We start from the raw sequence: 57671 nt of genomic DNA, 5'->3' as shown, positions 1-57671 counted from the left end.
TAATAAGATGAACCCGCAAAGAGGGGTTAGATGGTTCAAAACCATAATCATCACAACGTCAGGATAAACAGAGCAATCAGTTCAATCCTGGTAAAAGTTCTTTGACATATTGGGAAAGCGATCTCATCAAGAGTATCGAAATCAAAATAAGATAGTAGCAATATTATCTTGCAATTCAAATTTTTTAAAGCAATTAAGAGCACATGGTGGATGCCTAGGGTCTGAGAGGCGATGAAGGACGTGGTAAGCTGCGATAAGCTTCGGGGAGCTGCACACAAGCGTTAAATCCGAAGATTTCCGAATGGGACAACCTGCTATGCTGAAGGCATAGCACTCGAAAGAGAGCCAACCCCGAGAACTGAAACATCTAAGTACCGGGAGGAAAAGAAAATAATAATGATTCCCTGAGTAGTGGCGAGCGAAAAGGGAAGAGCCCAAACTTGAGCGGCGTGCCGCTTGAGGGTTGTAGGACCACATTTAGAAGTCAACATCAAACTGAATCTTCTGGAAAGTTGAGCCAGAGCAGGTGATAGCCCTGTAAGTATAAATTGTTGATAACGAGTGGTATCCTGAGTAGCGCGGGACCGGAGGAATCTTGCGTGAAACTGCCAGCACCATCTGGTAAGGCTAAATACTCCTCAGACACCGATAGTGAACCAGTACCGTAAGGGAAAGGTGAAAAGCACCCTAAACAAGGGAGTGAAATAGTACCTGAAACCGTGTGCTTACAAGCGGTCGGAGCACAGCAATGTGTGACGGCGTGCCTTTTGCATAATGAGCCTACGAGTTGCTCCTAACTGGCGAGGTTAAGTTCATATTTAACGGAGCCGAAGCGAAAGCGAGTCCAAACAGGGCGTTTAGTCAGTTGGGGCAGACGCGAAACTTTGTGATCTATCCATGGGCAGGTTGAAGGCGGGGTAACACCCACTGGAGGACCGAACCCGTTGACGTTGAAAAGTCTTGGGATGACCTGTGGATAGGGGTGAAAGGCCAATCAAACTGAGAGATAGCTCGTTCTCCCCGAAATGTTTTTAGGAACAGCCTCGGATATTGAAGTATGATAGAGGTAGAGCTACTGATTGGGCTAGGGGGCTTCACCGCCTACCAAACCCTGACAAACTCCGAATGCTATCATATATCTCCGGGAGTGAGGCTGCGGGTGCTAAGATCCGTGGCCGAGAGGGAAATAACCCAGATTAGCAACTAAGGTCCCTAATACGTAGTTAAGTTGATCAAACGAGGTGGGACTTCTATAACAGCCAGGATGTTGGCTTGGAAGCAGCCATTCATTTAAAGAGTGCGTAACAGCTCACTGGTCGAGAGGTCCTGCACGGAAAATAATCGGGCATCAAACTACGAACCGAAGTTCTAAGATCTGCTTGCAGATCGGTAGGGGAGCATTGAAAACTGCATTGAAGGTGATGGGCGACCATTGCTGGAGCGTTTTCAAAAGAAAATGTAGGCATAAGTAACGATAAAAGGAGTGAAAAACTCCTTCGCCGAAAGTCTAAGGGTTCCTGATCAACGTTAATCGGATCAGGGTTAGTCTGGTCCTTAGGAAAACCCGAAAGGGGCATCTGATGGAAAGCAGGTTAATATTCCTGCACCTGCTATGCATTAAAAGTGACGGAGAATGCTAGCCACCTAAGCTGACGGAATAGCTGAGCCGAGCCTTCGGGCAAAGCGTAGTGGTAAAAGTTCTTCCAAGAAAAGCGAGCATAGCGGCCAGTACCGCAAACCGACACAGGTAGACGGGATGAGTATTCTAAGGCGCTCGGGTGAGCCGTGGAAAAGGAACTAGGCAAATTAACGCTGTAACTTCGGGATAAAGCGTACCGCAGCGATGCGGTCTCAGTAAAATGGTTCAACCAACTGTTTAACAAAAACACAGGGCCCTGCAAAATCGAAAGATGACGTATAGAGCCTGATACCTGCCCGGTGCTGGAAGGTTAAGGAAGGATGTTCGGAGCAATCCAAAGCTTCTGACTGAAGCCCCAGTAAACGGCGGCCGTAACTATAACGGTCCTAAGGTAGCGAAATTCCTTGTCGGGTAAGTTCCGACCTGCACGAATGGTCTAATGAGTTGAACACTGTCTCTTCCACGAGCCCGGTGAAATTGTAGTATCGGTGAAGATGCCGGTTACCCGCCACGGGACGGAAAGACCCCGTGAACCTTCACTACAACTTTGCATTGATTTTGAGCAACAAATGTGTAGGATAGTTGGGAGACTATGAAGCTGCCTCGCCAGGGGTGGTGGAGTCAACGTTGAAATACCAACCTTTTGTTGCTTAGAACCTAACCCCTTACGGGGGACATTGCATGGTGGGTAGTTTGACTGGGGTGGTCGCCTCCTAAAAAGTAACGGAGGCTCGCAAAGGTACCCTCAGTACGGTTGGTAATCGTACATAGAGCGTATTAGTATAAGGGTGCTTGACTGTGAGGCAAACACGCCGAGCAGGAGCGAAAGCTGGCTAAAGTGATCCGGTGGTTCTGCATGGAAGGGCCATCGCTCAAAGGATAAAAGGTACTCCGGGGATAACAGGCTGATCTTACCCAAGAGCTCATATCGACGGTAAGGTTTGGCACCTCGATGTCGGTTCGTCACATCCTGGGGCTGGAGAAGGTCCCAAGGGTTCGGCTGTTCGCCGATTAAAGTGGCACGTGAACTGGGTTCAGAACGTCGCAAGACAGTTCGGTCCCTATCTGTGGTGGGCGCAAGTAAATTGAGTGGACATGCTCTTAGTACGAGAGGACCGGAGCGTACGTACCGCTGGTGTATCTGTTGTGCCGCCAGGTGCAATGCAGAGTAGCTATGTACGGCCAGGATAAACGCTGAAAGCATCTAAGCGTGAAACCTTCCACAAGATGAGTTTACTTTTAAGGGTCGTCAAAGACTATGACGTTGATAGGCTACAGGTGTAAATGTGGTAACACGTTAGCCGAGTAGTACTAATTGCCCGTATGCTTTAATTTTATTTTTGATACCAGGTAAGAAAGCAATCCCAATATGTAAATTATTGATGTACAGTACCAGGATATATGATGTACGAAGTATAGTAGTACAAAAAGTCATTAATCCTATACTGTAAATCTGAAGATTTTATGGTGGTTTTTCCGAGGGTGTTCACCTCTTCCCTTTCCGAACAGAGAAGTTAAGCCCCTTATGGCCGATGGTACTGCAATACTATGTGGGAGAGTAGGTAGCCGCCATTCTTATTTTAGCCTTTCAGTTAATAACTCTATTACTGAAAGGCTTTTTTGTTTTTATACCCTGGCAAGAATTAGTTGTTCAAAAGATCATTGCAAACTTGCAACACCTTTTTAGGGTCTGTGCCTGCAAATGAGGAGCTGCCCAAATTCACATTATATGTATGATGTAAATAAAAAGCTGCCTCATTGGAGGCAGCTTTAATGTATTTATTGACGAATATTATTGTTATTGTACAAGAGTGCGACGCAACGGAAGCTAAATAGTTATTCTACAGTTTGGCTACAAAATTTACATAATATCCATCGCCATAGCAAAATGTGTGCAAACACCAGGCAACGCTAACCAGAAGAAAGGCCTTGCGTCATCTGATATAAGCATTACAATCATTAACACCAGCCACAAGAAGAAATATATCCAATATTTACCGGTAGATTTTCTAGCTTCCATATTTTCGTATTTGTGCAAAAATAATGCTCTGTTTGATAAGCGGATTTTTTCTTACTGACTTTTTTGGTGCTTTTTATGGTTTACCAAATTTCTCTTTATAGGCCTGAATTGCATCTTCAATAATTCTCATTGCCTGCGCTTTATCTCCAAATTCTTCAACACTTACTGTTTTATTCTCCAGTGTCTTATATTCTTCAAAAAAGTGTCTCAATTCGTTGAAAAAGTGTTTTGGTAACTCTTCAATATTATTCCAGTGATTAACACCGGGATCATTTGCAGCTACAGCAATTATTTTATCGTCTGCATCACCACCATCGATCATTTGCATAACACCTATAACTTTTGCATCAACAACACAGAGTGGCCTGATGCCCTGGCTTGAAATGATAAGGATGTCTAGGGGATCCTTGTCATCACCATATGTTTGCGGTATGAAACCATAATTTGTTGGATAGTGAAAAGACGAATAAATTACCCTGTCTAGTTTCAAAAGACCAGTAGGTTTATCAATTTCATATTTTGATCTTGAACCTTGAGAGATTTCAATTACTGCTGTAACTACTCTGGGCGATTGCTCACCGTAGTGAACACCATGCCATGGATGTAAAACCGTCATCATGATTAGGAAAAGCGTTTTTTGGTTTTTTAATATTTGTTGTTTTTCACACGGAGAGATCGTTATGGTAAGTGGTTGTTTACGTACCGCAAATAAAACGCAAATGTACGCTACAAAATTTTATTGTATCAATAAAGCTCGTGCTGAGATGGCTTAATATGAAATTATATTTGGCGAACAATGTAAATTCCACTAAGTACGGCGGCAATTCCTAAAACAATACTTGCAAGTGTGTAAACCGCAAAAACAGTATAGTTCCCGGATTTAAGCAGTAATATATTCTCGTAAGCGAAAGTTGAGAAGGTGGTAAAGCCACCGCAGAATCCGGTAGTGAGCGCTAACCTTAATTCGAAAGAAAGCAAATTATTTTTCTGGCTAAGTGCATAAAAAAAACCAATCAGGAAGCATCCCAGTATATTAACGACAAAAGTACCAACAGGAAATGCATTTGGGTAAGTTTTGGATAACCAGTTTTGCATACCGTAGCGCATTAAGCCACCTACTCCGCTGCCAACAAAAACCACCATGAGTGCTTTTACCGGGATATTCATATTGTTGCATTACAAATTTCCATCAAAAGTATACTTGAAATCTACCAGCCATTCTTCATTCCTAAATATCACTTTCACCTTCCTTCCGATCTTGTCATACGAATTCTGAAAGTTAATAATGTGGATGCTGTCTGCCACAACAGCGTCTTCAAAGATGTTGATAGATGCTGTGCTATACGCTTCTTTTTCTTTTGCATCCTTAGTTTTATAGCTAGACTCCTGTTTATTGAGTAAATCTGTGTTACGAACATCCCTGATCATATAAAATGCTGCACGGTCAAAATCGCCTTTAAGGCAGCCGTCAATAAATTCCCGGCCAGCATCAAAAGCATTTTCTGCTGGCTTAAGATGCTTTCCATCATCACAGGCATTCAAAACAACAGCAGCTATAAATATTGCAAAGTATTTCATGTTTAGTAGCTTTTCAGGCATTCAAATTTATAATATAAAAATAAAAGGGTAGCAAAATGCTACCCTTTCGTATTTCTTTTGATTGTCTAATGACGATGATAAGATGGCTCTCCTTCCTTCTCTTTCTCCCTGTCATAAGCTTTAATAATCGCTTTTACCAGTTTATGACGAACTACATCTTCTTCATCAAGGGCAATATGAGCAATGCCATCGATATTTTGCAAAATTCTTGTAGCTTTTTCAAGGCCACTCCGCTGGTTTTTTGGTAAATCAATTTGCGTAGGGTCACCCGTTATGATAGCCTTGGCATTGGCGCCAATACGCGTTAAAAACATCTTCAGCTGCAGATCGTTCGCGTTTTGTGCTTCATCCAGAATAATAAAGGCGTTATCCAATGTACGTCCGCGCATATAAGCAAGCGGTGCTATTTCAATGGTACGCGTACTCATGTAATAACCCAGCTTGTCCGCAGGTATCATGTCATCCAATGCATCATAAAGCGGACGCAAATACGGATCAATTTTTTCTTTCAGGTCGCCGGGTAAAAAGCCAAGGCTTTCACCAGCTTCTACAGCCGGTCTGGTAAGAATAATTTTCTTGACGATCTTATTCTTCAATGCCCTTACTGCCAGTGCTACCGCAGTATATGTTTTACCTGTACCTGCAGGGCCAATGGCAAACACAATATCATTTTTGTCACTTGCAGAAACCATCCGTTTCTGGTTGGCCGTTCTTGCACGAACCGTTTTGCCATTTGGGCCAAAAACAAGAATATCATTCGGGTTTCTTTCTTTAAAGTTGTCGATTGTTTCTGCATCATCGCCGCCAAGAATTTGTTCAAAATAATTTTCACTCAGGTCGCCGTTGCGCTCCATGTATTGAATGATAAGATCAATCTTTTCACGGGCCGTTTCTATTTGTTCAGGCGCACCACTCAATTTTATCTGTGTACCGCGGGAAAGAATTTTTAACAGCGGAAACTTTCGTTTAAGCAGGTCAAGCTTTCTGTTATTTACACCAAAGAACTCAATCGGGTTTACAGATTCGAGGTTAATGATTGTTTCTGTCAATGGTTTTTCAGTTTAATTTTTAAATTTTTTTTCAGTGGTACTTAACTAACTGTCTCTCTCAAATTTAATTTATTATCAGCCATTTACCAGTTATATGATATACACACTGTGTGGAAATAAAGTTCGATTATTCTGCTCAAAATAAAGTGTGAAGATTATAAGAAGTATTCAGGTGAGCCCGGCTATAGTACATATGGCACCGTCTGTTGCGTCGCACTCTTCAACGTTCAGAACATAGGTGAGCAATGTACAAACAGCTTTCGTTTGTATGTGCTTTGCGCTAACTTTAAAGGGTTAAGTTCAGCAGCACATGAAAGTTAAACTCGAAGCTATAAAACCAAATGAAGAAAGTTCATTTACCATTTTGCTTACGCCCAAACTAAACGAAATATTTTATTGGCATTTTCACCCGGAATATGAAATCGTGTATGTAGAGGCTGAAACCGGTGTAAGACATGTAGGCGACCATATTTCAAAATATCAGGGCAGCGATCTTGTATTTATCGGACCCAATATTCCGCACCTCAACTTTGATTATGGTGTAAAAACCATTGTTGAAACAGTAGTTATTCAAATGAAAGAACATTTCCTGGGCCAACCTTTTTTTGACCTGCCTGAAATTGCAGCAATAAACGAGCTTTTTGCAAAAGCCAGAAGCGGTATTGCTTTTCATGGAAACGTAAAAAAAGAGATTGGGGAAAGATTGAAGAAACTGCCGTTGCTGCCGCATTTTACGCAGCTGGTGGAATTGCTGCAAATTTTTCAGATCCTTGCTACCACGCAGGAATATGAACTTTTACATACCAGAGCTGTGGCCAATGCCTCCCTTTTAAAGGAGCAACAGCGCATGCATAAGATATACCATTACATAGAAGTAAACTACCAGCAATATATCGACGTAAATGAGGTGGCATCACTGAGTAATTTAACTACCGCTGCGTTTTGCCGGTATTTTAAAAAAGCAACACATCTTACGTTTACTGATTTTCTCAATCAATACAGAATAAACCAGGCAAAGAAGCTATTGTTGCACGATAAAAACGTTACCCAAGCCTGCTATGAAAGTGGTTTTGAAAACCTTTCTCACTTCAACAAAACGTTTAAAAAGATCACTGGTGAAAACCCTTCGCAGTTTAAGAGGCGGCATAGACAATAGGTGACACAATTATAACTTTTTGTATAAACTTCAGTGTACTCTGTTGATTAAGCGTTTGTATTGCCGCCATATGTTATAGAGTACAAGTGAGTGACACAACAGGCGATGAGCAGCGTTACAAAAGCTGGTAACAAAAAAGCCACTCCTTTCGAAAGTGGCTTTGTTTTTTATAGGTTACATTTTATGATACAAAACAGTTTATTCTTTCAGTAGCTTAAGCACTTTGGTATGCTCATTGTCTTTTATTTTAATGAAATACGTACCTGCCGGAAAGCTGCTTAACCCAATAGAAATAATATTATTGTTACCACGATCACTGCGCCATAAAATGGTTCCTTGCACATTTGTTATAATAGCCGACACATTGCCTTTTGTGCCACTTAGCTGAACGGTTGCATGGGTACTTGCCGGGTTTGGATAAACAATAGCCGAAAACCCTTGACCGGATTTTTTTTGCAAGACATTGGCAGTAATAGCTGTTGATGTGTTATCTGCATAAACCGGCTGCAAACCTGGCGGTGGCAGGGCTATATTGCAAGATGTAACATAAGCCAGGAAGTTGGCCCCTTCTTTAGTATAAAAACCTGGAAGAAAGGTTAATTCAGTGCCTGTAAAACTGGTGGGCACGGTACCGTCGATTGCTGTTGAATTACTAGCGCAACCAACAGGTGGGCTAACAACTTTTCCAGTCACAGCATAATTTATTATGTTTCCAACCGGCCATATGCCACACACACCACCATCGCCGAGGGTTACAGGTTTAGTGCCCACACCTACTGCATACCATGCATTGGCAACCTGGTAAGCTTCATATGAGCAATTGCCGTAGTAGGTTTTGGCAGACGTAAGTGTGGCATTACGCATATCCATATAATTGGTTGTTGAGGTCATAAAATAGTATGACTGATAGGTAATAAAAGCGGCTTCGTTCTGACTAATGGTTGCTACTGTAAAAGCATTGCCTATATCATTAGTTCCTGACCCGCCATTGGAAATAAGGTAAAACCAATAATTCATTACACCACTGTTTGTATGTACACCCCCGTTATCCAAAGCTCCTGTATACCAAAAGTTGCCCTGGTATGTATCTGGCTGCGAATATTGGTTGGGGTTTGATAAAGACCTGATAGCACCAGATGTTCTGTCTTCTCCCATCAGGTAATCGTTGTTAGTACTAAGGGTAATACTTTCGATTACAGTACCAAAAATATCGCTCAGTGACTCATTGATTGCACCTGACTCACCCGCGTAGACGAGCCCTGTGGAAGTTCCGGTCACACCATGTGTAAATTCATGACCGATAATATCCAATGTACCGTAGCTATTAGCAAGTGTGCCGGTGCTACCCAGACCAACAAACATTTCTCCTGTACTGGGATTGAATGAAGCATTGTCTGAACAGATAAACACATTTCCGAAAATATCCGAGCAAAGAAAGTAAGCATTTACATAACCGTTCACCTGCCCGTTGTTGTTATTCCAACCGTTCCTTCCAAATGAATTTTTGAAGTAGTTGCCTGAAGATCTTAGTGCCCAAAGAACAGAGGCTCCAAAAACCTGGTTATTATTCGATGCCCAAGTATTGTTATTGGAGCTAAGTATTTCTAAAGGCGAATATGTTTCATCTATGAAGTTAAAATTGAAGTCACGCACCCAGTAATTTGTTGCATCGCAATCATCTAAAAGCCGGTAATTAAGAAAGTTATACAATTGCGTGCTGATTGAACGATTGCCATTCCAAATAGTGTTTACGGTTGTGGGATTGCAGTTCAGTTCCAGTGGTATATCATTGATCACTTCGCCGGTACTTGCATCAATCTCCAGGTGCCTTGATATTCGTGGTGCTGATGCAAATATGTCAAACTGGTAAGCCAGTCTGAAATTGGAAGACTGCGAGTTATCGTTTGACAAGTCTTTTGTCCAGATAAGTTCTCCTTTCGGATAATATGATGTATCGGGATTCTTTGTGCGTTCTTTGATCTCCTTTTCCCAGTATTTATCCTGCCACCTATATCGTGTGGCTTTTATCCTTCCCAATGCTTTGTCTAAAGCCTGTGTTTTATTGAGTTTGTATGAAATATTTTTATTCATTGAGCGTACATACCTACCATTGGCTACATATGCCAATCCTTTCTTGTTGATGTGAACAATGTATTCTGCATTGGCAACACGTATGTTTTTGTGGTATTGGTTAAAACGTAAATGCAGATTACCCAAAGCGTCTTTATCAATTTTAAATTGCCGCATTTCATCCGCTGCTGTTAAACGTAAGGCAGAGCCATATTTCCTGAAAAATCCAGGGCCATTGATTGCTGCATCTTCTCTAAGGTCGATCCACCTTTCATTACTTGTTGGAAGAGCTATGCTTCGTAAAGTATCGTTCCAGAAATCCTGTTCACTTATATCGGTCTGTGCATTTACTGTCATATCAATGACAAGTAATAGTGAGACCATGGCTATTAGTCTGAAACAATACATGTCTATTGTATTATTTTTCATTGTAGTTTTCTTTTAAAAGTTTCAGACTATTTCTTTGCTGAGACCTGCTGCTGTAATTTTTCTATCAATTTCTGTAATACTTCCACCTCCTTTTGCGAAGCCTCAATTTGTTTCTGCTGCTGAATAATATAAAGTGTAAGTTCTTCTACTTTTTCAACTACTTTTCCCTCCATTTCGCCCACATTCATTCCGCCTGATTCCACTTCTTTTGCGCTTGGCATTCCGGGCAGGCGCTTGTAAGCAATAATGTGGTTTTCTACTTCTTTCAAACTTCTCAATCTGTAATTCTTTTCAAACACATAATCCGGGAATGGTTGTAATTGCACTTTTAATTCTGTACAAATAATTTTACCAGCAACAGTTAATTTATAACCAGTAGCGGGGGCAGCTACACCAATTGTTACATTTCCGTTTCCTTTTACGCGCATGAGCTCATTTGAAACAGTTGAAGACGATGCTGCGTAGAAAACATGATCAGTAGTTGTGGCATCTACCTGGTACCTTAACGTTGAGGTATTTGCACCAAAACCAAAAAACTGGTTGTCATTATTAGCAGTTTCATACAATACAATCTTTCTGTTTATCAAACTATTGGATAGTTGAAATTGACCATTGGCATTGGCTGTGCCTATGGCTACATTGCCTCCTCCCTGATTTATGATTAAAGGAGCCCAAGCGGATAAGGCATTGTTATGCGCACCAATCGTTGCTTTGCCAAGGAGGTTGCCCATTACAACACGATCGCCTGTTGTGGCACCATAGTTACCTGCGATCCAGTCTGCTGTACCCGATCCAGGATTGGTAGTTGATACCCTGATGCCACCTGTTCCACTCACATCAAGTTTGTTGACAGGTGTTGCTGTACCTATACCAAGACGGCCGTTGGTATTGTTCCAAAATAAATTTGCATTGGTACCAAGGCTTGTTGTACCTGTCCAAAATGCCAGATTACCTGCTGTACCAGTACCGGAAATGCCACCACCCCCAGTTGGTATTTGCCAGCTTGCTACACCATTGGCGTCTGAAGTAAGTACTTTGCCAACGCCTTGTGTTCCGTCGGTAATTTTTACCGTGCCCACAACATCAAGTTTTGCTGCTGCTGTTTGCACGCCAAGACCAAGATTGCCAAGAAAGTAACCATTACCATTATCTGCACCCACAAAAAATGTTGCAGCAGCAGTATTACTACGAAGTTCATAACGAACATTTGTCTGGTTAAAAAACATACCATAATTGGGATTACCAGCAAATTGGAAAGCATATTTATTACCCCCAACTTTATAGGCAGCGGTTCCGGCAAAAGAAAGATTACCATTGGCATCTATTGTAAGATTGTTTGTGGCGCCACCAATTTTGCCGGTGCCAACAACTTCCAGTGCAGATGCAGGGGCTAATGTGCCAATGCCTACATTACCCGTTGTGGGAAAAGTGTTTGTTTGTGAATTAGCAGCGATATGAGTTACTGCAAAAAGTAAGAGCGAAAGTGAAATCTTTTTCATACAGTAGTTTTTGGTTTTATTGATTTGTCTGAAAAACAAATTTGAACCAAAAAAGAGGTGGGTATTTGTACTAAACTTAGGATTCAGGACTACTAAAATTAGTATTCCGCTGTACTAATCTTAGTAGTTATCAATAACACTAAAATGATTTGCTTATATTTTCACGGTGTGGAGATACATGATAAATTTTGTAGCTTATCAGTCGCAAAAAGTTATACAGTACAAGAGTGCGACGCAACGAAGTTGCCATGAAATGCATAAGCCGGGAACATCATAAAACAAGGTACATTACTCATAAATTATAAATCTTAATTGTACCGTTTAAACAATATGCGTACAGCAGTTATTTTATTGTTTGTAATAGTACTCTGCATTTTAAATACAGTGGATTTGTTTGCGCAAATTGAGGGCAAGCAGGTATATCCTGTGTTTGAAAAGCTAAGCGCAGAGTATGGTTTATCGCAGGGTACTTTGCAGGATATTTTACAGGACAAAGAAGGCTTTATGTGGTTTGCAACGCAGGATGGCCTGAACAGGTATGATGGAAACAATATGAAAATTTACCGCTATAACCCGGAGGATAAATTTTCACTGCCTGATAATGACATAATGCAGATTGAACAGGATGAACGAGGCAATATTTGGGTTGGTACACTAACAAAAGGTTTATTTCTGTTTGATACAAAACAGGAAAGGTTTTACCCCGTAAATCCCGGAACAATAACTAAACAAACAGCAGATGAAATAAGGATGATCGAATGTAAAGGAAATAAGATGTGGGTTTTGTTTGATAAAGATTACTGTGTATATGATATTAGTAGTGTAACCCTTGAGAATATTATTACATCAGGTAATGCCAATATTAGCCTGCTGTTTAGCTTCAACAGCCTTGCAAACACTACCGGTAAAAAACTGACCGATGAATTCGGCGTATTCTGGATAAAATGGATGCCGGACAACAGCATTTTTATGGCATGGAAAGATTCAGTAATGATGATAATGCCACAAACCGTCAGTAATCAGCAATGGAAGATTGCTTATGAAAAATCTTCTGCATTCGGGATGGATAAGAACCAAACAATTTTTCATTTCTACCCGGTTGGCAATGGCGACAGCATTGTGTTTATTGGTATTTCAAAATTGTCTGTTTACAGCAAAAGTCTCCATAAAGTTATTTACCAAAAAGACTTTGGTAAGTATAATCAGTTGGCAGATAACTTTTACTGGTATTACCCGGTTTTTGTGAACAATGAAGACATTATGTTTTTCGATAAACTCAACTGCCTCTCTTTTAATCCACGCACGCAACAGTTTAAAAGATACAATGTAGACAAGACCAATCCCGACGGCCACTTTACCAGCTTTGCAAATTACAAAGACAGGGATGGGATATTATGGATTGGCGATATAGGCCACGGGTTGTATAAATACAATAGCCGCAGAGAATTATTCAGTACAGATAAGCCACTTGCTGATGAGTCAATCTTTATTGAAGATATGCTAGGAAATGTATATGGTTTCGATGGTAGTGAATCCTATTTGATAAATCGGCAGAACAAAAAGCCTCAGCCGGCTATTCCCCAAAAATTGCTGAATGGAAAGTGGCTTTACCCTAAGATTTTGTGCATAGATAGAAAGGGAAATATTTGGTTCAGGGCTACATCAAAGCAAAAGTTTGAATCGCTGACACGCTACTATAACACAACGACTCCACAACCATCAAAAAGAATTTTCTATCAGGCACTTGCTCTTTTAAAATATGATATGCATAACGGAAAAGTGGAGGATCATTCTGCACTACTTCCAAAAGAAGTTTTCGGAAACGTCAGGTACCATCTATCTGTTTTTACCGATAATGACAATAATCTGTGGCAATTGATTTACGGTTTTGATAAAAACTGCAGGTTTGAAGTTGCTGATGCCAGTACCGGTAAGCTAAAAGCAACATATATACTACCATTACCGGTACAGCAGGCAGATCGTGATATATTTTATTTCACCCATTTTCAGGATGCCGCCGGTATTTTTTGGTTCGGTACCAACCAGGGACTGTTTAGTTTTAATGAGCCCAGTAACCAATGGAAACTGTATAAAAACAACACAGCCGATACAAGCTCTCTTAGTGGCGACTATATTTTTTCCATTTGCGCAGATCCTGTGCAACCGGACAGATATTTGTGGGTAGGCACTAATGGCCGGGGCTTTAACAGGTTTGATAAACAAACCGGAAAGTGCATACAATACAGTGACAAAGACGGTCTGCCAAATAATACTGTATTCGGCATTTTGAACGATGATTTCGGTAACCTTTGGCTAAGCACTAATAAAGGAATAAGTTGTTTCGATATTCAGCAAAAAAAAGTTAGAAATTTTACTTTTGAAGATGGTTTACCTGGTAACGAATTTATACGAGGCCAATTCTTAAAATCAAGATCCGGCGAAATGTTTTTCGGTAGTGTTAATGGTATTGTATGGTTCAATCCCAAAGACTTATTAGAGTCTGTACTTCCCGGCAATAATATTTTTATTACAAGTCTTTCTATATTGAATAAGCCTGTAGATTATAAAACGGATAGCTCAGTTATTAGCAGCCCCATTCAATATACAAAAACCATCACGTTGCCATATGAAAAAAATGTGATTGGTTTAGGTTTCGCTTTATTACAATACACTAATCCTGAAAAGAAACACTACAAATATAAACTGCAAGGGTTTAACGATGACTGGGTTGACAACGGTACCAATACTACTGTAACATTTACCAATCTAGATCCTGGTACATACCAGTTTTATGTAACAGGCAGTAATAGTGACGGCATCTGGAACGAACAAGGTGCTTCACTAACTATTATCATCACGCCGCCGTGGTATAGAACCTGGTGGTTTTTAAGCCTCGTGGTATTGCTTATCGCCAGTTCTTTATATGCAACCTATCGTTACAGGCTATACCAGTCGCTTAAGTTATTGAACATGCGTAATAAAATTGCCAGTGACCTGCATGACGAAATAGGCTCAACACTTAGTAGCATTACTGTTTACAGCGATATCATTGAGGAACGGGAGAAAGATAAAGAGCTGGAAATGATTGCTGGGAGAATCAGCGAAAGTTCCCGCAATATGCTCGTTGTAATGAGTGATATTGTATGGAGCATTAATCCAAAAAATGACCGCTTTGACAATATTATTTTACGCATGAAGTCATTTGCGTATGAAATACTTGAAACGCAAAACAGGCAATTCCATTTCGAAGCAGATGAGTCGCTAAACAGTATAAAAATATCTATGAACGACAGAAAGAACTTTTACCTCATTTTTAAAGAGACCCTGAACAATGCTGTTAAATATGCCGAACCCAAAAATGTTTGGATTATTGTACACCTGGTTAACAGGCAAATCCACTTTACTTTAAAAGATGACGGCATCGGGTTTAATACCAGGCAATATAAAGAAGGTAATGGCCTAATTAATATGCACCGGCGTGCAAAAGATTTAAAAGGAACTCTTACTATCAATTCGCAGCCGGGGAAAGGTACAGAAGTGACACTGCAGTTTCCGGTGTAATGTATATCCAATTAAATGGCGACAGGACTAATATTAGTACAGCAACATGATTTTATTAAGTGATAATTTTACTACATGGCTATAAAGGTGATAGTGTACGATGACAACAAAGACCGGCGTGAAAGCCTTAAGATATTGATCAATATTCAGCCGGAAATGGCTTGCACCGGTATCTTTAAAGATTGTCTCAATGTTTGGAATGATATTGTAAACACTCAGCCAGATGTAATTCTGATGGATATAGACATGCCGGAAATGAGTGGTATAGAAGGCGTAAAAATGATACGAAAACAATATCCGGATGTTAAGATAATCATGCAAACAGTATTTGATGATACCGATAAAATATTTGCAGCCATAGAAGCCGGTGCAGATGGCTATTTTCTTAAAACCACTTCTACTGCAAAGATCATTGAAGGAATAAAAGAAGTGATGGAAGGTGGTGCGCCAATGACTGCTACTGTTGCCAAAAAAGTACTTACAAAATTTAAAGACCAACCTAAAAATATAACCGAAGTTTTTGAATTAAATGAACAGGAAAGAACCATTTTAAATCATCTTGTTAATGGGTTAAGTTATAAGATGATTGCTGATGTAACCAATGTTTCTTACTCAGCCGTAAATATGTACATTAAACGTATCTATAAAAAGCTACAGGTACATTCCGCCACAGAAGCTATTTCAAAAGCTACTAAAAACAGGCTGGTATAATTTCTGAAGATAGCACCCACATTTTATTTAGTTTTTAAATGGGCTACACATGTTTGAGTAGCTATCGTTGCATACATATTTCTTCGCTTCGTTCATTGCTGAATAATAAACAGAAAGTACAAGAGTGCGACGCAACATCAGCTTAATAGCATTACTGTTGCCGGCTACATACAAATAAAAAAGCCCGCTAACCAGCGGGCTTTGCTATAAAATGATTTCAGTTAAAGCTCCAGTAATGTTTTCACGGGATCTTTGCCAATCAATAACAGTTCAGGATTTTCCAGTAATTCCTTTACCCGTACAAGAAAGCTTACACTCTCTCTTCCATCGATAATTCTGTGGTCGTAGCTAAGCGCCAGGTACATCATGGGGCGAATAACCACTTGCCCATTGATAGCCATCGGCCTTTCCTGTATCTTATGCATACCAAGAATGGCGCTTTGTGGTAAATTGATAATGGGCGTGCTCATTAAGCTGCCAAAAACACCACCGTTTGTAATGGTGAATGTGCCACCCTGCAATTCTTCCATGGTTAGTTTATTGTCCCTGGCCTTACCCGCCATCTCAATAACTTTTTTCTCAATATCGGCCATGCTCAGGCTTTCCACGTTGCGTATAACAGGAACGGTTAAGCCGCGTGGTGTGCTTACTGCTATACTTATGTCTGCATAATCGTGGTACTGCAAAACATCACCGTCTATATAGGCATTTACCGCGGGCCATTCGCTTAAAGCAATAGCGCAGGCTTTTGCAAAGAAACTCATAAAGCCAAGGTTTACACCATGTGCTTTATTGAACGCATCTTTGTGCTGTTTGCGGGTTTCCATAATGCGTGTCATATCCACTTCGTTAAAAGTGGTAAGCATTGCGGTGGTGTTTTTTGATTCCACAAGCCTGCGGCTGATGGTTTTGCGCAGGTTGCTCATTTTTTCTTTACGCACATTGCGGGTAAAGAGTTCCTGGCCGGCAAAAGCTTTCTTGCCTGGGTTATTCAATGCCTCCAGCACATCATTTTTCATGATCTTACCACCAAACCCGGAAGGCTGTATTGAGGAGGGGTCAACTTTTTTGTCGGCAATAATTGCAGATGCTACCGGTGTTGCCTTTACATCATTCGGTACCGCCGTAACCGGCGCTGCCTCTGGTGCAGGCTTTGCTTCCGCTTTCGGTGTTTCTTTCACCGGCTCAGCAGGTGGTGCTGCAGGGGCGGCAGCAGGTGCCTGTGGTGCTGCGGCTGCAGGCTTTTCGGCACTTTCATCTATATGGGCCAAAACAGAGCCAATGTTTAGTGTATCACCTTCCTTCGCAATCGTTTTTAATGTACCTGCCTGTTCAGCATTTACTTCAAAAGTTGCTTTTTCGCTTTCCAGTTCGGCAATAACTTCATCCCTGTCTACATATTCGCCATCTTTCTTTGTCCATTTTAGTAAGGTAATCTCACTTATGGACTCGCCAACCGTTGGAACTTTTATTTCGATCATAACCTTCTTTTTCGGATTGCAAACCTACTTTAAAAAGGCCAAATCTACATTCAAATTTTTGTTACATAACTAAGCGGTAATCCGCATATGGTTTACTATTACCCAAAGCAGTTGGCGAATTGTTTCCGTTGCCGGTGCTGGCAGCGCGTAAAGCTTTTTTTTACATGGAAGCCGGCATAAGGTTTTCATGGCATCGCCGGTTGTGTCACTCTCTTGTACGTTCGGTTGTTATGGCATCTCCGGCGTTCTGTTTTGCGCAGGCGCCGTAGTAATGCACCCGTATTATTTAGCATAATATACTTTACGCTGGCCTTTATTATATACTTCACACAGGTATTTCATCAGTTCATGCAACAACCGCTTCCTGCCGCATTTGCACGGTTATAATTTGGCACCCGATTATTAACCTTGATAAACAACCAACATGTTTAAGAAGATTGCAAAATGGACCGGTATTATCCTGCTGGTTCTTATAACAGGCATCAGCGTTACCGCTGCATTCAGGCAAAATGTTGTCTATGATGCTCCATACCCGCAAATTAAAGCAAGTACAGACAGTGTCGTTATTGCACGCGGCAGACACCTGGCTTACAGTTCCGCCCATTGTGTAGATTGCCATAGCACAGCCAATGCAGACTCACTGATCAAACTCGGGCTCGATGTTCCTTTATCTGGCGGCTTTGATTTCGATATAGGTATCGGCCATATCTATTCAAAAAACATAACGCCGGATTCTGCAACCGGTATAGGCAGGTACACAGATGCAGAACTGGCCCGAGCCTTAAGATATGGCGTGCATCCAAATGGTACGGTCGTATTCGATTTTATGCAGTTTCACAATATGAGCGATGACGATCTTGTAGCGGTGCTTTCATTCATCAGGTCTCAGAAGCCGGTCTACAACAAAGTGCCTGATAACTCTCTTGATGTTATGGGAAAATTGGTAAAGGCATTCCTGGTAAAACCCGCAGGGCCAACAGAACAGGTACCGGTATCAGTAGTGATCGATACCTCTGCAAACTATGGTCGTTACCTTGCCAACAGTGTGGCAGAATGTAATGGCTGTCATACAAAGCGGGACATGAGCGGCGCCTTCACCGGCGAACCTTTTGGTGGAGGCAATGAGTTTGCAGAACATGGCAATCCTTTATTGATAACACCAAACTTAACCCCCGATTCATCCAGCAGGATATTCGGCTGGAGCCAGGCTGACTTTATTAAACGTTTTAGAATGGGCAAAATCATTCCATACAGTCCTATGCCGTGGCAATCTTTTGGCCGCATGACAGATGATGAACTAAAAGCCATTTATAAATACCTGCAAACATTGCAGCCCGCAAAAACACAACCCGCTAACAGTACAGCAAAAAAATAAAACACACTTAAAACAAATTTTATGCAACGTTACAATCCATTCAGCCTGGTACATAAAGCGCTTCGCAACATGCTTTATGATGCGGCTTTAACACTACAGCAAACAGATTTTACAGAACCGGAAGAAGCAAACTTAGCAATTGAAAAAATAGAACATGTCATTTACACTTTTGAAAAACATGCCATGCACGAAGACAGGTTTGTTTTGCCGGCTGTAGAAAAATACGAAGCAGCGTTAGTGCAGTCTTTTGAGAGCGAACATGGCGAGGACATGAAACTTGGCAACATGTTAAAAAACCTTGTAAACATTTACCGCAATGTTAACTTTGAAGAAGAGAAGATCAACGCCGGTTCTGCCCTGTGTAAAGCCTTTAATGATTTTATGGTATTTAACCTGCAGCATATGAGTAAAGAAGAAATGCTCATTAACCCTGTGCTCTGGAAATATTTTACTGATGAACAGGTTGGTGGGATAAATGCGCAAATAGCTTCGAACATAGCCCCGGAAGAAATGATGCAAATGGCTGCATGGATGATTAAGAGCATAAGCCTGAAAGAAACTATAACCTGGTTAACAGGCGTGAAAGCAAATGCACCTGTGTTTGTTTTTGAATCATTATTGCAACTTGCTGAAAAGCATGTGCCTGCAGGAAAATTTGAGACCATCAAAAAATTACTTAACACAAGCGCAATTGCTGCGTAAAAATATGCCGGAAAATGAAAGTGAAATCATTGCTGCAGCCATCGTTACTGATCTATTTAATAATCACTAAACTGAGACTCCGAAAATACAGGAGTGCCAATATACATGCTGTGTTATAACGATTTTTTTTATAAAATAAGAAGAAGGTTATGGTTGATAACGTAACCTTCTTCTTATTGGTGTTATTTAAATTGGTACACTGATCAGTGAATTGTTTTTTTAATTTCTTTTACCTGCACATTTGAAAAGGTGGCCTTGCTGTTATTTGCAAAAAAAGCTATACCACCTTCATTCTTTAAAGGGAATACAATATCTGTAATTGCAAACAAGCCTCCGTCTGCAAATACTTCCACGATGCTTTTGTCCACCAAAATGCGCAGCGATATTTTATTCTTGCCTGCAGGAATGTTGATTTTTTCTATGCCTGCAAACTGGTTGCTGAAACTCGTATCGCCAGACCTGGTGCGATCCAGGCTAAGCGTGTTGTTTGCAGCATCAAATGATATAACAGTCTCTTCATTCCCGCTTTTGAGTACGCTTATCCCTGCAGTACCGCTTGTTTCCAGGTCAAACGACACATCCAGAGATGTACCTTGCACATGCGCTAAGTTTCTGGCAGTATTTTCGAGTGTAATGCCTGGTTCGCTGAAAATCTCTTTTTCATATGTTGTTATTTCTGAAACAGGCTGCTGAAACAAACGTAAACCATCTGTTGTGTTTTTCAGCGTAAGTACACGTGGCACTGTATAAGCGCCACGAAAACCCCTGGTAGGAATGTCGTTGGCATAACTCCAGCAGTTTGCCCAGCCGATCATAATGCTTCTGCCATCGTTTGACGGAATGTTGTTAAATGTAATGCCCGCATAAAAATCTTTACCGTAATCGATGTATAACGGATAGGAAAGCTTATCAGCGGTAAAAGTTTTTCCATCAAAATTTCCAATAAAATATTGTACTGCCAGGAAACTTTTTTGCGGGTGGCCGCCCGACAAAGAAAGTATCCATTTCTTATCATTGGTGCCTTCTATAGTCAGCGGAAAAAGATCCGGGCATTCCCAAATTTTATCAGTGTTACCAATATTGCCAAATTCACTGAGCAATGTCCATTGCTTTAAGTTTTTGGAAGTATAAAACTGTACCTTGTATTCAAGTGGTTTTACAGCGGCCATGACCCATTTTTTTTCCGGTGCGTACCAGAAAACTTTTGGATCGCGGAAATCGGATAAATGGATATCGAGTACCGGGTTATTTTCATATTGTTGCCATGTTTTGCCCTGGTCTGTGCTGTATGCAATGCTCTGGTGTTGTCTTAAACCTTTTCCGGCACTGTCTATATGAGATGTGTATACAGCCACGAGTGGTGCAATACCGTCTTTGCCAAAGCCACTGGTATTGAAGCTGTCAACCACCGCGCTTCCGCTAAAAATCATTGTTGTGGTGCCGTCTGCATTTTTTATTTCGGGTATGGCCAGCGGCTGTTGCTGCCAGTTAAAAAGATCGTCGCTTGTAGCGTGTGCCCAGCTCATGTGGCCCCATTTATCGCCGAAAGGATTGTATTGTGCAAACAGGTGATATTTTCCGTTGGCGAACACCAGGCCATTAGGATCATTGATCCAGTTGGAGTCTGTTGTAAAGTGATATGAAGGGCGATATGATAAAGTATCGTTTATAATTGTATCATTTTTCTCAGTGGTACTCTGGCAGGCGTTGATGATTAAATATGCAGCACCAGCTATAAAGGAGATTCTTTTCATGCTAAAACATTGAAATGAACAATATGGAATAGTGAAATGAAATATAGGATAAAAAATGGGTTATGATACCGATATGGCATAAAAGTTTCATGAAAGGTTTGTCTTTTATTGAGTACAATGAAGTTGTTGTTTTATCTGCAGTAAGCTTTTAAATTTTTGCGGATGCGCTAAATCGGAGCGCTGCAGTTGCCATGAAAGAGGAACCCTGAACCGAGCGTGGCAACAGGCGATGCCATAATAACCATAGCCGGTAACATCATAAAAAACAGGGTTCTGGAAAGAACCCCGGTCACATTATCACCAAACCAACTTTAACTATGCTTGATTATAGATCAAAGTTGGTGAATAGTACAGGCGATAGCAACAGGCTATTGTATGAAGTGTTCATTTCGCCGCATGTGTTGTGGTGCCTTGCAGTTCATACGCGGTTTGTAACAATTCATACGTACAAATGGCGGCGTATGTAAGATGTATACGGTGGAGTGGTTAATTTTGAATACACCAAAAACCAGCTGATTGTTTCGTTTTTTTCTTTTGCTATGTCTTGTTGCGGTATGCAATGTTGCTGCGGCACAGCCGGAAAAGCAGTACGTGTTTACGCATTTCAGTACCAGCAACGGTCTTGCTTCCAATATTGTGCGCAGTGTAACGCAGGATAACCAGGGTTTCATCTGGTTAACTACCATCAGTGGCCTGCAGCGGTATGACGGAAACAAATTCATTACATTTCGCAACAAGCCTTCTGATCCATCAAGCATTCCCTCGGATGAAATTTATCATATTACCGAAGATGGAAAGCAACGTTTATGGATTGCGACAGGCACGCACGTCGGAATTTTTAACAGGCAAACCTTTCGCTACGAGGATAAGCCGATTTACGGCAATACAGCCGAAGAACCATTTGTAATTCTTTTTATTGACCAGGATTATACAGGCACGCCGGTAATGTATATATATGGAAAAGGCATCTTCAGGTATGATGAGGAGAAGAACCAGTTTATGCCAGTGGCATTGTTTAGAATGCCTAAAGAGTGGGATCCTATAGATATCTCCATATCTGAGGACAGAAATGAAATAATATATGGATGCAGGCCAGGATTTGCAGTGTATAACCTGAAGACCGGTAACATTAACCTGCGCGGTCATATTGAAGACAGTATTCCACTGTTAACACAGTTAGACGATGAGCGATCTGTGGTTACAATCTTTGATAAAGGAAAGGATGATCTGTGGTACAGCACCTGGCCGCCGCTGGGTGGTGCGCCATTTTTCCAGTACAGGAATTTTAAAACAGGCGAAACAAAAAAGCTCAGTTTATATGAGGCATTTCCCAGCCAGGGTTATTACGAGATCAATGGCTTAATGAAGCAATCGGGGGGAAGGCTTTGGTTTTATGGCCGGTCATTTATTGTGGAATACCTGCCTGCTGAAAACGCTTTTCGAAAGGTTATTAACAAATACCGGGATGAGCAAAGCATAAAGTTTGAAACAGCGCATCATATGTTTGAGGACCGGCAACACAACATATGGGTAAGTACAGACAATGGTGTGTTTGTGTTTAATCCTGACGCGCAGTCTTTCTTTAGCCACAGCCTTTTGAGGCCAGACGGATCGGGCCTGGACGAGGCGCCGGCCCAAACGGCGCTGCAGCTAAAAGACGGGAGCATTTTTGTAGGGGCATGGGGTACGGGGTTGTATTATTTCGATAGCGCACTTAACCGCAGGCCACTCCCCGCTGCGCTTAAAAAATACCAGGCACCTTATAGTATATGGGATATCAGGCAGTCAAAAGACAACACTGTATGGATGGGTGTTCAAAATGGTGTGCTGCTGATTTATGATCCTGTAAAACAATCAGTCATTGAATTGCAGGATTCTGTTTTCCGGCAAAAAACAATCAGGCAGATCAGCGAAGATGAAACCGGTAATATCTGGTTTGGAACACAGTCAGGCGCTGTTGTTAAGTGGGATAAAAATGCAGCGGCGGGCAGTTATCGCAAAGGTTACAGCGTTATAAAGAAAAATGATACCGCCATCATGCATAAGGTATATGCCGATGGACGCGGCTATGTTTGGGCAGGCAGCTACGGCAAAGGCCTGTTTAAATACAACATACACACCAATAAGCTGGAAGATCATATTACTACCACCTGCCCGCCCGGCCACCGGTTATGGAATAACATCGTAAATGATATATACCGGTACAACGACAGCCTTATTCTAATAGCCTGTGGTTCGCTGGATGTACTGAATACAAATACGAATGAAATAACACATATTACCACTGAAGATGGCCTGCCTTCCAATACCGTTTATTCTATTGAAAAAGATAAGACCGGGACATTGTGGCTTGGTATGGCACATGGCCTTTGCCGCATGAACCTCGAAAAAAAGATTTTCTTCGTGTACGACAGAAGGGATGGTATCAGCTACGACAATTTTAACCCTGCCGGTGTGGTGAAGCTAACAGACGGCCGGCTGGTATATCCTACTGATCATAATTTTATTGTCTTCAATCCCGCTTCTATTGCAGGGGCGCCGGCACCGCCGCCAGCCATTATTACAGATTTTAAACTGGCAGGAAAATCTGTTTTGGTAGACTCACTGCTGGCATTAAAAAAAATCGAATTGCAATATGACAATTCTTCTGTTGCCATCGAATTCAGTACGCTCAATTATATCAGCCAGGATAAACTTCACTTTCATTATAAACTCGATGGCATTGATAAAGTGTGGAATGAAACAACCGATATCAACCAGGCAGTGTATAGCTACTTGCCACCCGGTGAATATACTTTACACGTAAAGGCAGAAAACAGTAACGGAGACAGCGGTAATGAAACCTTATTGCACATACAGGTACTGCCACCTTTTTACGCAACCTGGTGGTTCTATTGCCTGGTTGTGCTGGCTGGTATCGGCATCATTTACTGGATAGATAAAGAGCGCATCAATAAACTGCTTACCATGCAGCAGGTAAGAACAGAAATTGCCGGCAATCTACACGATGAGATCAACACCACGCTCAGTAATATTAACCTGCTTAGCGAAATGGCCAAGATCAAAGCCGATAAAGATATTACACGTTCCAAAGAATACATAGACCAGATAAGTGATAAGAGCCGTAAGATGATGGAATCTATGGATGACATGTTGTGGAGCCTGGACCCTGCAAACGACAGCATGGAAAAAACCATACTCCGCATGAAAGAATTTGCTGATGGGTTACAAAACGAATACCCGGTAAACATCCTTATGGAGGTGGATCAGCAGGTATTATCTGTAAAAGCGGGTATGAAAATCAGGCACGAGTTGTTTATCATTTTTAAAGCTGCATTAATGCTCGTAGCGCAAAGCGGTTCCTCCACAGAAACGCTTGTAAATATTGATAAGGAAGCCGGTTTTCTTTCGCTTAAAGTGTACGATAAAACGGTCGTGCTGCAAACAACTGATCCCGCCATAAATAGCCTGCTCAATGAAATGGAGAAACGTGCAGTATTGATCAATGCCACATTAGACGTATTGGCAGACCATACCGGTATGGCGGTCGTTCTCCAAATGCATGTATAGAGCGCATTGCAGAAGCGTGTGAACAATGCATAAAAGGTGTCGTCAGCAGTAGTTTTTTATGGCATCGCCGGTTGTGTCACTCCCTTGTACGTTCCGTTTTCATGGCTGCTGCAGCGTTGCGGTTAAGCTATCTTGTATTAACTTCAAAGAGGAAGAGTGCGCTTTATTAATAAGCACATTCAATAAATATTGAAATCAATTTTCATAAACCTGCAATCCCTTTACCTTTGCCGCACTAAAAATTGATCTGTATGGAATATCGTATAGAAAAAGATACAATGGGCGAGGTAAAAGTACCTGCAAACGTTTATTGGGGTGCACAAACACAGCGCAGCATCGAGAATTTCAAGATTGCACAGGATATCAATAAAATGCCAAAACCAATCATCGATGCATTCGCTTACCTCAAAAAAGCGGCAGCCATCACCAATTGTGATTTGGGTGTATTACCCGCCGAAAAGAAAGATGCCATCGCTCAGGTTTGCGACGAAATCCTGGAACACAAACTCGACGACCAGTTTCCGCTGGTGGTTTGGCAAACAGGCAGTGGTACACAAAGCAACATGAATGTAAATGAAGTGGTTGCTTACCGGGCGCATGTTATAAAGGGTGGTGCACTTACAGATAAAGAAAAATTTTTACACCCGAATGATGATGTAAACAAGTCTCAGTCTTCTAATGACACCTTCCCTACCGCCATGCACATTGCAGCCTATAAAATGCTGGTTGAAACAACGATACCGGGTGTAGAGAAACTGCGTGATACACTGGCGGCAAAAAGCAAGGCTTTCATGAACGTGGTAAAGATCGGCCGCACCCACTTTATGGATGCGACGCCCCTCACACTCGGACAGGAATTCAGTGGTTATACCGCACAGCTAAACTTTGGTTTAAAAGCCATCAAAAACTCGCTGGCGCACCTTAGTGAGCTGGCACTTGGTGGTACAGCAGTTGGTACAGGCATCAATACACCAAACGGTTATGCAGCGCTTGTTGCAAAGCACATTGCAACGCTCACAGGCTTGCCTTTTGTAACTGCAGAAAATAAGTTTGAAGCACTGGCAGCGCATGATGCAATTGTAGAAGCGCATGGTGCACTAAAAACTGTGGCCGTAAGTTTAATGAAAATTGCCAACGATATTCGCATGCTGTCCAGCGGGCCGCGCAGCGGCATCGGTGAAATTTTCATTCCCGATAATGAGCCGGGTTCATCCATTATGCCGGGAAAAGTAAACCCAACGCAGTGCGAGGCCCTTACAATGATTGCAGCGCAGGTAATGGGTAACGATGTGGCCATCAATATTGGTGGTGCCACCGGTCATTTTGAACTGAACGTGTTTAAACCCGTAATGATCGCAAACTTTTTGCACAGTGCAAGACTGATCGGCGAGGGTTGCATAAGCTTTAACGATAAATGCGCAGCAGGTATAGAACCGATAGAGGCAAACATCAAAAAGCATGTAGATAACTCGCTGATGCTTGTTACATCTTTGAATACAAAGATCGGTTATTACAAAGCAGCAGAGATAGCACAAAAAGCACATAAGGAGGGTACAACGCTAAAGGAAATGGCTGTGAAACTGGGTTATGTTACTCCTGAAGAATTTGATGCCTGGGTTATACCGGCAGATATGGTGGGAAGTCTTAAGTAATAAGTAAGAATAAAAATTCAAAAGTCGTTCTGTTAAGAGCGACTTTTTTATTGGAACTCCAACACTCCGTGCACTTAACTCCATCACCTCTGTGGTTAAATTTTTTCATAAAGCACTCCCGCTGCATGTTGCCAATGCTTTTTAACAAAGCCTCGTTAGCTTATTATGCACTTTCACTGATATTTGTACAGTTAAACAATTTTCATGAAGCAATTTCTTTTCATTCTATTGGTTTCAGGTATTTCATTTTGTGCCAGCGCGCAAAAAGAAAAAAAACAACCTTACCAGAAAGATTCCACGCTACCATCTTTTAAGATGTTGCTTACAGACAGCACCACATGGTTCAATAGCGACGAGTTGCCAAAAGACAAACCTGTAGTAATGGTTTACTTTAACCCGGAGTGCGGCCACTGCCAGTTGACGGCACATGAATTCATGGAGAAGGCTGACGCATTTAAAGATGTGTTTTTTGTATGGATCACTTACCGGGCTACCATGGATGAGATTAAACGGTTTGGCAGCGATAGTAAAATGATGGATGCCTCGAACGTAAAACTGGGTAAAGAGTTGCAATATACCATTGTGCCTTTTTACGGCGTGCAGTACACACCTTATATAGCCGTTTACAATGCAACAGGTAAACTCCTTAAAACTTTTGATGGCGGCACAGATCCTGATACGGTAATGGGTTTATTGAAACAATGAGTTATTGATAACAGTATGTAACCCCGGCGGGCAACATGAATGCACTGATTACATGGTGCCGCAACCGCAGACTGCAGCTGCTTTATATACTGCAGTACAAGTGTGCGACGCAAGGAACGGTGAAGAGTGTTACCACTGCCCGGTACATCATTAAAAAAAGAAAAATCTCTCAGCCACAAAGGCCAATCCCTTTACCTTTGCTGCGCAAATAAATTCTCACACTAAATCAATTGTTATATGAAAGTTACGGTTGTAGGTGCCGGAGCAGTTGGCGCTACCTGTGCAGATAATATAGCCCGTGCGGCACTATGCCAGGAGTTAGTTTTGTTAGACATTAAAGAAGGTCTTGCAGAAGGTAAGGCGCAGGATATGATGCAGACGGCTGCATTACTTGGTTTTGATACGCGTATCGTTGGCAGTACAAACGATTATGCTAAAACCGCCGGCTCTGATGTGGTGGTAATTACATCTGGCCTGCCCCGCAAACCAGGTATGACCCGTGAAGAACTGATAGGCACCAACGCCGGAATTGTAAAAGGTGTGGCAGAAAATATTCTGAAACATTCTCCTGATGCGATCATCATTGTGATCTCTAACCCGATGGATACAATGACTTACCTTACCCTTACTGCTACAGGTTTACCAAAGAACCGTATTATTGGTATGGGCGGTACGTTGGATAGTGCCCGTTTTAAGTACCAGCTTAGCCAGCACCTTGGCTGCAGCGCAGGAGATCTCAATGCGTTGGTAATAGGTGGCCACGGAGATACCACCATGATTCCACTGATACGTTTTGCAACATGGAACAGCGTTCCGGTAACAGAATACCTCTCTGCAGACCAGCAGAAACAAATAGTGGCAGATACAATGGTTGGTGGCGCTACGCTTACCAAACTTATCGGTACATCTGCCTGGTATGCGCCGGGCGCCGCCGGTGCTGCACTGGTTAAAAGCATCGTGCGTGATGAAAAGAAATTATTTACCTGCTGCGTAAGCCTGGATGGAGAATATGGTCAGAAAGATATTTGCCTGGGCGTGCCCGTAGTTATTGGTAAAAACGGCTGGGAAAAGATCATCGACTTTAGCCTCAATGATGAAGAACAAACGTTGTTCAACAAAAGTGCAGATGCCGTAAGAAGCATGAATGATGTGCTGAAAACTTTGTAATAGAAGAATTATTTTATACGTAACCCCGCCTTACATTCGTTCGGCGGGGTTTTTGTTGCAGCTATGTCAGACTTTTAAAAATGATTCGTTTATATTGGCCAAAACTGCATTGCTACTTTCATCGCCTGTTGTGTCACTCACTTGTACGGTAGCAAATACTTCAGCATAGTGTAACCCGCTTTGTTTTGTTGGCCGGCATACAACGGTAAGTCAGTTTTCCTCTTTTAACCAGAACCAAAATTGCCCATGCTATGAAAAAAAATGTACTCCTGCGTTTGTTATTGTTACCATGCTTTTATTGCTTGCCGGTTTTATGGTTGAGCGCACAACCTACATTAACTTTCACGCCTTTTATCAGTAATGTGCCTTCAGCGGTAGATATTAAAAATGCCGGCGATGGCACAAACAGGTTGTTCATTGTGCAGCAGACCGGAACGGTAAGAGTGTATAAAAATGGTACCCTGCTTACCAGGCCTTTTTTAAATGTAAAACGCATTATTAAAAACGGTAGCGAGCAGGGGCTGCTAAGCATCGCATTCCCTCCCAATTATGCGGCAACAGGTTATTTCTTTATTTATTATACCGCAGCAAATGCCAATGTTACGCTGGCAAGGTACAGGGTAAGTGCCACCAACCCCGATGTGGCAGATCCATCATCCGGTGTGGTATTGTTTTCTTATCCTAAACCCGGCGGGTTTAATAACCACAATGGTGGTGCACTACAGTTTGGCAGAGATGGTATGCTGTATGTAACCATTGGTGATGGTGGCAGTGGGGGAGACCCGTTTAATAATGCGCAGAACCTTACTTCGCCTTTTGGCAAAATGCACCGGCTTGATATACGCCTTTTAAAATCGCCATACTATAAAGTGCCTGCAGATAACCCTTTTATTAATACCCCCGGCGCTGTAAAAACCATATGGGCCTACGGTTTGCGCAACACTTGGCGCTGGAGTTTCGACCGCCAGACCGGCGATACATGGATTGCTGATGTGGGCCAGGATCTTTGGGAAGAAGTTGATTATGCTGCATCTGCAAAAGGTTTAAACTTCGGCTGGCGTTGCTACGAAGGCAATAACACCTACAACCTGGATAGCTGTAATCTTCCGGGCAACTATACTTTTCCTATCCTGGCTTACCCGCATAATACAACGTCAGGCGGCTTTTCTGTAACAGGTGGTTATGTGTACCGGGGCAGTGCCATCCCTGCTTTGCGTGGCTATTACATTTGTGCCGATTACATAACCGCCAATGCCTGGAAGATTATTTCCAACGGTGCCGGCGGTTTCAACATTAGCACGCAGAAAAATGTACCGGCAGCTATTGTATCGTTTGGGGAAGATGAAAGCGGCGAAATGTATGCAGCCTCGCTAAACGGAACCGTGTATAAAATTGGTGTGCAGGCTGCAGTTGCTGCACAAACAGATAATGACTTAATAAATGGCATTGCTTATAACCAGGTTTATCCTACCATAATTACCAATAACAGTATTACACTGGCAATGAAAGATGTGTTTAAAGCGGTGCGTATTGCAGACCTGAATGGCAGGCAGGTGTTTACCCAAAATCTGGTTAACCAATCCGGCGTGGTACAATTATCCTTGCCGGCTTTGGCAAAAGGAATGTATATGCTGGAACTGGTGGGCAGCAAAACAGAAAAGTTTAAAATTATTGTGGAGTAGTATTCAGAAGATTAGCCCACGCAAAGCGGGGGCTAATCTCTCAAAGACATCTATATAAGCTGGCCGCGTTGAATAACACCGCCGCCAATCACTTCATCACCTTCGTAAAAAACAGCACTCTGACCCGGGGCAATACTTTTTACATGCTCATAAAAGCGTACCCGGATACCATTCTCCGTAGCATAAAGATTGCTAAAAGCGCCCTTGTCTTTATAACGGATTTTGGTAAACGCTTCCATGCCGTCTGTTACACCATCATACTTCATCCAGTTGATCTTTGTAACATACATATCATTCTGCGCAAGATCTCCTTCATCGCCCAGCACCACTGTATTGGTAGATGGGTCAATTGCCGTAACATACGCCGGTTTGCCCAACGCAATATCAAGCCCTTTGCGTTGACCGATGGTGTAAAAAGGATATCCTTTATGCTGGCCTAATTTCTTTCCATGCTTATCAGTAAACCATCCGCCTGCAACATTGGCTTCCAGGCCGTCTACACGGCGTTTTAAGAAGCCGCGGTAATCATTGTCGGGTACAAAACAGATCTCGTAACTCTCGCTTTTTTTAGCCAGTTCGGGGTAGCCATAATCATGCGCCATTTGCCTGATGGCTGTTTTGCGGTATTTGCCCAAAGGCATAATGGTACGGGAAAGCAGTTCCTGGTCAAGCCCCCACAATACGTAGCTCTGGTCTTTTGTTTCATCGAGCCCTTTGCTTATGGTGTATCTGCCGTTGCCTGCACGAAACACGTTGGCGTAGTGGCCCGTTGCAATAAAATCGCAGTTAAGTGCATTGGCACGTTTTAGTAATGCACGCCATTTAATATGCGTGTTGCACATAACACAGGGGTTTGGTGTACGGCCGGCCATATATTCTTCCACGAAATTTTCAATCACAAAATCGCCAAACTCTTCCCTTATATCCAGTATAAAATGCGGAAACCCATGTTGCACTGCTGCGGCACGTGCGTCATTAAAACTATCGAGGTTGCAGCAGCCTGTTTCTTTGTGGCCACCACCACTGGTAGCGTAATCCCATGTTTTCATGGTAATGCCCACCACTTCGTATCCTTCGTGGTGCAGCATCAGGGCCGTTACGGTACTGTCTATACCGCCACTCATTGCCACCAAAACTTTTCCCTTACGGCTCATATTTAATAATTTGAAAATGCCTGCAAAGATAAAACAAAGCGCCGGATTGGTAGTTTTGCCGCCCGCATGCAGTTTTCGGAGAAGGAAATTTTTTGGTGGTCAGCAGCAATTTATATGGCATCTTCGTTGCGTCGCACACTTGTACAGATGAATATGTATTGCGCTGCAGGCTGCGGGTACCGGCTGCCTGCAGCAGCGCAAATTTGCCTTTTGGAGGGCCTGTAGATTTGCGCGCAGTTTGCACCGGGTCGCTTCAGTCGCCATAAAAAACGGAACGATGAACCGAGCGTGGCAACAGGCGATGCCATTAAAATAATGGCTGGTAACACAAAAAAAACGGTAAAAAACAACGGTGATTCTTTCATTTGACTATCTATAAAAGCAAAGGCATGAAGAAACTATTATTTATTGCACTGTTGTGTTGTTCGGCAATGGCCATGGCGCAAAAAAAGAAAGCAGTTTTTATTATCATCGATGGCATACCGGCAGACCTTATTGAAAAGCTGAATACGCCCACGATAAAAGCCATAGCCGGAGAAGGCGGTTTTACACCTGCCTATTGTGGTGGCGAAAAAGGTGCATACAATGAAACACCTACAATTTCTGCGGTGGGCTATAATACAGTACTTACAGGCACATGGGTAAACAAACACAATGTGTGGGACAATGATATTGCCGAGCCAAATTACCGCTACTACACCATTTTCAGGTATTTGAAAGAAGCAGATCCATCTAAGAAGATCGCTATTTTTTCTACCTGGCTGGATAACAGGACGAAGCTTGCAGGCGATGCATTGCCTGCTACAGGGAATATAAAATTTGACTACGCATTTGACGGCCTGGAGCTTGATACCAGCCATTACCCGCACGACCGGAATGCAGAGTACATCAGGAAAATTGACGACACCGTTTCAACCGTTGCAGGCGAATACATTAAAGCCAACGGCCCCGATCTTTCATGGGTTTACCTGGAACATACAGACGATATGGGCCACCGCTATGGAGACAGTAAACAATATTATGATGCCATTGAAGCAGCCGATGGCAGGATAAAAAAAGTATGGGATGCCATTCAATACCGAAAAAAACAATTTGGAGAAGATTGGTTGATTATTGTTACAACAGATCATGGCAGAGACCCTAAAAGTGGCCATAACCATGGCGGGCAAAGCGACAGGGAAAAGCTTGGCTGGATTGCTACCAATGCAAAAAACCTGAATGCTGAGTTTAAGGCTGGTACTGCTTCGCAGGCAGATATTATGCCGGCTATAGCGCGGTTTATGCATATGGTGGTGCCCAAAGAAAATGCCATGGAAATAGACGGCACTTCTTTTATTGGAAATATCAGTGCTATTGAACCAAATGCAAAACCGGAAAACGGTAAAATAGTAGTTACATGGAAGGCTGTTACGGCAAAAGGCAATGCAAAGATCTGGCTGAGCACCACCAATAATTTTAAAACAGGCGGTAAAGACGATTACAAAATGGTTGCTGAGGTGCCTGTTAGTCAGCAACAGGTTTCGATAGATGTCAGTAAAATGCCATCACAGATGTATAAAATCGTAATAGAAGCACCGGATAATATACTTAACAGGTGGGTATTGGTAAAGTAAGATTTATTATTCGTTTGTTGAAAATATCTACACTTCATCGGTATGGCCTTTGATCAAGATCAATTCCGAAGTTGTTATTTCTTTTACGCAATCTGCTTTCTTATTGAAATTATAATTATAATGGATTATTTAAAATTAATCTTCCTGGTTCCACAACTTCCAGTTTTCTTCTGCCTGTAAGATCAGCATATCGTAGCCGTTCTGTATAGCCGCTCCCTGCGCTTCTCCCAGTGCCAGGAACTTTGTTTTGGCAGGGTTGTACACAAGATCAAAAAGGTAATGTTTTTCTGTAAGCAACTGGTAGGGAATTTCCGGCGCTTCATCAATTCCCGGAGCCGTACCTACCGGTGTGCAGTTGATGATCAGCGGGTAAAGGCTCATAATATTTTCATCCAGGTCCGCATAGCCAAGAATCTGCAGGTCTTCGTTGCGGTGCCGCGATACATACCTGTAATCAATATGCAATTTGTCCAAAACAAACGCAACTGCAGATGATGCGCCACCGGTACCAAGTATTAAAGCTTTTGTATGGTGCGGTTGTAAATACCTGATAAATGATTTTTCAAAACCGGTAATATCTGTATTGTACCCGTGCAGTTTGCCATGTCTTATACATACACAGTTACAGGCATTCATTGTTTCAACCGCCGGCGTTTTGTAGTCGAGGTATTGTATCACCTCTCTTTTGTAAGGTATGGTTACAGCAAAACCTTTTAATAACTGGCGCTCTTCAATAAGATGTGGCAGGTAGTCGATAGATGGTATAGCGAATGCCTCAAAAACTGCGTTGGTTATTCCATCGCGGTGAAATTTTTCCGTAAAGTATTTCTGGGAAAATGAATGAGATAATGGGTAGCCAATTAATCCATATTCTTTCGTCATGCCGTTTCTTTATTCAGGTATAAGCTAAAGGTATCTCCGCGTAAACCCACTCTCATTGCTTCCAGCGGAATAACTTCTGTTGGCGCAATATTGCCAAGGTTTACATTACAGCCAAGCAGTTCCAGGAAATATAATTGCTGTGCTTTTTGCGGCGCCTCCCATAAGATCTTTTCTCCGGGTATCTGTGTCAGTATCTCCTGCACCAGTCCTTCACGTACTTCGCCACTGCCACGATAAATACCCACATTGCCTGCTTCACGCGCCTCAGCAATAACATAAGAAGAGCCTGCTTCAAGTTCTGCACGCATCAGTTCAATCCATTTATAGGGTGGAATAATGTGTGCAGCATCTTTGCTGCCTACTTCACTCAATACCGTGCCATGTTTGGTAAGCTTTTCTATATAGCCGCATTTTTCTGCGTGTGGAATGGTGATGGAGCCATCACTTACTTCCATGTAATCGATCTTGTAATCTTTGCAGATGGATATATAATCTTCAAACTGGTTCCTTATAAGGAAAGCTTCAAACAATGTACCACCAAAATAAACCGGCACATCATAAGATTGATACGCCTCTATTTTTTCTCTCAGGTTTGGAGTAACGTACGATGTGCCAAAACCTAGTTTTATAATATCAACATGCGGGTAAGAAATGCTCATGAAATTATGTACCTCCGCAATACTCAGTCCCTTATCCATAACCATTGTAACGCCGGAAGTCCGCGGTCTCTGAGTGCGTTCGGGCATTTGCGATAAATTAAAATTCATCTCGTACAGTTGTTTAATAAAATTGAGCAAATTTAAGGGAACAGCTTATTCGCCCGTTACTAAAATAAGCACAACTTTTGATGCAACTGTGCACAAAAAAATACAGGAAAGCATGATGAGCCCGGCATTAATGCTACTATTTGGCACCTGTTGCGTCGCACTCTTGTACTGTTGTACATAACGCAGCATGGCGCACCGCCGCCACATAAGCACTAACTTCTTATAATGATGAATTGCTTTACCACACCTGTTTTCTCATCTTTTAACTGGTAATTGCCCTCAGGCAATATGCTAAGGTCTACTGTGGCTTTTTCCCTGATGGCAGTTTTGAAGATTTGCCTGCCATCGCCATTGGTCATAGAAACTACCTGTTTGCCGGTAATGCGGATGTAGATGATCTTGTTTGCACGGGTAGGATACACATCAAATACTTTGAGTGGCCGCGGTGCTTTTCTTACATGCGCAGGTTCCACATCTTTTTCAATGTTGTTCGCAGAGCTGTCTTCTTTGATGCTGTTTTTTACAGAAATTTCTTTTTCAGAAAAACTGTTTGTAAGTGTTCTCGTGGCAGATGCTGTAAATGCTATGCTTAGCAGCACCAGGTACATGATGGATTTTTTCAAGAGTAACGGTTTTAGAGGTACGGTATTAAAAGTAAAATTATGCTAAATGGCCTTTAACGCAACCTTAAAATTCCATTGTAATTACGGCTGCCTGTACAATGTTGGCGCTGCATTTTTTTCGAGAAAGAAATCCGGCCATTACTCACGAAAAATATGCAACTTTATAGCAGGCTCATATTCCTGACAAATAAAAAATCAACATATGAAGACAGATTTCTTGCCACAACAAAATCCGCTCGAATCCCTCGACGAGTGGGAAGACGATTTAATCAACCGCTACCCCGATCCGGATACGATTGTACAGCATAAAACTAAAGAGGAGTACAGGGATTATGAAAATACGACCCGCGATACGGTTAAAGAATTTTATAAACTGAACCACACATACCAGACCTACGATTTTGTACAGGAAAAACGTGCGGATTTTTTAAAGTTCGACAAAAAGAAAATGCCCGTTTGGAACGCTTTTGAATTCCTGAATCAACTGGTAGACGATTCAGATCCTGATACAGATCTCGACCAGTTTCAACACCTGTTGCAAACATCGGAAGCCATCCGCAGAGACGGCCACCCGGATTGGATGGTGGCCGTTGGGCTTATCCATGACCTTGGTAAAGTGCTTTGTCTTTTCGGAGAGCCTCAATGGGCTGTGGTCGGCGATACCTTCCCTGTTGGTTGCGCTTACTCAGATAAAGTAGTATACCCGGAATTTTTTAAACTCAACCCAGATTTCAATGATGAAGTATACAGTACCAAATATGGTGTGTACGAACCAAATTGTGGTTTAAGAAATGTAACCATGAGCTGGGGCCACGATGAGTATATCTACCACATTGCAAAAGAGCGCATACCGGAAGAAGGATTGTACATGCTGCGTTACCACTCGTTTTATGCATGGCACAGGGAAGGCGCCTATGATCATTTACTGGATGACCACGACAGGTCAATGCTAAAGTGGGTTAAGCTGTTCAACCCGTATGATCTGTATTCCAAAAATCCTACACCGCCCGTATGGTCAGAGTTAAAACCGTATTATGAAGAGCTGGTGGCAAAATACCTGCCTGCAGAAATCAGGTTTTAACAGGTATTGCATATTACATATTGAGCTTTATAGCAGAAAGGCTGTCTTTTCGGACAGCCTTTCTTTTTTATTGCTTCTTCAGGTGATGGAAACTGGAACCAGCCCAGTAGGTAACCGGCTGTTGTTTTAAAAGAATGGCAATAAATCTTTTTATTTTTTTAGTGAATTGTGCTTTCATAATGTGTCTTTTCGTGAACAATAGTTTTTACTGTAGTGGGTATTGTTAGTGTATCGTTGTTTTGGGAAAAGCTCAACCGCTCATTCCGTTGGCGGTAAGCTATAGCCAGGCAAAATAACAGGCCCGTAAATGCCAGCCCAACACCCACGTATTGCGGAGACGTATAACCTAAACCGGCAGCAATTGGCAAACCGCCCAAAAAGGCGCCAAGTGCATTACCGGTATTAGCGCTGGCCTGTAATGCAGCTGAGGCAAGCATTTCAGAGCCCTTGGCTGCATTGATCATGAGCATTTGCATAGGTGCAATTACAGCAAATGCAATCGCGCCTGTAATGAATGTCATTAATATTGCGGTAGGTTGATAAGAAGATACAAGCGCTACTATTACCAGCGAAACCATCATGGTTAACAAAAGAAATCCTGTTGTTTTCAATGGAGAGAAACGATCTGCTAATCGGCCACCGATAAAATTACCTACCGCCATTCCTAAGCCTGCAATGATCATTATAACGGTTACCATATTGCTTTCAAAACCCGCTACTTCTGTCATCAATGGTGCTATATAGCTGATCCATGCAAAGAGACCGCCGGTACCAATAGCGGAAATGCCGATGATGAGCCACAATTCCGCCTTGCCAAAAACCTTTACACTGTCTTTAAAACTGTTTTCTGAAGAAGCTTTTACATCCGGCAGCCATTTCTTAATGCTGGCTGCTGCCAATAAGGCTACTGCTGCAATAATAAAAAATGATAATCTCCAGCTAAGATTATGGCCAATATAGGTGCCAAGCGGTACACCAATAATATTGGCTACTGTTAAGCCTGCAAACATTACAGATACGGCTCTCGCCTCCCTGCCTGGCTCAGCCAGTTTACTGGCAACCACGGCACCCATACCAAAGAATGCGCCGTGTGGCAGCCCTGCAAAAAACCTTGCGATCATCAGTGTCTCATAATTTGGTGCCAGTGCAAAAACGCCGTTGAAAACACCAAACATGAGCATTAAAGTTATCAACACTTTTTTGGGTGCAAACTTTCCTGAGAGTGCAACGAGCAATGGTGCACCGATTACCACACCTAATGCGTAGATTGATATAAGATGACCCGCAGTGGGTATAGATATGCCTAATGAAGCTGCTACATCGGGCAGTACGCCCATCATCATGAATTCTGCCATGCCTATACTAAAGCCACCTATCGTAATCGTTAGCAGGCTCGGCTTTAATGATGAAAGAAATCCTTCTTTTTTCATGCCTTTTCCTTTTTTAGTTAGATTATACTGCCATTCTTACCTCGTTGCCGGGGTCCTGCTGATTGGCAAATTGTTTTGTAGCGGGCTCATACGATGGCCCTGCCGGTACATATATTTCATTGATCAATCCAGAATCCATAATATGATCTGCGGTAGTTCTGTTGCAGCTTACAATAATGTTTTTACTGATGGCCAGTTCGAGCAGGTTGCGTATATCGCTGTTGTTAACGGCATCATGTATAACATCGCTGAAGAAGATGAGTGCATCAATTTTTCCTTCTGCTACCATCGTTGCCAGTTGTTTGTAACCGCCCATTGCACCGCTCTGTAATTTTTGAACCGGTACATCTACCGTACCTTCTAAAATATCCGCGGTGGTACCTGTAGCAATCAGTTGGTGCTGTTGCAATGCAAGTCTCTTAAAATAAGACCATTCAATAAGTTCTGTCTTTTTATGTTCCTGTGCCGAGATGGCAATTCTTTTTACTGTTGTCATATATTTTTTCAATAATTTTTATAAAAAAGCCTGCACACTTTGTGCAGGCAATCGTTTATGTAATTTGTTCGTTATCTTTTTAAGCATTGGCAAATACACGCTTTTATGTGTTTGTATTACCAATGATTGTGTACCCGTTGTTTTGCCGGGCAATCTTTTATACAAATGGGCACCCGGAAGTACTTGGAATATATGAGCATGTTGGAAGTTGCTGAGTTTTGCACTGTAGTACAAGTGAGTGACACAACGATGCTCAAGAGTAGTAATGCAGCCGGTCAACTAAATTACCCTTACATATTTACCGGCTTCGAGCACTTCTCCAACAATATCCATATTATTATCTGCTGGTGATGATACAATGATAAGGTCAATCAACGCATCATCAATAATCTCTTTTGCATCCTGCACTATCTCGGCCTGCGGATATTGTGTTTTGATATCTGCCCGGGAAGAATTATTGCTGAGATAAACTTTCCTGATATTGTAACCATTTGTTTTGCTGGCTTCGGATAATACCGGCACTGATCCATGATCACTGCAATCTATAACGCCTACATTTTTATAAGTATTCATAGTCTCACATTTTCGGTTAATAATCGCTGCAAAGATAACAGCTTTTTGTTTAAACGTTTAAACACTTTCAAATCTTATGCCGGTCTTTTACGGTGCGGATTGTACCGACAACCTGTCAAACGCTCTTCACACCATTTTTTATTGATTATCAATGTGAACTAAAATTTGTTAAAAAAATTCTGTTTAAACGTTTAAATTTGTGTCAGCAATTTATTCCCGGTTATTGCCATGAAGAAAAAAGTCTCCTTAAAAGATATTGCCCAAAAAGTTGGCGTTTCAATTGCCCTTGTTTCTTATGTACTTAATAATAAGAATGAAAAGAGGATCAGCAAAGATGTTGCTACCAAAATACGGGAAACGGCAGCGGCATTGAATTACCGGGCCAACCAGATAGCCAAAAGCCTGAAAACAAATAAGACCAATACCATCGGTTTAATTGTTTCTGATATTGCCAACCCCTTTTCCTCCTCGCTTGCAAGGATTATTGAAGACGAGGCCGACAAATACGGCTATACCGTAATTTTTGGCAGTTCTGATGAAGATGCCGAAAAGTCTAAAAAGCTGATTGATACACTGACCAACCGCCAGGTTGACGGCCTGATCATCGCCCCCGCTGACGACACGGTAGAGCAGGTGAAAATGCTGGTACAGGAAGGTTTTCCATTTGTACTGGTGGATCGCTACTTTCCCGAAGTGCAAACCAATTACGTGGCACTCGATAACTTTAAGGCGGCACAAACGGCCACCGGGCAGTTACTCCATGCCGGCTTTAAAAACATTGGCCTCATCACCTACAAAAGCACTTTGCATAACCTGCAGGAAAGAAAAACAGGTTATATCGCAACGCTTAAAGCGCATGGCCGCGAGGTAAAAAAACACCACATTAAAGAGATCGGTTACCATGAAACCGGCCCTGGTGTAGAAAAAGCCATGCAGCAATTGCTGGGCGGCAAGGATGTGGTAGATGCTATCTTGTTTGGCTCCAACATCCTGGCGTTGCAGGGCGTAAAATACATCAATGCACGGGGGCTCAGGGTACCTGAAAATGTTGGCGTAATAATGTTTGATGAAAGCGAGGCCTTATCGCTTTACAGCCCGCCCATTAGTTATATAAAGCAACCAATGGAATCGCTGGGCAAAACCGCTGTTAATATGCTACTGGAGAGTATTGCCAGAAACAACAAAACATCTCAGGTTAAGCTGGATGGAGAACTGGTACTCAGCCGTTCTGCTGTGGCAGTAACCGAAAGTGTTGTATAGGCTATCGCCAGGCTTTTCTCAGGAACCGCAGCCAGTTGCCGTGCATTATTTTTTCAATATCGTTATGGCTGTAACCACGTTGTATAAACATAGCAGGCAGTTTCTGCAGGTCCGCTATCGTGTCTACATCATAGGGACTTTGCTCTGTGCCATAACCGCCATCCAGGTCTGTGCCAATACCCACATGATCTGCATTGCCGGCAAGCTGGCAAATATGATCTATATGGTCGATCATTTTCTCCAGGTTGCAATTCAGCTCTTTTGCAGTTGATTTTCCCCGCTGCCAGCCCGGTACCATCATCCATGCATCCAGCGGTGCACCAATTACAGCGCCTTTTGTAATCAGCGCTTTGATCATTTCATCGCTAAACTGCCTGTTATGGTCTACCAGTGCCCTGCAGTTGTTATGACTTGCCCATACATGGCCATTGAAGAGGTCCATTGCATCCCAAAATGCATCATCGTTTAAATGAGTAGCATCGAGAATGATATTCAGTTGCTCCATTTCTTTTAGCAGCACCCTGCCCATTTCATTCAAATGTCCCGTGGCATCCGTTCCGTTGGCATAACGCCCCGGTCCGTAATGGGCGGGTCCCAATGCACGCAATCCATAGTCAAAGGCAGTATGTAATGCATCAGGTGTCACCAGTGAATCTGCCCCTTCCAGGCTGAGTATATAACCAATTGCTTTTTTTGTGTTTGTTGTGCTATGCCAGTAAACCAGGTGCTCTTCCAGCGTTTGCAGGTCATGTATCATCTTCATTTCGCCAGCCTTCTCCATGGCTTTGTACCAGGCAAGCTGGCCCTGTGTTTGTGCCCAGGCCTGTTCAGCAGAATGCCAGCCGGGCAAAGGGTTGCCAGGTGCTACAAACCTTGCAATCTGCGTGGCCACCACCAATCCTGTGTTTGCCTTGCGCAGTTCATCCAGCGATACGGTGTTGTTGCCCCTGTCAGGTTTATCAGTCATACCCGCTTCGCGCTTACGTATATCGGTAACCGGCAAACGAAGATCCCTGTTCCATTCAAGCGCATTCATACTAAGGTCGAGATGAGCATCTATTATAAACATGTACTAAGATTTTAGCAGTAATGTATGAGCCCGGCTGTATCATGCTATTCAGCTTCCGTTGCGTCGCACTCTTGTACTTTCATATCATTATTCAGCTGTTCCGGGTGTAGCAGCGTTTGTCGTCATATACCTTCAACAGGCTGTCGGGCAAAAGAACAAAACAACCGCCTGCCACGAAAATTTTTCTTTTACCAGCAATGCTGTTGTACGCCAGCGGTCTCATAATCAGTAGTTTTCTTTTTTGCTTACGCAATTTTTGATTCCGCTAAACCGCCGGGTATTACTTAAGAGTCAATATTTTCTAATCTGTTATCTTTAAATTTTTGAAGCAATAAAGTTTCCTCAAAAATTGTTTAACGATAAAAAACTGATTAACTGCGTGTTTTTGTAACCATATGTGTGTTTTGGGTATTGTGCGCGGCACAGGAAGCGAATGGACAGGTATCTTCAGTTCGTAAGAAAAAAATTCCGGCGCAGGGCAGGGTGCAGCTCGATTCGCTTAGTGTTGTACCCGCAACCATTGTTATAGAAAATATAGACTCAACTTTTTATACAGTTGATCTTATCAATGCCACGCTGCAATGGAAAAAAATATTACCGGCAGATAGTTTGTTTGTTACTTACCGCGTTTTCCCGGTGCGTCTCAATAAAACTGTAAAGCGCTATTCGTTTGATAGTATCAGGAACAACTTCATCGTATCGCCAGAAATTGCTGCCAAACAAAACAAAGACCCGAGCAATCTTTTTAATTTCGGCAAAGTCAGCTATGGCGGTTCTTTTGGCCGCAGTATTAGTTTCGGCAACAACCAGGATGCGGTGCTTAACTCGCAATTCAACCTGCAGTTAAATGGTTACCTCGGCGATAGTATTGAAATAGCCGCCGCCATCACAGATAACAATATTCCCATACAACCCGATGGTACCACACAACAACTAAACGAGTTTGACAGGGTACTGCTGCAATTCAGGAAACGAACCTGGGAGGTGAGCCTGGGAGATATCGATTTGCGGCAGAATAAATCTTACTTTTTAAAATTCTATAAACGCCTCCAGGGTATTGCATACATACAGCAAACAAAACCATTTAAAAATGTAGCCAATACAACAACACTCAGCGGTGCCATCGCCAAGGGAAAATTTGCACGCAACGTTTTCCAGGGCGTGGAAGGAAACCAGGGACCTTACCGCCTGCAGGGCAATAACAACGAATTGTTTTTTGTAATACTGGCAGGCACCGAAAAAGTTTTTATTGATGGTGTACAAATGCAGCGCGGGGAAGACCAGGACTATACCATCAATTACAATACGGCTGAGATAACTTTTACGCCACGGCAAATGATCACGAAAGACAAACGTATCCAGGTAGAGTTTGAATATGCTGACCGTAATTATCTCAACTCTATGCTGTATGTAAACAATGAAACAAATTTCAATAATCGTTTAACCCTGTACATGTCTGCCTACAGCAACGTAGATGCTAAAAATTCTCCCATCAATCAAACGTTGGATAACCCGCAGAAACAGTTTCTCGCAAATATTGGCGACAGTATACAGAATGCTTATTACCCTTACGCTTCTATTGATTCTTTTTCTGCATCTAAGATCCTTTATAAGAAAGTAGATACAGTGTATAATGGTACCAGCTATTCTGTTTATGTGTATTCCACCAATCCCGACAGTGCCCGGTACAATCTTGCATTTGCTGAGGTAGGCATAAACAAGGGTAACTATGTGCCTTTATTCAGCGCGGCAAATGGCCAGGTATTTAAGTGGGTGCAACCTTTAAACGGCATGCCACAGGGTAACTATGAACCGGCAACATTTCTTACCACACCAAAGAAACAACAACTGTTAACTGTTGGCGCAGCATATACACTAAACACAAAAACGATCGTCAAAACAGAAGTAGCGGCCAGCCGCTATGATCTCAATACTTTCTCGCAAAAAAATGAGGCAGACAACCAGGGTTTGGCGGCAAAAGTATCCATCGAGAGAAATGATACACTCAAAACAAAAACGGGTAAACAATTGCAGGTAAACAGTACAGCCGGTTATGAGTGGGTAGACCAGAAGTTCAGGCCCGTTGAGCGTTTAAGGGCTGTGGAGTTCACAAGAGATTGGGGGCTGCCATTACTGGTAAATTACGCCAACGAGAAGTTGCCGTCTTTCGGTGTGCAGCTAAAAGATGCAAAAGGCAATTATGTACAATATCTTTTTGGTGCATACATTAGAAGCGACGGCTTTAAAGGCACACGCCATATTGTAAGCCACGTGCATGACGTAGGCGGATGGCGTTTCAACAATGTGTTCAATATTACCAACAGCAATACGCCGTTTGACAAAGGCTACTATCTACGGCCCACCATCGATGTAAATAAAACGCTTTCATCGTTTCATAACTATACCATCGGTGGCACATACCTGCTGGAGCATAACGAGGTAAAAAATATGGCTAAAGATACCGTTACGCCCCTCAGCTTTGCTTTCGAAACCATTTCAGCTTATGTAAGGTCAAACATTGAAAAAAACAACAGGTGGTCTTTTACTTACTTTACACGAAGCGATAAACTGCCTTACCAAAAAAAGCTGCTACAGGCAGACCGCAGCCACAATTATAACCTACAGGTAGAATTGTTACAAAATAAAAACCAGCAATTCCGGTTTAATGTTAGCTACAGGCAGTTGCAGGTAACAAACAAAACGATTACAACCCAAAAAGCAGACAATAGCCTGCTGGGCCGTGCCGAGTATATCGTGAACGCATGGAAAGGTTTTCTCCGGGGCAATGCCTTATATGAGTTAGGCACAGGCCAGGAACCACGCAGAACATTTACTTATGTTGAAGTGCCGGCAGGGCAGGGGCAGTACACATGGATAGATTATAACAACGATGGTATTCCGCAACTCAATGAGTTTGATATTGCAGTGTTCCAGGACCAGGCAAGATACATTCGTGTGTATACACCAACCAACGAATACATAAAAGCAGACTATACACAATTCAACTATGCACTTTCTGTAACACCGCAGGTGTTGCTGGCTACTGTTAAAAATGGATTATCTAAAAAATTATTGTCCAAACTAAGCTTACAATCTTCGCTGCAGAGTTTCAAAAAGCAATTGTCGCAAGGCAACCCGCAGTTCAATCCTTTTAAAGGAAAAACAACTGACACAGCATTGCTCAACTTTAGTTATGTGTTGAATAATACACTATCGTTTAACCGTTACAGTACAAGCTGGGGTGTAGATGTAACTAATCTTATCAACTACAATAAGGCGCTTTTAACGTATGGCGCAGAAACGAATCAATTCAAAGAGTGGACAGTAAAAGGACGTGTAAATTTTTTAAAACAATACACGTTTGAGCTAATACAAAAAACCGGTGATCAGAACCTTCTTACCCCTGCGTTCAATAACCGCAATTACGCTATTAAAGTAAACAACACGGAGCCGCGGTTTACTTACACCGCCGGTACCAAGTTCAGGGTGCAGGCAGGCTACCAGCACACGAGCAAACGTAACGATCCTGCATACGGTGGCGAGGAAGCAGTGTTCAATGCAATAAACCTGGAAACGAAATACAACACGTTTTCCAATACAAGTCTCACCGGAAAGTTTACCTTCAACAACATTACTTATACCGGTGCCACCAACAGCACGGTAAGTTATATTATACTCGATGCCTTGCTGCCCGGCAAAAATTTTCTGTGGACGATCGATCTTACCAAACGATTTATCAACAACCTGGAACTAAATTTCCAGTACGAGGGCCGGAAGCCCGGCGGTACAAGAACAATACATACCGGGCGGGTTAGTTTGAATGTTTTATTATGATGATGCCGGCTGTCGTTATCGTGGCATCGCCTGTTGCCACGCCCGGTTCATCGTTCTCTTTTTATGGCAACTGTAGCGTTCCGGTTTGCATACACCCTATTGTGCAGGCAAATTTTGCAGGCTTTAACCATCTTTTAACCGCAGGTTTTGGTGAAGGAGTATAACACACATAATTTTTTGTTTGTATACTGCGTTATCCAAATGCGGCTATCCACACAGACCGCAAAATCCAACAGCCAATATCCATTTTATCAAATGAAAAAACCAATTGTATGATTAAGATCTTCTCTCTCGACTTCGAATTTAAAAAACTCACCTGCTTTGCCATTATTCGTGTAAGCCGTAAAACGGGCAATACAGAATACCATGTAAGAGTAATGAATGGCAATCTCGATAACATGCTTTGTGGTTACAATACCTTCAAAGAAGTAAACGGCAGGCTCATTAATGAAATGCCTGCAGACGGCAGCCGCGAACTGCGCTTCAGAACACTGATCTTTCAAAGATTGCAACATTACCTGGAAAATAATAGCAACAGGAATATGCAAACAGCTTTCTCCATTTAATTACCTGTATTCAAATACAAGCGTTTCATTGTATCAATCAGCAACACTGTAACCGGATCGCGTAGCTCAATATAGTTGTTGCAGTACAAGTGAGTGACACAACCACAGCTCATTAAAGGCCAATTGCCTGCTTCAAAATAATCTTTGCTTTTTAAGTTGTTAAAGAACACATTGCTTAGATTTGTTGCATGCGATTGGCTTTTGTATTGATGATAATCACCATATTTTCTTTTTTTAAACCAGTTGAAACACCCGGAGAGTTTTTGATAAGCGGCACTGCACAAGGCACCACTTACCACATCCGTTATTATGCCACTGACAGCCTGGTTACCAAACAACAAATAGACAGCATTCTTACCTGTATAGACAGCTCACTTTCAGTTTACAAACCTTACTCCCTTATCACCAGGTTCAATCAATCTGCCGCAGGCTCAGCCATAGATGCGCACTTTGCGAATGTTGTAAAAGCTTCACTTGAAACATACTACTCAACCGGCGGAACTTTTGATATAACTGTGGCGCCGCTAACCGAGGCATGGGGCTTTGCAGCAAAACATATAGACCACGTGCCGGATACCGCAACAATCAAATCTTTACTGGGCTGTGTGGGTTCAGACAAAATTGTTTTGCAGAAAGATTCGCTTATTAAAAAAAAGCCATGTGTTCAAGTGGATGTGAATGGTATTGCACAAGGATACAGCGTAGATGTTGTTGCGCATTTTTTGCTGCAACAGGGCATTCAAAACTACCTCGTTGAAATTGGGGGCGAGATCTGCGTTCGTGGCCGCAAACAACCATCTGGATCGCTGATGAAAATTGGTATTGAATCTCCGGGAGATGATGAAATGGAGCCGGGCATTATGCAAAAAATTATTGCAACAGATAAGGGCGCCGTTACAACTTCGGGCAATTACAGGAAGTATTATGAAAGTGAAGGAAAAAAGATAACCCACCTTATAGACCCTTCCACCGGTTACTCTATACAAAATGAAATGATCAGCGCAACTGTATATGCAAAAGATGCTATAACCGCCGATGCTTACGACAATGCGCTGATGGTAATGGGCCTGCAAAAAGCCATACAATTTGTGGAAGCAAAAAAAGATATAGCCGCTTATTTTATTTATCGCAGAAACGATGGCAGTGTTGCCGATACAGCAACCACTGCTTTCTATAAGTTATTTGATAAAGAGTAATATTTTAAAACAACGTTTATGAAATACACAGCAATTGTTTCTTTACTTATCTGCTGCTGCTTTGGAGCAGTAGCGCAGCAACAAAAAGGCTTTGTAAGTTTATTCGATGGTCAGTCATTAAATGGGTGGAAACAGGTTTCCGGGTCTGCGAAGTACAGCGTGGCCAACAACATGATTGTTGGAGAAACAGTTGCTTCTTCTCCCAATACCTTTCTTATAACAGAAAAGGAATTCGGAGATTTTATTCTTGAACTGGATATAAAAATGGAAGATACATCCTCGAATTCCGGTATACAGTTCAGGAGCCATATAAACCCTGAAGGTAATGATGGTAAAGGTCGTGTGTACGGTTACCAGTTTGAAATAGATCCGTCTGCGCGTAAGTGGAGCGGCGGTGTGTATGACGAAGCAAGAAGAGACTGGCTTTACCCGCTTAGCCTTCACCCGCAGGTACAAAATGCTTTTAAGATTAACGATTTTAACCATGTACGCATAGAATGTAAGGGACGCGAAATAAGAACATGGTTAAACGATATAGCCGTTGCTTGCGTGGCAGATAGTTTTGATGCCAGCGGCTTTATAGCATTGCAGGTGCACAGTATTAACAATGAAAAGCAGGTGGGTAAAAAAATATGGTGGAAGAACATTCGTATAAAAACAGGCAGCGATGTAACGCTAACGCCTTTGCCTTCCAATATGTACGCGGTAAACAACCTGCCCAATACATTAACAGATTACGAGAAGAAAAATGGCTGGAAGTTGTTGTTTGATGGTACAAGCACCCAGGGCTGGCGTGGTGCGTATAAAAGCACTTTTCCGCAGGGTGGCTGGCTGGTAAAGAACGGAACACTAACTGTGCTTTCTTCCGAAGGAAAAGAATCTGCCAATGGCGGAGATATTGTAACCATTGATGAATACAGCGCCTTTGATCTGTCGTTTGAGTTTAAGCTTACGCCCGGTGCCAACAGCGGCGTAAAATATTTTGTTACATTGTCAGAAAACAACAGCGGCTCTGCCATTGGGTTGGAGTACCAGGTGCTGGATGACTCTTTACATCCCGATGCAAAACTTGGCAGAGATGGCAACAGAACAATGGCTTCGCTGTACGATCTTATAACCGCCAATAAACAAAAGCGATTTATTCACCAGCCCGGCGAGTGGAATACGGGCAGGGTGGTGGTTTACCCCAACAACCACGTAGAACATTATCTCAATGGCATTAAGGTGCTCGAGTACGATCGTGGATCGCAGGCTTATAAAGACCTGGTGGCAATCAGCAAATACAAAGTGTGGCCAAACTTTGGCGAAGCAAAACAGGGCCATATCTTACTGCAGGATCATGGTAATGAAGTAAGCTTCAGGAGTATTAAAATAAAAACACTGCAATAACTTTTTGGAGCCAGGCAAAAGCATTGCTATTTAGCTTCTGTTGCGTCGCACACTTGTACTGTTGAAGCTTTATGGGGCAGCCCCGGGCACATACAGGCTGTGTGTTTGCGGCGTTTGTATCAAACACACGCTACAGTTGCCATAAAAGTGGAACGATGAACCGAGCGTGGCAAGAGAAGCTCCATATATGAACTGCTGCCGGCTACATAAAATTAAAAAGCAAACACTTAAGTGTTTGCTTTTTTTAAACGGTCTTTCAGCAGGTAATAGCTTTATTCTTTTTCCAGTGTTATAACCGGAATTTTGGAGTTGTATGACAGTAATCTTTTTGTAATCCTGTTCCACATACCGGGCAAATAATAATCGTGCTTGTTGTTGATCATAATAAGATCCGCATTTATTTTCTTGGAGAAATTAAGCGTTGTGGTCGCCAGGTTCTTTCCCTCCAGAATAATAGACTGCACGGGTATAGTTGTGAGGCTTTGTATTACTTCCAGCGTTTGAGACAGGATTGGAATTTCCGGTTCATTATTTCCTTTCCTCAGCGAAACAACGAAGATGGTTGATTTGAAATACCTGCCCAATAGTGCTGCAAGTCTGATGCGGCGCATGGGTATATGGTCATCATGCAGTGGTAAAACAATTTTTTTAAAATGACTTACCAGGCCACTGGCCCTTACACCAAGCACCGGCATAGCAGTTTTCTTTGCCAGGTTACTAATGTTCACCGTTGAGACGATTCGGTGCAGCAGGTTGAATTTTGAGAGACCTTTTACTACCATATCCATGTTATACAAGCGTGTGTATTTCACGAGTTCTTCCTGCTCACTGCCACTCAGTACACTTATTTCAATCTGGCCCTTACCGCAGAGATGTTGCTTGTACTGTTCTTTCATTGCGTGTAAGCGGTCCTGCGCATTTTTCATATCTGCAGAACGGTCGTAAGGGTAAAAATGGGCTGCTTCTACTGTAAGCAAAGGGAATGAAGCTGATGACACCACGTGCACAAGATGGATATTACAATGCAGTGCGTTGGCTAATTCGATAGCCTTTGAAATTGCCCATCTGTCTCTTGGGGAGAAATCTACCGGCACTAAAATGTTGTATAAGTTCTTCTGCATAGCAACGGTTTTGTGTTTATTAAAATTGGGTTACATATTCTGTCAGGCAAATTCGAGCAAAGACTTAAAGCTGGGCTCTTTTATTTCGTTAGATGCAATTTTTTTCAACAGTTCGTCGGTTGTACAAAATGCTATTCCATGACCCGCATGACCAACCATGCACCTGTCGTCTGTATTATCCCCCACTGCAATACAGTTTTTAAATTGTACATGGTACTTCTCGCATGCGTACTGCAGCGCGTTGGTTTTGCAAAATGCATGGCCGCAAATATTATCGGGAGAAGCAAAAAAGTAAGAAGGCATATTCACTTCGCCGGTAGCCTTACCTTCAATGATCTCCAGTTGTATAGCATATGAAAAATCTGCGCCAATATTTTTTACCACATAATTAGTGATGAGCGTATAACTGTTACTGATAATGCCAATAATGTACCCCCGTGCCTTTAATTCCGCTACTACAGTTTTGATGTCGTTGACCATTTCAATATTGTGGATTACATCGAGGAGTTCATCAATAGTTCTGCCTTTAAGTAACAGCCCTATTCTTTTGCTGAGAATGATCGGATCTTTTTCCTCATCCCTCAGATCGTGCAACTTAGCCTCAAAGCCGAATTTCCTGGCACATTCATCTATAAACCTGCCTTTCAAAATGGTATCGTCCATATCAAATACGGCCATTTTATGGTGCACGCTCAGGTTCTCCCTCAAAGAGTCGTGCATTTGCCGGTTGATCTCTTCAATCGATTCCACTGCTTCTTCGATTGCATCACCCGGGGATTGTTGTTGAGCTTTGGAAATGATTGCCCGGGATACTTCCCTGCTCATTTTGCCCAATGCCTGCCATGGTTTGCTTTTGTTTTCTATATAACCGATGTTTATTTCTGTAATGCGTGCCTTCATTAAATACATATCAAGCAAAATGCCGATATCTACACCATAATCATTAAAGAATTTGATGCGTTGGAAAAAATGTTTTTTTCCTGCGATCATACCACTAAGCGGCTGTGAAAAATCTGCAAGGCCGGGATAGAAAATATTCAGTAAAGGTTTGGCAACTAATTCGGTTACACGGCCTGCATTGCGGGCAAAGGTACCTTTCACGAAATCAGCTTCGTCAAGCAAAAGCGGTTTAGTAAGGTCACTTATGGTATTTTCAGGATAAGGGTCGATGTCTGCGTCCAGAAAAACGACAATATCGTTGGTTGCAGCGTCAATGCCTTCTTTCATGGAAATACCTTTTCCTCTTGCAGCACTAATGATCACCCGGGCTCCGGCTTCCTTCGCCAGCTCCACTGTATTATCTTCCGACTTATCATCGATCACTATTACCTCACTTACCAATTCATTACGTCTGCAAAAGTTCACAACATTTGCAATCGTACCGGATTCATTAAGTGCAGGAATAATAACTGTCAGCATAGGCATTCTTTTCCAGGTTAGCTATTGTGTTAAGTTCCAGGGCGGTAACGAAATCAACAGTTGCAATATAGGTCAAAAGCTATGCCTGAAATGTTAAGTTATCGCATCTTAAAACAAGCGCTGTTCATGCTTTTGATTCTGCAACCGAAGCAGGTAAAGGTAGGGGTATAGGTTGTTAAAAAATGTAAAGCTTACAGCCTGATCGGATTTTTATTTCCTTAATGTGTAATAGTGTTGTGTGTAGCGTTTTCCTCAAAACGAGTATTTGTTAAGCTTTGGAGATTTGCTGTCTGGCCCATGCCAGTGCCATTTGCAGTTGCTCCTGCATGGTTAAATTAGAATTATCAAGTACAATAGCATCGTTTGCTTTACGTAACGGACTTACTTCCCGGTTGGTGTCTATGTAGTCCCGCATTTCGAGATTGTTTTTTACTTCTTCAATGGTGATGTTTGGATTTTTAGCATACAGTTCTTTGTATCGCCGCTCAACCCTGATTACATTGTCTGCCGTCATAAAAATTTTCAGTTCCGCTTGCGGGAAAACGGTGGTGCCTATATCCCTTCCATCCATCACAATGCCTTTTTCCTCACCCATTTTACGTTGTTGGGCTACGGCGAATGCCCGCACCTCCTTAATGGCGGAAATATTGCTCACGTTTTCGCTAACCAGCATATCACGGATGAGCGCCTCCACATTTTCACCGTTCAAATACATGTCGCTTTTTTGTGATGCGTCGTTATAAAAGAACTCCAGGTTAATGTTATTCAGCGCTTCGCTTACTGCTTTGGGGTTTTCCCAATTCACGTGGTTTCTTAAAAAATACAATGTTACCGCCCGGTACATAGCGCCACTGTCAATAAAGGTATATTGCAATTCTTTTGCAAGCTGCTTTGCGAGTGTGCTTTTCCCACATGATGAGTAACCGTCTATCGTGATAATAATCTTTTTCATGCGTGGTAAAAGTGGTAAAAAAAGACTTGCCATCAAAAAAAAGCCCTGCAGTTAATGCAGGGCTATGCAAAGATAAAAATCCTTTTATTGGTTAACCACCTCAACTCCCGGGTGTTTGGCCGAATCAAACATAAATTTTGAATCTGGCAAAGCCGCACCTGTGTTTACATTGGTGAGGCTAAATTCTATAATGTTATCACTTTTATCTACGACAGTAGCTTTCAGGATCATTTTTTTAGTTTTGTCAACATACACCGTTACCTGCTTAAAGTTTTTTCTTTTATCAGTAGGATACATCACAATCTGGTGAGAAGATCCTTCGCTTGAAACCAGTTTATACGTGAAATCCTGGTCGTAAAAGTTGGAAAGTAATTTTTGTGGCGTAAGCATCTTGGTGTCTTCATTGTCCACATCTGCAACAGTTACCTCATCTTCACCATTAAAATTCCACACTTTACTTCCATCGCAAAAGATCTCTGTACTTCCCTGTTTCAGGTAATATTTCTGGCCTTTAATATTAATGACCCCTTTGGCAGAACCTTTTACAGTTTTGTTCCTGTCTTTTGTAGTGTAAGAGAAATTGGCAGTAATGCCTTTGAACGTTTTTATTTTGGCGCTTACTTCATCTAGCACTTTCTTAGCGTTTGGATCATTCTGGGCATTGGCAAGAACACTCAATCCTGTAAACATCAATAACAGGAGATAGATTTTTTTCATTTTCTTCTTTTTTGGGTTTGCAAAAATAGACGATTAATCAGTCGTATTAAATCTTCTTTTTATTTACACTGAGCATTAATCAATTTTGCTGCCTTATTTTTTTTCTACAGTGGGGCAGCGGTGTTTTATGTATTTATTAACTGACCGATAAGGCCACGGGAATTTTCTAAACGATAATTTGCCGGAATAACATAATTTTGCGCACTTTATGAGATTTTTCCTGAGCGTTATCACAGCCCTTGTATTGTTTACTTCCTGTGCGTCAAAACTTGGTAAAGTTTTGAAAAGCAAGGACAATGAGTATAAGTTGAAAATGGCTGAACAGTATTATGTTCAGAAAAAATACATGAATGCCCAACAGGTATTTGAAGATGTAATGCCTTATTTCCGGGGTAGCGATAAGTACGAGGATATGTTTTATAAGTACACGTATTGCGCTTATTACCAGAAAGACTACATGAATGCGGAGAGCCTTTTCAAAACCTATACAGAAAATTTTCCAAATAGTGTAAGGCTGGAAGAATGCGAGTATATGCGCTGTTACTGCTACTACAAGCAATCGCCCAAAGTCGATCTTGATCAGACAGCCACTTCAAAGACTATTTCGCTTATGCAGGCGTTTATAAATACGCACCCGCAGTCAGAACGAGTAAAGCAGGCCAATTTAATTATGGATACCTGCAGGGCAAAACTGGAAATGAAAGAATTTAAAGCGGCTCAGTTGTATTACGATATGGGTGGTTACAATTACAGGGCAGCCGCAATCGCTTTCAGCACACTTATGGATGATTACCCCGATTCTGAAAAAGGCGATGAATACAAGCTGCTGACGATAAAAGCATATTATAAATATGCTGAACTCAGTGTTGTTGACAAACAGCAAGAACGTTTTGAAAAAGTAATATCCGAGTGCAACGACTTTAAAGAACGCTTTGCCGGCAGTAAACTGGCACCTGAAGCAGAAGCGTACAAAGCGATGTCTGAAGGAAAAATTAAAGGCTTAACAAAAAATACAATCAAATGAATAAATTAAGGAAGCATATGAGCGCCAATACAACCAATGTTGTAGAGGCAAAAAACCTGCTCGATATAAAGGCGCCAACAGGCAACCTTTACGAATCAATTTCCATTATTGCCAAGAGGGCAAACCAGATCAACATTTCTTTAAAAGAAGAATTGCATAACAAACTGGAGGAATTTGCCAGCCATACAGATAGCCTTGAAGAAATTCATGAGAATAAAGAGCAGATCGAAATCTCAAGGGCTTACGAAAAAATGCCTAACCCGTCAATTCTTGCAACACAGGAATTCCTCGAGAACAAGGTATACTACCGTAAAAATGATGATGATCTTTTCAGATAACTGATCATTAATATTCCAATATTATTACAAAACGACAGCGCATGCTGTCGTTTTTGTTATTTTAGCCGCGGCTTATGCTGGGTTTTGGGTTTATGGACCCGGCAGCGGTAAACAATGGCATCGTCCCTTGCGTCGCACTCTTGTACTGCAGGAACATTATTCAACAGGAAGCGGCAATCGTGCATTATGAAAGGTTTGTACCTGGCGCGGGGTGTTTTTCCGGAACGCTGCAGCCGCCATAACAACGGAACGTTGAAACGAGCGTGGCAACAGGCGATGCCCACAGAACCAAAGATGACAAACAAAATCTTACCAAACCGAAATATGCTCAAAGGCAAAAAAATATTGTTGGGTATTACAGGCAGTATTGCAGCTTACAAAGCCATTCTGCTGGTACGGCTACTTGTAAAAGGAGGCGCAGAAGTAAAAGTTGTAATGACAAATGCTGCCAAAAGCTTCGTATCGCCGCTTGTACTTTCTACATTGTCAAACAACAAAGTACTGGTTGATCTTTTTGATGAAGACACCTGGGCCAATCATGTAATGCTCGGCCGCTGGGCAGACGTAATGGTAATAGCCCCTGCCAGTTGTAATACGCTGGCCAAAATGGCCAGCGGCCAGTGTGATAATCTTTTACTGGCTGTGTATTTATCTGCCACCTGCCCGGTGGTTGTATCTCCGGCTATGGATGAAGACATGTGGCACCACGCCTCTACGCAGCGGAATATTAATTTGTTGCGGTCTTATGGCAATAGTATTCTCAACGTGGAAAAAGGAGAGCTGGCAAGCGGCCTTATTGGCGAAGGCAGGATGGCTGAGCCGGAAACCATTGTGCAATACCTCACAGAAAATTTTTTCAGGGAAAAAACACTTGCCGGGAAAAAAGTACTGGTTACTGCCGGCCCAACCTATGAAGCAATAGACCCGGTTCGTTTTATTGGAAACCACTCCTCTGGTAAAATGGGTTTTGCTTTGGCAGAAGCTTTTTACCTGCAGGGTGCTGACGTGGAGCTTGTAACAGGCCCTACCAGCCAGCGCACCAGTTATGCCGGTATAGCTGTAACAGGCGTAACCAGCGCACAAAGTATGTATGAAGCCTGCACCGCTCTTTTTCCGGGTGTTGATATTGCGGTGATGAGCGCGGCGGTAGCAGACTATAAACCAATTGAAGTTGCCATAGAGAAAATTAAGAAGACCAACGAAGATTTAACAATACAACTGTCTAAAACAAGAGATATTTTAAAATCTTTGGGTGAAGAAAAAAAGCCCGGACAGTTATTGGTAGGTTTTGCGCTCGAAACAAATAATGAACGTGCTTACGCGCAAAGCAAGTTACAGGCAAAAAATGCAGATATGATCGTATTGAACTCGCTGCGTGACAAAGATGCCGGGTTTGGTCATGATACCAATAAGGTTACTGTTTTTGACAGGGATGGCAACGAGTATAACCTGAGCCTTGCCAGCAAACAGGCCATTGCTGCCGATATTGTAAACATCATTATACAAAAGCTACATGCGTAAAACCCTTTTGATCATAACACTACTGGTTACTGCAACATGTACCCGTGCACAGGAGATACAGGCCAAAGTAACAGTACTGGCACAGCAATTAAGCACCACTACCAATAAGAACATCTTCAGAACATTACAAACGCAGTTGACCAATATGATCAACAACCGGAAGTGGACAAAAGATGTTTTTCAGACGCAGGAAAAAATACAATGCAATTTTCTGCTGAATATTTCCAGCGTGCAGGATGACAATGTGTATAAAGCAACACTTACCGTTCAGGCTGCCAGACCAATTTACAATGCCAGTTATCAAAGCCCGCTTGTAAACTTCCAGGACGGGGATTTTACGTTTAAATACGTGGAGTACCAGCCGGTAGAATTTAATGAGGCAAGAGTAGGGGGTAACGATCCGCTGGCCGGTAATCTTACCGCTGTATTTGCCTATTACGTTTACATTATTCTTGGCCTGGATTACGATTCTTTTGAAGCCAAAGGTGGTGAGCAATACTTTCAGAAAGCATTGAATATTGTTACGAATGCGCCAGAATCGAGAGACATAAGCGGGTGGAAAGCATTTGACGGAAACAGGAACAGGTACTGGCTTTCCAATAATCTTAATACGGCCCGCTACAACCAGATACATGATATTTTGTATGCGTATTTCCGGTCGGGTTTAGATATGCTTTACCAGGACCAGGCGGCAGCAAGAAACAGCATGCTGGCCACACTGGGCAGCCTGGCTGATTTTATTCAGCAAAATCCAAACACGATGATCGTTCAGTTCTTCCTGCAAAACAGGAGCGATGAACTGATCGGCATTTTTAAAAAGGCAGACCAGCTTACCAAAACAAAGGCTGCGGAATTATTAACCAAGATTGATGTTGCCAATACTACCAAATACAGAAACGAATTAAAATAATGCGTAAAATTTTTATAGTAGTGGCGGTTATTTTTGCAGCTTGCTCATCACCCAACGAGATACCGGATGATGTACTCGGCATCAATGAAATGAAACCGATAATGTGGGATATGTTGCGTGCAGGCTCGCTTGCTCAAAATCTTTCGGGTATTGATACTGTAAAGATCCGCGATATTTCGACCAACAGTTACCAGCAGATCTTTCAATTGTATGGTATATCCAAAGAACAATTTTACGATAGTTACCAGTATTATATAGAGCATCCTGATAAACAAAAAATACTCCTCGATTCTGTTGTGGGCTATGCCAACAGGAAAAGGATGGAACTGTTCCAGAATATGCATGCGCAATAGTTTGATTGCGCCGTAAAAACTGTTTCTAAAGTGGCCACGCTATGCAGTATCGTTGCTGAAAAGCGATATAGTGTACAAGTGAGTGACACAACCGGTGCTGAAAAATGTTGCTGCAGCCGGTTTCCAAAAAAATGAACTGCTTTAATCCTGCCTGCTTCAATACATTTGTACAGAAAATTTGCCTGCCATGAATAAAGTATTTGCTAACGCTACAGAGGCTGTTTACGACATACAAGACGGTAAGACGATCATGCTTGGCGGTTTTGGCCTTTGTGGTATACCGGAAAATGCCATCAGTGCACTGGTTGCAAAAGGCATAAGCGGGTTAACCTGCATATCAAACAATGCCGGCGTGGATGATTTTGGGCTGGGCCTGTTGCTGAAAACAAGACAGATCAGGAAAATGATCAGCAGTTATGTAGGTGAAAATGCAGAGTTTGAAAGACAGTTACTAAGCGGAGAACTGGAAGTTGATCTTGTTCCGCAGGGTACACTGGCTACACGCATACAAATGGCTGGCATGGGCATTCCTGCGTTTTTTACACCTGCCGGCTACGGAACTGAAATAGCACAGGGTAAGGAAACGCGGGAGTTTGACGGCAAGATGTATTTAATGGAACATGCGCTGCATGCAGATTTTGCACTGGTAAAAGCCTGGAAGGGTGATACGATGGGGAACCTTGTTTTCAGGAAAACAACAAGAAATTTTTCTACTTCCATGGCCAAAGCCGGCAACATCACCATAGCTGAAGTAGAGGAACTAGTAGAGCCGGGCATGCTGGAGCCCGATGAAATTCATGTTGCGGGCGTATATGTACACCGTATTTTCAGGGGCAGCAACTATGAAAAACGTATAGAAAGGAAAACGACGTGTATACAATAATCAGGGATGTTGCTTTTCAATTTTTTCATGCGTTTTAAGGTATACAGGTAATGCAGCCGAACCATACCAGCCAAACAAATCCGCATCAAGCAGGCCTGCGTGTACAGCAGGGTCTGTATCAATTAACGCTTTTGCTTTTTCTATTGTGTCTACATTGAGTATAAAAATACCGCGGTAATTTTTGTTATTCTTTGCCAGCGGCCCTGCAACAACCAGTTTGTTTTCTTTTGCAAGCCTGCCTATATTTTGCATGTGCCCGCCAAAGAGGCTGTCAACCGTTGCTTTATTGTCGATTGTAGCAGGCCCCGTTTTCAGCATTACCAGCACATACATTTTCATACCATACTCATCTGCGCCTAAAGATTTGGCCAGAGAAGAATCATACAATGGGTTTGTTGATTGTGCGTTGGTGTTAGCCAGGTATAACAGGCATGTAAGCAGTATGATGAGCCGTTTCATAAGCCATGTTTAGCGGGTTATTTATAATAAAGTGTGGTAATAAATATACGCTAAAAAGGGCCATCATCAATTGTACTGAACAATAGAAAGAGCTTTGTATTTTCTTTCCAGTTTGCTGATCTGGTTAAGCTGCTTTTTTAGCTGGGACAAACTTTTTCCCCGGTGAAAGGCTCTGGCAAAAAGATGCTTCTCCAGTTTTAGCTGCTGCTGTACCCGCATA

Annotated in this window: 47 protein-coding genes and 2 rRNA genes (1 of these 49 only partly in view); 26 read left to right on the top strand and 23 right to left on the bottom strand. The window is 42.2% G+C overall.

Translation table 11 applies throughout. The features are described from left to right. Positions 1 to 183 precede the first annotated feature (183 nt). Positions 184 to 2974 (top strand): 23S ribosomal RNA (locus tag I5907_RS01895). Between the two features lie 128 nt (positions 2975 to 3102). Next, positions 3103 to 3214: ribosomal RNA gene (gene rrf, locus I5907_RS01890) — 5S ribosomal RNA — on the top strand. Positions 3215 to 3500: 286 nt separating this feature from the next. Here rrf and I5907_RS01885 read toward each other — a convergent pair. The 5 genes from I5907_RS01885 to I5907_RS01865 all read right to left on the bottom strand — a co-directional run bounded on the left by I5907_RS01885 (position 3501) and on the right by I5907_RS01865 (position 6307). Beyond that, positions 3501 to 3659 (bottom strand): hypothetical protein, encoded by a 159-nt coding sequence (locus tag I5907_RS01885; RefSeq protein ID WP_196989051.1) that lies wholly within the window; start codon positions 3657 to 3659, stop codon positions 3501 to 3503. 73 nt (positions 3660 to 3732) lie between these two features. Continuing rightward, a complete protein-coding gene (locus I5907_RS01880; RefSeq protein ID WP_196989050.1) occupies positions 3733 to 4278 on the bottom strand; it encodes an inorganic diphosphatase in 546 nt (181 codons plus the stop codon). Between the two features lie 161 nt (positions 4279 to 4439). Next, entirely contained in the window at positions 4440 to 4826 is a 387-nt protein-coding gene (gene crcB, locus I5907_RS01875) for a fluoride efflux transporter CrcB (protein ID WP_196989049.1), read from the bottom strand. Between the two features lie 9 nt (positions 4827 to 4835). Then, positions 4836 to 5237 carry a hypothetical protein gene (locus I5907_RS01870; RefSeq protein ID WP_196989048.1) on the bottom strand — a complete coding sequence of 134 codons (402 nt, stop codon included), beginning with the start codon at positions 5235 to 5237 and terminating at the stop codon, positions 4836 to 4838. A gap of 86 nt (positions 5238 to 5323) precedes the next feature. Beyond that, complete coding sequence (locus I5907_RS01865; RefSeq protein WP_196989047.1) at positions 5324 to 6307, bottom strand: PhoH family protein; 984 nt, start codon at positions 6305 to 6307, stop codon at positions 5324 to 5326. Positions 6308 to 6617: 310 nt separating this feature from the next. Between I5907_RS01865 and I5907_RS01860 the strand changes: the two genes are divergently transcribed. After that, the gene (locus tag I5907_RS01860) at positions 6618 to 7463 is read left to right on the top strand and encodes an AraC family transcriptional regulator (protein ID WP_196989046.1); all 846 of its coding nucleotides are present in this window, start codon (positions 6618 to 6620) and stop codon (positions 7461 to 7463) included. A 198-nt stretch (positions 7464 to 7661) separates the two neighbouring features. Here the strand turns inward: I5907_RS01860 and I5907_RS01855 are convergent, their stop codons facing one another. Then, complete coding sequence (locus tag I5907_RS01855; protein WP_196989045.1) at positions 7662 to 9962, bottom strand: M4 family metallopeptidase; 2301 nt, start codon at positions 9960 to 9962, stop codon at positions 7662 to 7664. A 26-nt stretch (positions 9963 to 9988) separates the two neighbouring features. Further along, the gene (locus I5907_RS01850; RefSeq protein ID WP_196989044.1) at positions 9989 to 11461 is read right to left on the bottom strand and encodes a hypothetical protein; all 1473 of its coding nucleotides are present in this window, start codon (positions 11459 to 11461) and stop codon (positions 9989 to 9991) included. A gap of 330 nt (positions 11462 to 11791) precedes the next feature. Between I5907_RS01850 and I5907_RS01845 the strand changes: the two genes are divergently transcribed. Together I5907_RS01845 and I5907_RS01840 are read left to right on the top strand one after the other, a co-directional pair. Continuing rightward, positions 11792 to 15022 carry a ligand-binding sensor domain-containing protein gene (locus I5907_RS01845; RefSeq protein WP_196989043.1) on the top strand — a complete coding sequence of 1077 codons (3231 nt, stop codon included), beginning with the start codon at positions 11792 to 11794 and terminating at the stop codon, positions 15020 to 15022. Positions 15023 to 15097: 75 nt separating this feature from the next. After that, positions 15098 to 15733 (top strand): response regulator, encoded by a 636-nt coding sequence (locus I5907_RS01840; protein WP_196989042.1) that lies wholly within the window; start codon positions 15098 to 15100, stop codon positions 15731 to 15733. A 221-nt stretch (positions 15734 to 15954) separates the two neighbouring features. On the opposite strand, the gene odhB is transcribed toward I5907_RS01840, so the two are convergent. Continuing rightward, a complete protein-coding gene (gene odhB, locus I5907_RS01835; RefSeq protein WP_196989041.1) occupies positions 15955 to 17214 on the bottom strand; it encodes a 2-oxoglutarate dehydrogenase complex dihydrolipoyllysine-residue succinyltransferase in 1260 nt (419 codons plus the stop codon). 424 nt (positions 17215 to 17638) lie between these two features. Here odhB and I5907_RS01830 point away from each other — a divergent pair, with 424 nt between their 5' ends. Beyond that, entirely contained in the window at positions 17639 to 18589 is a 951-nt protein-coding gene (locus I5907_RS01830) for a cytochrome c (RefSeq protein WP_196989040.1), read from the top strand. Between the two features lie 21 nt (positions 18590 to 18610). Beyond that, the gene (locus I5907_RS01825) at positions 18611 to 19291 is read left to right on the top strand and encodes a hemerythrin domain-containing protein (protein WP_196989039.1); all 681 of its coding nucleotides are present in this window, start codon (positions 18611 to 18613) and stop codon (positions 19289 to 19291) included. Positions 19292 to 19494: 203 nt separating this feature from the next. On the opposite strand, the gene I5907_RS01820 is transcribed toward I5907_RS01825, so the two are convergent. Continuing rightward, complete coding sequence (locus I5907_RS01820) at positions 19495 to 21045, bottom strand: glycoside hydrolase family 32 protein (RefSeq protein ID WP_196989038.1); 1551 nt, start codon at positions 21043 to 21045, stop codon at positions 19495 to 19497. Between the two features lie 516 nt (positions 21046 to 21561). On the opposite strand from I5907_RS01820, the gene I5907_RS01815 reads away from it, so the two are divergent. From I5907_RS01815 to I5907_RS01795, 5 genes are all read left to right on the top strand, one after another. Then, a complete protein-coding gene (locus I5907_RS01815) occupies positions 21562 to 24615 on the top strand; it encodes a ligand-binding sensor domain-containing protein (RefSeq protein WP_196989037.1) in 3054 nt (1017 codons plus the stop codon). Between the two features lie 251 nt (positions 24616 to 24866). Beyond that, positions 24867 to 26267, top strand: coding sequence for a class II fumarate hydratase (fumC, locus tag I5907_RS01810; protein WP_196989036.1), 1401 nt, complete (start codon positions 24867 to 24869; stop codon positions 26265 to 26267). 204 nt (positions 26268 to 26471) lie between these two features. Further along, the gene (locus I5907_RS01805) at positions 26472 to 26972 is read left to right on the top strand and encodes a TlpA family protein disulfide reductase (protein WP_196989035.1); all 501 of its coding nucleotides are present in this window, start codon (positions 26472 to 26474) and stop codon (positions 26970 to 26972) included. Positions 26973 to 27209: 237 nt separating this feature from the next. Continuing rightward, positions 27210 to 28139 (top strand): malate dehydrogenase, encoded by a 930-nt coding sequence (gene mdh / locus I5907_RS01800; protein ID WP_196989034.1) that lies wholly within the window; start codon positions 27210 to 27212, stop codon positions 28137 to 28139. 251 nt (positions 28140 to 28390) lie between these two features. Further along, positions 28391 to 29821: a PQQ-dependent sugar dehydrogenase gene (locus tag I5907_RS01795; protein WP_196989033.1), complete on the top strand. Its 1431-nt coding sequence runs from the start codon at positions 28391 to 28393 to the stop codon at positions 29819 to 29821. Positions 29822 to 29871: 50 nt separating this feature from the next. Here the strand turns inward: I5907_RS01795 and mnmA are convergent, their stop codons facing one another. Further along, on the bottom strand, positions 29872 to 30975 hold the full coding sequence (gene mnmA, locus I5907_RS01790; RefSeq protein WP_196989032.1) for a tRNA 2-thiouridine(34) synthase MnmA: 1104 nt from the start codon (positions 30973 to 30975) through the stop codon (positions 29872 to 29874). Positions 30976 to 31364: 389 nt separating this feature from the next. On the opposite strand from mnmA, the gene I5907_RS01785 reads away from it, so the two are divergent. Then, positions 31365 to 32588 (top strand): alkaline phosphatase family protein, encoded by a 1224-nt coding sequence (locus I5907_RS01785; protein WP_196989031.1) that lies wholly within the window; start codon positions 31365 to 31367, stop codon positions 32586 to 32588. 135 nt (positions 32589 to 32723) lie between these two features. Here the strand turns inward: I5907_RS01785 and I5907_RS01780 are convergent, their stop codons facing one another. The 3 genes from I5907_RS01780 to I5907_RS01770 all read right to left on the bottom strand — a co-directional run bounded on the left by I5907_RS01780 (position 32724) and on the right by I5907_RS01770 (position 34860). Next, complete coding sequence (locus I5907_RS01780; protein ID WP_196989030.1) at positions 32724 to 33470, bottom strand: shikimate dehydrogenase family protein; 747 nt, start codon at positions 33468 to 33470, stop codon at positions 32724 to 32726. Next, positions 33467 to 34237, bottom strand: coding sequence for a phosphosulfolactate synthase (locus tag I5907_RS01775; protein WP_196989029.1), 771 nt, complete (start codon positions 34235 to 34237; stop codon positions 33467 to 33469). The genes I5907_RS01780 and I5907_RS01775 overlap by 4 nt, the downstream gene beginning before the upstream one ends. Before the next feature lie 212 nt (positions 34238 to 34449). Beyond that, positions 34450 to 34860: a T9SS type A sorting domain-containing protein gene (locus I5907_RS01770; RefSeq protein WP_196989028.1), complete on the bottom strand. Its 411-nt coding sequence runs from the start codon at positions 34858 to 34860 to the stop codon at positions 34450 to 34452. A 202-nt stretch (positions 34861 to 35062) separates the two neighbouring features. On the opposite strand from I5907_RS01770, the gene I5907_RS01765 reads away from it, so the two are divergent. Then, the gene (locus I5907_RS01765) at positions 35063 to 35941 is read left to right on the top strand and encodes an inositol oxygenase family protein (protein WP_196989027.1); all 879 of its coding nucleotides are present in this window, start codon (positions 35063 to 35065) and stop codon (positions 35939 to 35941) included. A 158-nt stretch (positions 35942 to 36099) separates the two neighbouring features. Here the strand turns inward: I5907_RS01765 and I5907_RS01760 are convergent, their stop codons facing one another. From I5907_RS01760 to I5907_RS01750, 3 genes are all read right to left on the bottom strand, one after another. Beyond that, complete coding sequence (locus I5907_RS01760) at positions 36100 to 37371, bottom strand: MFS transporter (RefSeq protein ID WP_196989026.1); 1272 nt, start codon at positions 37369 to 37371, stop codon at positions 36100 to 36102. Positions 37372 to 37393: 22 nt separating this feature from the next. Beyond that, positions 37394 to 37867 (bottom strand): methylglyoxal synthase, encoded by a 474-nt coding sequence (locus I5907_RS01755; protein ID WP_196989025.1) that lies wholly within the window; start codon positions 37865 to 37867, stop codon positions 37394 to 37396. Between the two features lie 279 nt (positions 37868 to 38146). Then, on the bottom strand, positions 38147 to 38440 hold the full coding sequence (locus tag I5907_RS01750; RefSeq protein WP_196989024.1) for a Gfo/Idh/MocA family oxidoreductase: 294 nt from the start codon (positions 38438 to 38440) through the stop codon (positions 38147 to 38149). Positions 38441 to 38668: 228 nt separating this feature from the next. On the opposite strand from I5907_RS01750, the gene I5907_RS01745 reads away from it, so the two are divergent. Further along, on the top strand, positions 38669 to 39700 hold the full coding sequence (locus I5907_RS01745) for a LacI family DNA-binding transcriptional regulator (protein WP_196989023.1): 1032 nt from the start codon (positions 38669 to 38671) through the stop codon (positions 39698 to 39700). Position 39701: 1 nt separating this feature from the next. Here I5907_RS01745 and I5907_RS01740 read toward each other — a convergent pair whose 3' ends face one another. Continuing rightward, the gene (locus I5907_RS01740; RefSeq protein WP_196989022.1) at positions 39702 to 40769 is read right to left on the bottom strand and encodes a dipeptidase; all 1068 of its coding nucleotides are present in this window, start codon (positions 40767 to 40769) and stop codon (positions 39702 to 39704) included. Positions 40770 to 41168: 399 nt separating this feature from the next. Here I5907_RS01740 and I5907_RS01735 point away from each other — a divergent pair, with 399 nt between their 5' ends. The 5 genes from I5907_RS01735 to I5907_RS01715 all read left to right on the top strand — a co-directional run bounded on the left by I5907_RS01735 (position 41169) and on the right by I5907_RS01715 (position 47754). After that, on the top strand, positions 41169 to 44603 hold the full coding sequence (locus tag I5907_RS01735; RefSeq protein ID WP_346266764.1) for a hypothetical protein: 3435 nt from the start codon (positions 41169 to 41171) through the stop codon (positions 44601 to 44603). After that, positions 44600 to 44767, top strand: coding sequence for a hypothetical protein (locus I5907_RS01730; protein WP_196989021.1), 168 nt, complete (start codon positions 44600 to 44602; stop codon positions 44765 to 44767). The genes I5907_RS01735 and I5907_RS01730 overlap by 4 nt, the downstream gene beginning before the upstream one ends. Positions 44768 to 44875: 108 nt before the next feature. Next, on the top strand, positions 44876 to 45169 hold the full coding sequence (locus I5907_RS01725; protein ID WP_196989020.1) for a hypothetical protein: 294 nt from the start codon (positions 44876 to 44878) through the stop codon (positions 45167 to 45169). Between the two features lie 188 nt (positions 45170 to 45357). Beyond that, entirely contained in the window at positions 45358 to 46365 is a 1008-nt protein-coding gene (locus I5907_RS01720) for an FAD:protein FMN transferase (protein WP_231401931.1), read from the top strand. Positions 46366 to 46383: 18 nt separating this feature from the next. Next, entirely contained in the window at positions 46384 to 47754 is a 1371-nt protein-coding gene (locus tag I5907_RS01715; protein WP_196989019.1) for a 3-keto-disaccharide hydrolase, read from the top strand. A gap of 272 nt (positions 47755 to 48026) precedes the next feature. Here I5907_RS01715 and I5907_RS01710 read toward each other — a convergent pair whose 3' ends face one another. The 4 genes from I5907_RS01710 to lolA1 form a co-directional block, all read right to left on the bottom strand. Beyond that, on the bottom strand, positions 48027 to 48875 hold the full coding sequence (locus I5907_RS01710; protein WP_196989018.1) for a universal stress protein: 849 nt from the start codon (positions 48873 to 48875) through the stop codon (positions 48027 to 48029). Between the two features lie 42 nt (positions 48876 to 48917). Beyond that, entirely contained in the window at positions 48918 to 50294 is a 1377-nt protein-coding gene (locus tag I5907_RS01705; protein ID WP_196989017.1) for an HAD-IB family phosphatase, read from the bottom strand. Between the two features lie 268 nt (positions 50295 to 50562). Continuing rightward, positions 50563 to 51246, bottom strand: coding sequence for a (d)CMP kinase (gene cmk / locus I5907_RS01700; RefSeq protein ID WP_196989016.1), 684 nt, complete (start codon positions 51244 to 51246; stop codon positions 50563 to 50565). A gap of 84 nt (positions 51247 to 51330) precedes the next feature. After that, on the bottom strand, positions 51331 to 51963 hold the full coding sequence (gene lolA1 / locus I5907_RS01695; protein ID WP_196989015.1) for an outer membrane lipoprotein periplasmic chaperone LolA1: 633 nt from the start codon (positions 51961 to 51963) through the stop codon (positions 51331 to 51333). Between the two features lie 208 nt (positions 51964 to 52171). Between lolA1 and I5907_RS01690 the strand changes: the two genes are divergently transcribed. The 6 genes from I5907_RS01690 (at position 52172) to I5907_RS01665 (ending at position 56992) form a co-directional block, all read left to right on the top strand. Then, entirely contained in the window at positions 52172 to 52987 is an 816-nt protein-coding gene (locus tag I5907_RS01690) for an outer membrane protein assembly factor BamD (RefSeq protein ID WP_196989014.1), read from the top strand. Continuing rightward, positions 52984 to 53325: a DNA-directed RNA polymerase subunit omega gene (locus I5907_RS01685; protein ID WP_196989013.1), complete on the top strand. Its 342-nt coding sequence runs from the start codon at positions 52984 to 52986 to the stop codon at positions 53323 to 53325. The genes I5907_RS01690 and I5907_RS01685 overlap by 4 nt, the downstream gene beginning before the upstream one ends. A 114-nt stretch (positions 53326 to 53439) precedes the next feature. Next, entirely contained in the window at positions 53440 to 54846 is a 1407-nt protein-coding gene (coaBC, locus tag I5907_RS01680; RefSeq protein WP_231401930.1) for a bifunctional phosphopantothenoylcysteine decarboxylase/phosphopantothenate--cysteine ligase CoaBC, read from the top strand. Further along, positions 54839 to 55756 (top strand): type IX secretion system protein PorD, encoded by a 918-nt coding sequence (porD, locus tag I5907_RS01675; RefSeq protein WP_196989012.1) that lies wholly within the window; start codon positions 54839 to 54841, stop codon positions 55754 to 55756. The genes coaBC and porD overlap by 8 nt, the downstream gene beginning before the upstream one ends. Then, positions 55756 to 56109 (top strand): DUF4296 domain-containing protein, encoded by a 354-nt coding sequence (locus I5907_RS01670; RefSeq protein WP_196989011.1) that lies wholly within the window; start codon positions 55756 to 55758, stop codon positions 56107 to 56109. The genes porD and I5907_RS01670 overlap by 1 nt, the downstream gene beginning before the upstream one ends. Before the next feature lie 187 nt (positions 56110 to 56296). After that, entirely contained in the window at positions 56297 to 56992 is a 696-nt protein-coding gene (locus I5907_RS01665; RefSeq protein WP_196989010.1) for a CoA transferase subunit A, read from the top strand. Here the strand turns inward: I5907_RS01665 and I5907_RS01660 are convergent, their stop codons facing one another. Next, positions 56993 to 57451 carry a YciI family protein gene (locus I5907_RS01660; protein WP_196989009.1) on the bottom strand — a complete coding sequence of 153 codons (459 nt, stop codon included), beginning with the start codon at positions 57449 to 57451 and terminating at the stop codon, positions 56993 to 56995. A 66-nt stretch (positions 57452 to 57517) separates the two neighbouring features. After that, positions 57518 to 57671, bottom strand: partial view of a hypothetical protein gene (locus I5907_RS01655; RefSeq protein WP_196989008.1) — the 3' portion only. Its footprint extends 29 nt past the window's final position; only the last 154 of its 183 coding nucleotides appear in the window; its start codon lies off the right edge, out of view — the gene reads right to left on this strand; the stop codon is at positions 57518 to 57520.

The sequence above is a fragment of the Panacibacter microcysteis genome, from assembly GCF_015831355.1.
Taxonomy (GTDB): Bacteria; Bacteroidota; Bacteroidia; order Chitinophagales; family Chitinophagaceae; genus Panacibacter; species Panacibacter microcysteis.
This window is presented reverse-complemented; position numbering and strand designations above follow the sequence as displayed.

Coding starts and splice junctions, on each gene's coding strand:
- I5907_RS01805 (WP_196989035.1), top strand. CDS start 26,472: ATGAAGCAATTTCTTTTCATTCTATTGGTTTCAGGTATTTCATTTTGT.
- I5907_RS01730 (WP_196989021.1), top strand. CDS start 44,600: ATGATGATGCCGGCTGTCGTTATCGTGGCATCGCCTGTTGCCACGCCC.
- I5907_RS01745 (WP_196989023.1), top strand. CDS start 38,669: ATGAAGAAAAAAGTCTCCTTAAAAGATATTGCCCAAAAAGTTGGCGTT.
- fumC (WP_196989036.1), top strand. CDS start 24,867: ATGGAATATCGTATAGAAAAAGATACAATGGGCGAGGTAAAAGTACCT.
- mdh (WP_196989034.1), top strand. CDS start 27,210: ATGAAAGTTACGGTTGTAGGTGCCGGAGCAGTTGGCGCTACCTGTGCA.
- I5907_RS01670 (WP_196989011.1), top strand. CDS start 55,756: ATGCGTAAAATTTTTATAGTAGTGGCGGTTATTTTTGCAGCTTGCTCA.
- I5907_RS01760 (WP_196989026.1), bottom strand. CDS start 37,371: ATGAAAAAAGAAGGATTTCTTTCATCATTAAAGCCGAGCCTGCTAACG.
- I5907_RS01795 (WP_196989033.1), top strand. CDS start 28,391: ATGAAAAAAAATGTACTCCTGCGTTTGTTATTGTTACCATGCTTTTAT.
- I5907_RS01845 (WP_196989043.1), top strand. CDS start 11,792: ATGCGTACAGCAGTTATTTTATTGTTTGTAATAGTACTCTGCATTTTA.
- I5907_RS01755 (WP_196989025.1), bottom strand. CDS start 37,867: ATGACAACAGTAAAAAGAATTGCCATCTCGGCACAGGAACATAAAAAG.
- I5907_RS01860 (WP_196989046.1), top strand. CDS start 6,618: ATGAAAGTTAAACTCGAAGCTATAAAACCAAATGAAGAAAGTTCATTT.
- I5907_RS01660 (WP_196989009.1), bottom strand. CDS start 57,451: ATGAAACGGCTCATCATACTGCTTACATGCCTGTTATACCTGGCTAAC.
- I5907_RS01785 (WP_196989031.1), top strand. CDS start 31,365: ATGAAGAAACTATTATTTATTGCACTGTTGTGTTGTTCGGCAATGGCC.
- I5907_RS01725 (WP_196989020.1), top strand. CDS start 44,876: ATGATTAAGATCTTCTCTCTCGACTTCGAATTTAAAAAACTCACCTGC.
- I5907_RS01775 (WP_196989029.1), bottom strand. CDS start 34,237: ATGAATTTTAATTTATCGCAAATGCCCGAACGCACTCAGAGACCGCGG.
- I5907_RS01705 (WP_196989017.1), bottom strand. CDS start 50,294: ATGCTGACAGTTATTATTCCTGCACTTAATGAATCCGGTACGATTGCA.
- coaBC (WP_231401930.1), top strand. CDS start 53,440: ATGGCATCGTCCCTTGCGTCGCACTCTTGTACTGCAGGAACATTATTC.
- I5907_RS01840 (WP_196989042.1), top strand. CDS start 15,098: ATGGCTATAAAGGTGATAGTGTACGATGACAACAAAGACCGGCGTGAA.
- I5907_RS01850 (WP_196989044.1), bottom strand. CDS start 11,461: ATGAAAAAGATTTCACTTTCGCTCTTACTTTTTGCAGTAACTCATATC.
- lolA1 (WP_196989015.1), bottom strand. CDS start 51,963: ATGAAAAAAATCTATCTCCTGTTATTGATGTTTACAGGATTGAGTGTT.
- I5907_RS01665 (WP_196989010.1), top strand. CDS start 56,297: ATGAATAAAGTATTTGCTAACGCTACAGAGGCTGTTTACGACATACAA.
- I5907_RS01855 (WP_196989045.1), bottom strand. CDS start 9,962: ATGAAAAATAATACAATAGACATGTATTGTTTCAGACTAATAGCCATG.
- I5907_RS01820 (WP_196989038.1), bottom strand. CDS start 21,045: ATGAAAAGAATCTCCTTTATAGCTGGTGCTGCATATTTAATCATCAAC.
- I5907_RS01715 (WP_196989019.1), top strand. CDS start 46,384: ATGAAATACACAGCAATTGTTTCTTTACTTATCTGCTGCTGCTTTGGA.
- I5907_RS01765 (WP_196989027.1), top strand. CDS start 35,063: ATGAAGACAGATTTCTTGCCACAACAAAATCCGCTCGAATCCCTCGAC.
- odhB (WP_196989041.1), bottom strand. CDS start 17,214: ATGATCGAAATAAAAGTTCCAACGGTTGGCGAGTCCATAAGTGAGATT.
- cmk (WP_196989016.1), bottom strand. CDS start 51,246: ATGAAAAAGATTATTATCACGATAGACGGTTACTCATCATGTGGGAAA.
- mnmA (WP_196989032.1), bottom strand. CDS start 30,975: ATGAGCCGTAAGGGAAAAGTTTTGGTGGCAATGAGTGGCGGTATAGAC.
- I5907_RS01830 (WP_196989040.1), top strand. CDS start 17,639: ATGTTTAAGAAGATTGCAAAATGGACCGGTATTATCCTGCTGGTTCTT.
- I5907_RS01880 (WP_196989050.1), bottom strand. CDS start 4,278: ATGATGACGGTTTTACATCCATGGCATGGTGTTCACTACGGTGAGCAA.
- I5907_RS01710 (WP_196989018.1), bottom strand. CDS start 48,875: ATGCAGAAGAACTTATACAACATTTTAGTGCCGGTAGATTTCTCCCCA.
- I5907_RS01720 (WP_231401931.1), top strand. CDS start 45,358: ATGCGATTGGCTTTTGTATTGATGATAATCACCATATTTTCTTTTTTT.
- I5907_RS01780 (WP_196989030.1), bottom strand. CDS start 33,470: ATGACGAAAGAATATGGATTAATTGGCTACCCATTATCTCATTCATTT.
- I5907_RS01750 (WP_196989024.1), bottom strand. CDS start 38,440: ATGAATACTTATAAAAATGTAGGCGTTATAGATTGCAGTGATCATGGA.
- crcB (WP_196989049.1), bottom strand. CDS start 4,826: ATGAATATCCCGGTAAAAGCACTCATGGTGGTTTTTGTTGGCAGCGGA.
- I5907_RS01690 (WP_196989014.1), top strand. CDS start 52,172: ATGAGATTTTTCCTGAGCGTTATCACAGCCCTTGTATTGTTTACTTCC.
- I5907_RS01685 (WP_196989013.1), top strand. CDS start 52,984: ATGAATAAATTAAGGAAGCATATGAGCGCCAATACAACCAATGTTGTA.
- I5907_RS01885 (WP_196989051.1), bottom strand. CDS start 3,659: ATGGAAGCTAGAAAATCTACCGGTAAATATTGGATATATTTCTTCTTG.
- porD (WP_196989012.1), top strand. CDS start 54,839: ATGCGTAAAACCCTTTTGATCATAACACTACTGGTTACTGCAACATGT.
- I5907_RS01740 (WP_196989022.1), bottom strand. CDS start 40,769: ATGTTTATAATAGATGCTCATCTCGACCTTAGTATGAATGCGCTTGAA.
- I5907_RS01870 (WP_196989048.1), bottom strand. CDS start 5,237: ATGAAATACTTTGCAATATTTATAGCTGCTGTTGTTTTGAATGCCTGT.
- I5907_RS01825 (WP_196989039.1), top strand. CDS start 18,611: ATGCAACGTTACAATCCATTCAGCCTGGTACATAAAGCGCTTCGCAAC.